This window comes from Bradyrhizobium sp. Crot121 (genome assembly GCF_059512385.1).
Genome location: NZ_JCAMOR010000030.1, coordinates 1 through 57,671, shown reverse-complemented (window position 1 = coordinate 57,671; position 57,671 = coordinate 1). Strand labels below are relative to the sequence as shown.

Sequence of the window (57,671 nt, the reverse complement as noted above, 5' to 3'; positions counted from 1 at the left end):
GACATCTTTCAGGAAACGAAAATGGGTGTCGCGATGCGCGGAGTAGACGGCAACGCCGCGTTCGCCGGCGTCGGGTGTGAGTTCGACATGGCCCGGGCCGAAGGCGAGCGCCTGACCGCTGGAGCCCGCCAGCACGATGGTGCTGGCATCGAGCCGCTTCACCTCGATGCGTGCGACCGGCCAGGTATCGGCCCATGACCATGGTTTCGTCGGATGCCCGGTCGCGATGGTTTTGGTGAAGGCGCGTTCGAGCAGGACCTGAGCGAGGAGGGCTTTGGCGTGGATGTAGGCGCCCTGGCCGAACAGGATAAGGCCGGGAAGGGCGAGGAGGAAGGGGGCAAGGAAACGCGACATTTGACCGATACTCCGTCGTCATTGCGAGGAGCGCAGCGACGAAGCAATCCATCTCTCCGCAAGTGGTGGCATGGATTGCTTCGCTGCGCTCGCAATGACGAGTGTGGATAAAGTCCCGCGCGCGGCCTTCGGGACGGGAGGCCGCGCGCGCCAAGAGGAGGTGGGGGCGCCTCCTCTTGGCATTCGGCGTCAGTGGGCGAAGTTCTGACGCCGGATGAATGCGAACAGGAGCAGGCTGAGCGTGAGCAGGATCGCGCCCGCGATCATCTTCAACTCGGCGTCGGTCGCGGTCTTCGGCAGCTTGACCGTGTCGGGCGCCTGCACCACTGCCGGGCGTTTCAGGGCCGCGAGCTGCACCCGGCCATCGCCTTCCGCGCGCCGCTCGATCGGTGCCACGGGCAATTGCGGGCCATCGCCGAAGACCTTTGCGAAATCCCAGCCGGCGGGCAGGTTGAGCGGCAATTCGCTCACTTTCAGCGGCTCGCCATCGGGCCGGCTCGGAGTCTTGTCGACCGCAACCAGGCTGGTGAGCCGGGTCACGAGCTGATGCTCGAGCGCCAGTGCGAGGATGGTCTTGTCGGCATCGTCAGGACTCGCCTGCCGCGTGGTGCGCGCAACCTCGGCATCGTCGATCTTGCGCCGCGCCCACAGCTTCGACAGGCCCTTGCCTTCGGCGACGTTCGCCAGCGGCAGCGTCACGAGCCAGGGGCGATCGCCGATGCGGCCCTTGGTCTCGACCGAGCCTGCGAGCTTGTCGAGCCTAGCCGCCAGCACCAGCGGCTCGCCGCGATAGAGGTCGGGAAGGATCGCCGGCGTGATCTCGGCATGCGCCTCGGAGAATTTGGCCGAAAGATTGGTCACCGCGGGATTCTCGAGCTTGGCGAACAGCGCGCGCATGCGCTCCTCGACCTGGTCGGTGGAGCCGATGTGGGTAAAGGCGCCGCGGCCAAGCTCGGCGGCGCGCGTCATCAGATAGGTGTTGGGCGCCGAGCCGATGCCAACCATGAAGATACGCGAGCGGCCGCGCATCGCCGTGATCGTCTCGAACAATTGCTGCTCGTTGCCAACAGCGCCGTCGGTCAGGAACACGACCTGGCGGACATGATCGGAATCACCATCCGAACGGTCTGTCAGCGCCGCCCGCATCGCCGGCACCATTTCCGTGCCACCATTGGCCCGCAGCGCGCTCACGAAGGCGGTGGCGCGGCCGAGATGCTCGCTGTCGGCCGGCACCGCTGATGGAAACAGCGCGTCCATGGTGTCGTCGAAACGGATCACGTTGAAGCGGTCGTTCGGCTGCAGCCGTCCGAGCGCGTAAATCAGGCTCGCTTTTGCCTGCACGATCGAGGTGCCGCCCATCGAGCCGGAATTGTCGATGACGAAGATCACTTCGCGCGGTCGCGGCTTCTGCTCGGCCTCAATGACGGCAGGCGGGGTGACGAAAGCGAGCAGATAGTCGGCGTCGCCGACATGCTCGCGGAACAGGCCGACTGATGGCGCCTTTTCGGCGGCAGGCTTCCAGGTCAGTTCGAAATCGCGGTCCGCCGGCACGAGCCCCTCGGCGAGCTTGATGAGCCGCGTCGCATCGTCGACGTCTTCGATCTTCACGATGTGATGATGGCTTTTCACCTCGCCGAGCGGAAAGCCAGCCTGCAGGCGAACGGTGATGTTGGTTGGATTGACCGGCGCATGCTTGGCCGGGTCGAGCACCGTCGGCGTGATGCGGTCGCGATCGGGAACGGGATCGGACTTCGTTGCACCCCAGCCGCCGCCATCGGGGCGGAGGTCGACGCTCTGCACGATCGGCGCGGGATTGTAGCGTGGTGCTACCACCATCGGCACGCGCAGCGAGAATTCGTTGCCGGACTGCTGCACCGGCTCCTGATATTCGATCTGCACCAGCACGGTCTCGCCCGGGCCGATATTGGCGACCGAGTTGGTGAAGATGTTCGGCCGCTCCTGTTCGGTCAGCGCGGCCTTCTGGCCGTTCCGTTTGGCCTGCTCATAGATCACGCGCGCTTGGCGGCGCTCCTTGATGTCGCCGACCACGATGCGATCGCCGACCACCATCTTCAGCGTGTCGACTGCGCCGCCCGTCGGTAGCGGATAGACGTAGACCGCTTCGACCCAATCCTTGGTTGGGTTGCGGAAAATTTGCGTGACGCGGGCGCGGATGGTGGGGCCCGACACCGTGAGGTCGACATCCGTGCCGAGCCTGACGGCGTCGTCATAACCCTCGTCGGTCTTCAGCAGCAGCGACCCGGAACGGGCATCGCCCGGCTTGATGTACGCTGCCGGTGGCTTGATCTCTGCCGACCGGGCGGGCGCGAAGTTCACAAAGAGTGCTGCGAACCCGATCATGAGCGCGACAATGCCTTCCGCCAGAAAGAATAGCGCTATTCGCATCCTGCGCGACAGGCGCGGGCGGCCGGTCGCGATACAATCGCACGTCGTCATTTCCTTCTCCCGAGGGACGTCTTGGATACGCAAAATCTTCGGGAAAGTGCGTCGAGGCGCGAGCAGAATGATCGGCATTGTTCAGCCGCGGCAGGCGCCGTACGCCGCGCCGTCGGCGGCTTTGTGCGGTTTTGTGCTGAAATGTACGGTCTGGTAGAGTTGGCGTGAATCAGCATGGGGTGACGATGCCGACGCCGGACAAGCAGCTTTCCGAGGAACAAAGTCGGCAGATCGCGGAGCTGATCCGCGAGGAATTGGCGCGCCGGCGCATCTCGCGGCAGGCGCTGGCCGAGCAGGCCAAGCTCAGCCTGTCGACGCTGGAAAAGGTGCTGGGCGGGCGCCGCCCGTTCACGCTGCAGACCACGGTGCGGCTCGAACAGGCACTCGGCGTCTCCTTGCGCAAGGTCCAGCCGGCGCCGGCGATGCCGGTGGTCAATGGCGAAGTCGCGCCCGACGGGCTGGGGGCCTATTCGCGGCGGGCGGTGCAGTGGATCGAGGGCACCTATCTCACCGTCCGGCCCTCGTTCGGGGCCAAGGACGCGGTCTACGCCTATCGCACCGAGATCGCCTGGGATGACGCCGTCTCGTCGCTGATTTTTCGCGAGGGCGAGCGGCTGGATGCCGCCTACACCCAGTTCGGCGAAGTCGCCGTCCCCAACCAGTCCGGCTTCGTCTATCTCGTCACCAACCGGCACGGCCAGCATCGCCTGATCACGGTGTCCAGGCCGCGTAACACCGGCGAGATGTACGGCATCATCACCACCCTGCTCGCCGGCCGCGGCTCGCTGTTGACGCCGATCGCAGCTCCGATCGCATTCGTGCCGATCAGGAGTATCGCCAATCCCTCGGTCGGGCGGGTCTCGCCCGATGACGAGAACTACGCGCTCTATCGCGAGCATCTGCGCCGCACCGTCGACGAACCGTTCGCGATCTTCCTGCCGGGTTAGCGACGCGCTACGAAGTGCGGTGCAGCGGCGAGGGTGAAACGATGGCGGCGAGCAACACCGCGAGGATGCCGGTCAGGAACACGCCATCAAACGTGCCGGCGCCGCCGATCGAGGCGATGGGCGCGCCCAGGCTGCCGATCTTGTCCAGGTTGAGGATATCGGCGCCGATCAGCGTTCCGACTGAACCTGCGATATAGGCGAGCGGCGCGGCATAGATACGCGAGAGCAGGAGCGCGATGATCGCGACGCTGACAACGGGCACGAACACCGGCACGGCGATGCCGATGCCCGGCACCGGCGTCGCCAGCCAATGGACGATGAAGGCGATGATGGCGGTGCCGATCGCGGCCCTGACCCAGAGCTCGTATCTGACGACCAGGTAGATCGACATGAATGTCGGAATCACCGCGCCGCCGACATTCACGGCCAGGATCGTGCTGGGCGCGGTCACCAGCGGCACGACATAACGCATGCCGAAGAAGTCGACGATCTCGCCGGATCTCACCGGCGGTCCCGACAATTCCGTGATCGGAATATTGACATAGCTGCCGATCAGCGAGCCGAACAGCAAAAGGAACGCAGCTCCTGGACTGACACCGAGGCTCAGATAGGCATAGCGGAGAATACGGAGCTGGATCAGGATCACCAGCACCAGGGCCAGGAACACCAGGATCGAGAACGATCCCGGTGTCATCGGCAGATAATGCATCTGGCTTTCCACGATCGGCGGCTCGCTTTGTTGGGCCACTCGTTCAAGTGGGGAGCCGTCCGCACGATCTCAAGGACGACACGCACTCCGGCCCACCTCGCCCGCTTGCGGGGGGAGGTCGAAATTCAAGCGCAGCTTGAATTTCGGGTGAGGGGGAGCCTCCGCGAACTCATCTGTTAGCGTGCTCGCGGAGAGAGGCGCCCCTCACCCCGACCCTCTCCCCGTAAGAACGGGGAGAGGGAGGACTGACGTCATCGATTCACGACTAACCACCCGTCTCGGCGCTGATGATGTCGCCGAACAATTCCCACGGCCCCTTGGTGAACCGCATCATCTTGAGCTGCTCGATGGGGGCGAAGTCATTCGGGCCGGTGTTGATCTTGATGCCGGGGATCAGCGTATCCGGTGCGAAATCCTTCAGGCTGGCGGCCTGCTTCATCACATTTTCGCGGGTGAGATTGTCGCCGCACTGTTTCAGCACCTGCACCAGTGTTTGCGCCGCGGCGTAGCCATAAACGGTGTTGGTGTCGGTGACGTTGGCGCCCGGCATGTATTTATCGATGAACGCCATGAACTTCTTCATGCCCTCATCGTCCTTCCATTGCGGGTCGGACGCATCCTTGAGATAGCCCGCCGACAGCACGCCTTCGGATGCATCGAGACCGGCCGGCTTCATGACAGCGCCGATCGAGATCGAGACGTCGGTCATCAGGTGCATCGGCTTCCAGTCCAGTTCGGCGATCTTCTTGATCGCTTGTGCTGCGAATTTCGGCGTCGCGATGTTGACGAAGACGTCGGCGCCGGTGCCCTTCAGCTTGACGATGTGGGAATCGATCGAGGGCTCGGTGGTCTCGTAACTCTCCTCGGCCACGATGAGTTTTGCGGCTTTGTCGCCGAAGATCTCCTTGATTCCAGCAAGATAGTCTTTGCCGAAATCGTCATTGGCATAGAAAATCGCGACCTTGGCATCGGGCTTGTTCTTGAGAATATATTTCGCGAAGATCCTTGCTTCGACCCGGTAGCTGGGCTGGAAGCCCATGGTCCATGGAAAATCCTTCGGATCGTTCCACTTGCTGGCGCCGGTGGCGAGGAAGAGCTGCGGCACCTTCTTGGCGTTGTGATATTTCTGCACCGCGGTCTGGGTCGGCGTGCCCAGCGCGTTGAATACCAAAAACACCTCGTCGCCTTCGATCAATTTGCGGACCTGCTCCACCGTCTTCGGCGGCGAATAGCCGTCGTCGTAGGAGATCCAGTTGATCTTGCGACCGTTCACGCCGCCCTGGTCGTTGATCATCTTGAAATAGGCTTCCTCGGTCTTGCCGATGATGCCGTAGGCCGAAGCCGGGCCGCTATAGGCTTCGACATTGCCGATCTTGATTTCGGTGTCGGAGGCGCCGGTGTCGTATTTCTTTTGCGCGAATGCGGCTTGGGTCGAGAGCAGGGAGAAGGCCGCGACGGCAGCAAGCAAAGCGATTTTCTTGTTCTGCATAAAGCAATTTCCTCGGGCTTTTTGTGGTTGGGGACGAACGCACGAAAATCGCCACCGGTCCCGGCAGGCGGCGGCGAAACCTGTCAGCGTGTCACGTCACGAAGCTTGCGCCAGACCGGTCGGCTTCTGCTCGGCGAATTGCTTGCGCAGCGTCGGCTTGTGGATCTTGCCGGTCGCATTGCGCGGCAGTGCCTCGACGAATTCGATGATGCGCGGGCATTTGAAGCGCGCCAGATTGGCCGTGCAATGGGCGTGGATATCCGCCGGCGTCAGCGTCTGCCCCGGCTTCACTGCGACGATCGCCATGCCGACCTCACCCCATTGCTCATCGGGAATGCCGATCACCGCGGCCTCGGCGAGCGCCGGAATCTGGTGCAGCACGTTCTCGACTTCGGCCGGATAGACGTTCTCGCCGCCGGAGATGTACATGTCCTTCCAGCGGTCGACGATGTAGTAGAAGCCCTCCTCGTCGACGCGCGTCGCATCGCCCGTATGCAGCCAGCCGTCGGTGAAGGAGGAGGCGTTGGCGTCGGGCCGGTTCCAGTATCCCGGCGTGATGTTCGGCCCCCTGACCCAGAGCTCGCCGAGTTCGCCCACGGCAGCGTCGGTGCCATCGGGACGCACGATCCGCACTTCCGTGTGTAGCACCGGCTTGCCGGCGGAGCCCGCCTTGCGCGCGGCATCCTCGCGGTCGAGCGCCATCACCGCGGGCGAGGTCTCGGTCATGCCATAGCCCTGCTGCAGCGCCACGCCGCGCGCTTCCCATACCTTCAAGAGCGGCACCGGCATCGGTGCGCCGCCGACGCCGCCGATGATCAGCCGGCCGAAATCGGCGCTCGCAAACGACGGATGCTGCGCCATGAACTGGTAGATCGCGGGCACACCGAAGAAGGCGTTGATGCGCTCAGTGGGATCGCTGATCAGCCGCAAGGCTTCGCCAGGATCGAAGGCGCGCATGATCAAGACGGTGCCGCCGGCATGCAGCACCGGGTTGGTGTAGCAATTGAGCCCGCCGGTGTGGAACAGCGGCAGCACGCAGAGGAACACCGAGGATGGCGAGATGTAGGCGAGGCCGCCGAGATTGACGCAATTGAAGAACGTCATGCCGTGGGTGATGATCGCGCCCTTCGGCTGCCCGGTCGTGCCCGAGGTGTACATGATGGTCGAGATGTCATCGAGCGTGACGGGCTCGAATGTCTCGATCGGCTGCGCCGCTGCGATGCCTGCCTCGTAGGAGCCATCGGGGCCGAGCCGCAGGGTCGAAGACACATTGCAGAGCCTGGCGACACTGAGCGCGGTCTCGGCGAGGTCGCCATCATGGATCATGACTTTCGGCGAGGCGTCGCCGACAATGAACTGCAGTTCCGGTACCGTGAGGCGGGTGTTAAGCGGCAGGAATACGGCACCCAGGCGCCCACAGGCGAACTGCACTTCCAGCGTGTCTGATGTGTTCAGCGCCAGCACCGCGACCCGGTCGCCGCGCGCGACCTTGAGCTGATCGCGCAGATGCGCAGCCAGCCTCGAGATCCGCGCATCGGATTGCGCATAGGTGAAGCGTCGGTCGCTGCCGAGGTCGACCATCGCGACCTTGTCAGGTGTCCTCAGGCCATGATGAGCGATCCAGTCGTAGTAACGAACCGGCACATGTCCCTCCCACGGTAAGCGGTCTGGCGCCGCCTGATCATGATCCGCAGGGTACCAGTGGACGGGCCGAGGCTGGAATCTGTCTTGCGTTTAGTGGCTGGACCGAGGGTAGGATCGGCGTCCATTCGCCGCCGGCAGCCACTTGACGCAAGTTGGCGCGGCGATTTCCGGACATCGTTCCGGACACAGGAATCGACGGAGCAGAGGGATGGCGAGCCCATTCTACAGCAGCGAGCACGAGGCCTTTCGCGAGGCGGTGCGCCGTTTCGTGCAGAAGGAGATCGAGCCTTACGCCCATGAGTGGGACGAAGCGGGCGAGTTTCCGCGCGAGCTCTATCGCAAGGCTTCCGAGATCGGTCTGCTCGGGCTGGGCTTCCCGGAGGAATATGGCGGCATTCCCGCCGACCAGTTCATGAAGATCGTGGCCTCGCAGGAACTGGCGCGGGCCGGCGCCGGCGGCATCAGTGCGAGCCTGATGAGCCACACCATCGGCTCGCCGCCGGTCGCGCGCGCTGCCCGTCCCGAGGTCAGGGCGCGTGTGCTGCCGGAAGTGCTGCGGGGCGAGAAGATTTCCGCGCTCGCGATCACCGAGCCGAGCGGCGGCTCCGATGTCGCGAACTTGCGCACCAAGGCGAGCCGCGACGGCGATTATTACATCGTCAGCGGCGAGAAGACGTTCATCACCTCGGGCGTACGCGCGGATTATCTCACGGTCGCCGTGCGTACCGGCGGCGAGGGGCCCGGTGGCGTCAGCCTGCTGCTGATCGAGGGCGATACGCCCGGCCTGTCGCGCACCAAGCTGAAGAAGATGGGCTGGTGGGCCTCCGACACTGCAACATTGCATTTCGACGAGTGCCGGGTGCCGGCCGAGAACCTGATCGGCGAGGAGGGTCAGGGCTTCAAGATCATCATGCAGAATTTCAACAGCGAGCGCATGGGCATGGCGGCGAGCTGCACGGCTTACGCGCGCGTCTGCCTCGACGAGGCGATCGCCTACGCCAAGGAGCGCCAGACCTTCGGCAAGCCGATCGCACAGCACCAGGTGATCCGCCACAAGATCGTCGACATGGCGCAGAAGGTCGCCGCCTCCCAGGCGATGCTGGAGATGCTGGCCTGGCGGCTGGAGCAGGGCGAAAGCCCGGTCGCCGAAATCTGCATGATGAAGAACCAGGCGACCCAGACCATGGCATTCTGCGCCTCCGAGGCGGTGCAGATCTTCGGCGGCGCCGGCTTCATGCGCGGCATCAAGGTTGAGCGCATCTACCGCGAGGTCAAGGTCAACGCCATCGGCGGCGGCACCGAGGAAATCATGAAGGACCTCGCCAGCCGGCAGATGGGATTGTGACTAAACACGCTCCGTCATTCCGGGGCGCGCGCAGCGCGAGCCCGGAATCCATCGGGCCGTATACGCCGGCGGAGAAATGGATTCCGGGTTCGTCCTTCGGACGCCCCGGAATGACAAGACAATGCTGATTGGAGCTCAAGAGGGACCATGATCTTCACCGCCGACCATGACGAACCCCGCCGCGCCTTGCAGAAATTCATCGCGGCCGAGATCAACCCCTATGTTGACGACTGGGAAGACGCCGGCATCTTCCCCGCGCATGAGCTGTTCAAGAAGCTCGGCTCGCTCGGCTTCCTCGGCCTCAACAAGCCCATCGAATTCGGCGGCCAGGGGCTCGACTACAGCTTTGCGCTGATGATGGCAGAAGAGTTAGGGGCCATCAGATGCGGCGGCGTGCCGATGGCGATCGGGGTGCAGACGGATATGGCCACGCCCGCGCTGGCGCGGTTCGGCTCCGACGAGGTGCGGCGCGAGTTCCTGGTGCCGGCGATCGCGGGCGATCAAGTCGCCTGTATCGGCGTCTCCGAGCCGGGCGCCGGCTCCGATGTCGCCTCGATTAAAACCAATGCACGTTCCCACGGCGACGATTACGTCATCAATGGCGGCAAGATGTGGATCACCAATGGCACGCAGGCCGATTGGATCTGCCTGCTCGCCAACACCAGCGACGGCCAGGTCCATCGCAACAAGTCGCTGATCTGCGTGCCGATGAAGAGCAAGGGCGTCACCATCGCGCGCAAGCTCGACAAGATGGGCATGCGCTCCTCCGACACCGCGCAGATCTTCTTCGACAATGTCCGGGTGCCCAAGCGCAACCGAATCGGCGAGGAGGGCAAGGGTTTCACCTACCAGATGATCCAGTTCCAGGAGGAGCGTCTGTGGGGCGCCGCCGCCTGCCTGAAGGCGCATGAATTCATCATCAACGAGACCATCGAATATACCCGGGGCCGCAAGGCGTTCGGCGGCTCGATCCTCGACAACCAGGTGGTGCACTTCAAGCTCGCGGAGATGCAGACCGAGGTCGAGCTGTTGCGCTCGCTGATCTATCGTGCCGGCGAAGCGCTGGTCGCGGGCGAGGACGTCACCCGTCTCGCCACCATGGCGAAGCTGAAGGCGGGCCGGCTCGGGCGCGAACTGACCGACGCCTGCCTGCAATATTGGGGCGGCATGGGTTTCATGAACGAAACCCCAGTCAGCCGCGCCTATCGCGACAGCCGCCTGACCTCGATCGGCGGAGGCGCCGACGAGGTGATGCTGATGGTGTTATGCAAGATGATGGGTATGTTGCCCAGCATGAAGGGAAGCGCCTGAGATGGTCACGCTTTATCACTGCGAAGCCGCGCGTTCGTTCCGGCCGCTCTGGATGCTCGAGGAAATGGGATTGGCCTACGAGCTCAAGATGCTGCCGTTTCCGCCACGGGTGTTCGCGAAGGACTATCTGGCGCTCAACCCGCTCGGCACGATTCCCTTGCTGATCGATGGCGAGACGCGGATGACGGAGTCTTCAGGCATCTGCCATTACCTTGGTACCAAATATGGCCCGACACCGCTGATCGTCGGACCCGACGAGCCCGCCTACGGTGCCTTCCTCAACTGGATGTATTTTTCCGATGCGACGCTAACCTTTCCGCAGACTCTGGTGCTGCGTTACGCCCAGCTCGAGCCGGAGGAGCGGCGCAATCCGCAAGTGGCCGGCGACTACGCCAAATGGTTCTTCGGCCGTCTGCGGGCGGTGGAGGCCGCAACCGGCAAGGCCGAGACGTTGTGCGCCGGCCGCTTCACCGCCGCCGACATCGCCATCGGCTACGCACTCCGGCTCGCCGACAATATCGGGCTCGCCAAGGATTTCGGTCCCAATGTCGCAGCCTATTGGGCGCGGCTGCAGCAGCGCGAGGCATACCAGCGGGCCGTCGCGGCGGAACGCAAGGCCGGCGTGGAGCAAAACGTCGCGCCGCGGGTGCGTGGGTAAAGCGCCCGCCCCGGCCGTCACTGCGAGGAGCGACAGCGACGAAGCAATCCATTTCTCCACTCGTGGTGGCATGGATTGCTCCGCTTCGCTCGCAATGACGGAGAGAGCCGTTTCCTCGCCCCAATTGTAACGGTGACTTCAGCCAGATTTCGGCTATGGTTGGCGCCGCAACGGCCGGGAAGAGCCGTGCGAGGAGGAACCACCATGGACGACCAGGCCCGCGAAGTAGGCCATCTGATGCTGATCACGCCGGAGCGGGTGTTTTACGCCGGACTGCTCGGCCGCCCGCGCGAGCGCTGTCCGGGCGCATTCCATGTCTATGTCGCGATCAAAGGCCGCCTGCACCTTGCGACCAGCGATGGCCGCGAGTCCTATGGTGATCTCGTCGTGACCATGCCGAACCTGCGCCACACGATCGCGAGCGACTATCGCTCGGCGATCTGCGTCGCCATCGAGCCTGAGAGCGTTCGCGTCGGCGCGCTCGAGTCGTTCTCAAGGCTGTTGACGGGCTCGGAAAGCCAAATCTTCGCCGACCGCATCCGCGCCGCCTATGCCGCGCTCGGACGTCGCCAATATAGCGACAACCTCTCGAACGCCGAGTTCGACATCATGTGCTTCGGAGAGGGGCTGCCGCAGCGTGTGCTTGATCCGCGCGTGGTGCGGGCCATCATGCGCATCGGCAAATTCTCCGGCGAGCCGGTGACGGCGGCGGATTGCGCGGCGGATGCCGCGCTGTCGCCCTCGCGCTTCCTGCATCTGTTCAAGGAGGAGACCGGGATCTCGTTCCGCTCCTTCCGTGCCTGGAAGCGGGCGCGGCATCTGTTGCATTTCGCCAACCAGGACATCAATCTGGCGCATCTGGCGCAGGACATCGGCTATCCCGACTCGACCCATTTCAGCCACTCGATCCGCCGCTTCTACGGCCTGAAGCCGCGCGCGATCTTCTCCGGCTCGCGCGATCTCGCGATCTATCGCAGCAGCGGATCGTTCACGGAAGCGGTGGTTCCCTAATCGTCATGCCCGGGCTTGTCCCGGGCATCCACGTCTTCCTTTGGTGTCGCCGGCACGTGGATGGCCGGGACAAGCCCGGCCATGACGGAGAGAGCGTCTACAATTCACTCCTGGGTCCAGCCGGTCGCTGGCCGCCTTCCGCCATCAGTGCGACAGCAGCACGGGCAGCGGCGGGTGTGACATCATGCTGAGCGTGGCGCCGCCGAGCACGAATTGGCGGAAGCGGGAATGGCCGAACGCGCCCATGACCAAAAGGTCGCTGTCATGGCTCGTCAGCGCAGCCTCCAGCGCGTGCGCGACCGAGCGGCCCGCGGCATCGACGGTGTCGAGGATCACCTCGACGCCGTGACGGGCGAGATGCTTGGCAAGTTCCGGCCCGGACCGCTTGGTGTCGATGCGCTTCTCATTGGTCACCGTCACGATGTGGACGCGCTTGGCCTGCTTGAGCAGCGGCAGCGCATCCGCGACTGCGCGTGCGGCCGGACGGCTGAAATCCCAGGCCACCGTTGCCGTATTCAGGATGAACGGCTTGCGGCTGCTTTGCGGCAGCAGCAGGACGGGGCGTCCGGATTCGAAAATGATCGGCTCGGCATTCCAGGCGCCGAACAGGGCATTGTCCTGGACCGGAATGATGGTGAGGTCGCGAAGCCGCGCATACTCGATCAATAGCTCGCGCTGCTCGGAGGTCAGGCAGCGTTCCAGGATGCGTTCCTCGAAGACGCCGCGCTTTTCCGCGGCGGCCTGGAACGCTGCGAGCGTGGCCTCGGCCTGAAAGCGTGATTTCTTTTCATCGGTCGCGGCGATTCCGGGAACGTCGAGCAGCGCCGGGCTCAGGAAGCTGCCGGGCACGGCGACGCGGATCTCGCAGGCGATCGCGGAAATCTTGGCACCGACGGCGGCGGCGAAATCGGTCGCAAGATCGATCGCCGCCGGCGGCGTCGTTTCGGGGTAGCTCGCGAGCGTCAAGAGGAGGTCTTTGTAGGCCATGTCGTGTCTCCCAGAATCCAGGGAAACTCATAGCCCTGTCGCGGCGTCCGGGTTTGATTCAGAGCAAACCTCCATGCGCGCTATTGCCACGGCGACCTGCCTGCCGCCGCGGCAATAGCCAGTCAACGCAAGAGGGCTCTGGCCAAATCGCGCATCATGCAAAAAACTGAGCCATTCAAACACCTTGGACTGGATGCATGAGCGACAAGGCCGTTATCACCTGCGCGCTGAACGGCGTGCTGACCGATCCAAAACAGCACAATGTGCCGGTGACGCCGGAACATATGGCGCGCGAGGCCAAGGCGGCCTTCAACGCCGGCGCCAGCATCATGCATATCCATCTGCGCCAGCAGGCACCTGGCAAGGGCCATCTGCCGTCCTGGGAGGTCGGCGTCAGCAAGGAGATCCAGCAGGCGATCCGCGAGGCCTGCCCCGGTGTCATCATCAATCACACCACGGGCACCTCCGGCCCGAACTATCAGGGCGCGCTCGATTGCGTCCGTGAAACCAGGCCCGAGATCGCCGCCTGCAATGCCGGCTCGCTGAATTATCTGAAGGTCAAGGCCGACAACACTTGGGCCTGGCCGCCGATGCTGTTCGATAACGCGGTTGAGAAGGTGCAGGATTATCTCGACGTGATGAAGGACGCCGGCACGATTCCCGAATTCGAATGTTTCGACGTCGGCATCGTGCGCTGCGTCGGCATGTACCGGCAGACCGGCATGTATTCCGGTCCGCTCGAATATAATTTCGTGATGGGCGTTGCCTCGGGCATGCCGGCCGATCCGGAATTGCTGCCGATCCTGCTCAAGCTGAAGGCGCCGGACGCGCATTGGCAGGTCACCGCGATCGGCCGCGCCGAGATCTGGCCATTGCACCAGCGCGCCGCCGATCTCGGCGGGCACTTGCGCACCGGGTTGGAAGACACCTTCTATCTGGCTGATGGCACGAAGGTGACCTCCAACGGCCAGTTGATCGAGGCGATCGCCGCCTGCGCGCGCAGAGCTGGCCGCGAGATCGCCAGCCCCGCCGAAGCGCGGCAGATTTTCGGGGTGAGGCACTAGGGCTGCTCCGCTGTCATTCCGGGGCATCGCGAAGCGATGAGCCCGGAATCCATCGGGCCGCATGGACCTGTGGCGAAATGGATTCCGGGCTCGCGCTACGCGCGCCCCGGAATGACGACGGCGGGTGGAGGGGAGGGAATCAAATCAATGGATGATCTCGCAGCAACCGGCGGCGTGTCGGGTCCGGGACAGATCGGCCGGGTGGCGATCGGCGATCTGCTCAAGCGCGCGGCGCGGCGCTTTCCTGATCGCGTCGCGCTCACCGACGGCGCGCGTCGCGTCACCTTCACCGAGCTCGAGCGTGACGCTAACCGATTTGCCAACTACCTCGTGCAGCGGGGTCTAAAGCCGGGCGAAAAAATCTCGACCATCTGCAACAACTCGGTCGAATTCGTCAAAGCGCTGTTCGGCATTCACCGCGCGGGCCTCGTCTGGGTCCCGATCAACACCATGCTCGGGCCTGCCGATATGGATTACATCCTCGGCCATGCCGAGGTCCGCTTCGCGCTGATCGACGACAATCTGCATGCGCAAGCGGACCGGCGCGCGACGCTGGAACAGCGCGGCATCGGGATGGTCGCGATCGATCTTGCCGGAAAAGTCGCGGCAACCGGCCTTGAGAATTTCAACGATCTCATTAAGGGTCAATCCGACATCGAACCCGAGATCGAGATCAACGACCGCGATCTCGCCATGATCATCTACACCTCCGGCACGACGTCGCGGCCGAAGGGCGCGATGCACTGCCACCTCGCCGTGGTAATGGCGGTGATGAGCAATTGCATCGAGATGCAGCTCTCCCGCGATGACGGCATCACTGGACAATTCCCGCTGTTCCATTGTGCCGGCCATGTGCTGCTGCTCAGCTATCTCTCGGTCGGCGGCCGCATGGCGCTGATGCGCGGCTTTGATCCTGTCGTCTGCATGGAGGCGATCGTCCGCGACAAGCTCACCGTCTTTGTCGGGCTGTCGCTGATGTATCAGGCGATCCTCGACCATCCGCGGCGGCGGGAATTCGATCTTTCGGGCTTGCGCTGCTGCATCTACACCATGGCACCGATGGGCAAGCCGCTGCTCGAACGCGCCATCGCCGACCTGTGTCCAAACTTCGTGCTCTCCAGCGGCCAGACCGAGATGTATCCGGCGACCACGATGTCGCGGCCCGAAGTGCAGCTCAATCGCTTCGGCAATTACTGGGGCGAATCGCTTGTTGTTAACGAGACCGCGATCATGGACGACAACGGCAATCTCTTGCCGCGCGGCGAGATCGGCGAGCTCGTGCATCGCGGGCCGAATGTAATGATGGGCTATTACAAGGACCCGAAGGCGACCGAAGAGGCGCGCAAGTTCGGCTGGCACCACACCGGCGACCTCGCGCTGATCGACGACAATGGCGAGGTGCTGTTCCTCGATCGCAAGAAGGACATGATCAAGTCCGGCGGCGAGAACGTGGCTTCCGTGAAGATCGAGGAGACGCTGCTCGCACACCCCGCGGTGCAGAACGCCGCGGTGGTCGGCCTGCCGCACCCGCAATGGGGCGAAGCCGTCTCCGCCTTCGTCAAGCTGAAGCCGAATGCTGCGGCTGGCGAAGCTGACATCATCGAGCATTGCCGAAAGCATCTCGGTGGCTTCCAGGTGCCGAAGCTGGTGCGTATCCTCGACGAAATGCCGATGACGGCAACCGGCAAGCTGCGCAAGGTCGAACTGCGGCAGGCGTATAGTGAGTATTTCTCGGAAGCGAAAAGCGCATGATGCTTACCAAGAACACCCCTGTCATTCCGGGGCGCGCGCAGCGCGAGCCCAGAATCCATTTCTCCATGAGCGTCCGCGGCCCGATGGATTCTCTGATGTGCAATTGCACATCATAGCTCGTCCTTCGGACGCCCCGGAATGACGGAATAGGCTGAGCTATGGCCATCATCGAAAACACCATCTCGCCCTCCAGCGCCGCCTTCCAGGCCAATCGCGACGGCATGCTGGCGCTGATCTCCCGGATGCGGGCGCTGGAAGAGCGCACCCGCGCGGTATCCGCTGCTGCAAAGGACCGCTTCCACAAGCGCGGGCAGCTCCTGCCGCGTGAGCGCGTGGCGCTGGTGCTCGATCCCGGCTCGCCCTTCCTCGAACTGTCGACGCTCGCCGGCTACATGTTCGACGTCGCGGACGCGGACAGAAGCGTGCCTGGCGGCGGGCTGATCGCCGGCATCGGCTTCGTCTCCGGCATCCGCTGCATGGTCAGCGCCAATGATGCCGGCATCGATGCCGGTGCGCTGCAGCCCTATGGCCTCGACAAGACGCTGCGGGTGCAGGAACTGGCACTCGAGAACAAGCTGCCTTATGTGCAGCTCGTCGAGAGCGCCGGCGCCAATCTGTTGCGCTACCGCGTCGAGGATTTTGTCAGGGGCGGCAACATCTTTCGCAACCTGGCGCGGCTCTCGGCAGCCGGCTTGCCGGTGGTCACGGTGACGCATGGCTCGTCCACCGCCGGGGGCGCCTATCAGACAGGATTATCCGATTACATCGTGATGGTGCGCGGCCGCACCCGCGCCTTCCTCGCCGGTCCACCGCTGCTCAAAGCCGCTACCGGCGAGATCGCGACCGAGGAGGAACTCGGCGGCGCCGAGATGCACACCTCGATCTCCGGTCTCGGCGATTACCTCGCTGAGGACGACCGCGACGCCATCCGGATCGCGCGGGACATCATGTCCAGCCTCGAATGGGACCGGCGCCAGCCCGCGAGCGCGTCGTTCAAGCCGCCGCGCTACGATGCGGAAGAATTGCTCGGCATCATGCCGATGGATCACAAGCGTCCCGTCGACATACGTCAGGCGATCGCGCGCTTCATCGACGATTCCGATTTTACCGAGTTCGGCGCCAATTATGGTTCGGCCACGATTTGCGGCCATGCCCGCATCGAAGGGCAGGCGATCGGCATCATCACTAATAACGGCCCGCTCGATGTGCCTGGCGCTAACAAGGCGACGCATTTCATCCAGGCCTGCTGCCAGTCGCGCACGCCGCTGCTCTATCTGAACAACACCACCGGCTACATAGTCGGCAAGGCCTATGAGGAAGCCGGCATGATCAAGCACGGCTCCAAGATGATCCAGGCGGTGACCTCGGCGACGGTACCGCAGATCACGATCTATTGCGGCGCCTCGTTCGGTGCCGGCAATTACGGCATGTGCGGCCGCGGCTTCCATCCGCGCTTCTGCTTCTCATGGCCCAATGCCAAGACCGCCGTGATGGGCGGCGAGCAGGCCGCCGAGACCATGGCGATCGTCACCGAAGCCGCCGCCGCCCGCCGCGGCAAGCCGGTCCCGAAGGAGAAGCTGGACGCGATGAAAGCCGAGATCATCGGCGTGTTCGACGGCCAGATGGACGTGTTCTCCACCAGCGCGCGCGTGCTCGACGACGGCGTGATCGATCCGCGCGACACCCGCAGCGTCCTCAGCGAGGTGCTTGCGATCTGCCGCGAGGCGGAAGCCCGCAATCCTCAGCGCATGCAGTTCTCGGTGGCGCGGCCATGAGTCGTGAAGGGGGCGGGATGTTCTATCGGGTCCTGATTGCCAATCGCGGCGAGATCGCGCTGCGGATCATGCGCACCGCGCGCCGACTCGGCTACGGCGTCGTCGCCGTTTATTCCGATGCCGACCGTGATGCCCTGCACGTAGGCGAGGCCGATCACGCGGTCCGCATTGGCGAGGCGCAACCGTCGCAATCCTATCTCAACATCGATGCGATCATCGCCGCCGCCAAGGCCAGCGGCGCCGGCGCCGTGCATCCCGGCTACGGCTTCCTCGCCGAGAACGAGCATTTTGCGCAAGCCTGTCGCGACGCCGGCCTCGTCTTCATCGGCCCGTCGCCGGAAGCGGTCCGCGCGATGGGCAACAAGGCGGGCGCCAAGGAGATCATGCAAAAGGCCGGTGTGCCCTGCGTGCCCGGCTATCAGGGCGCCGACCAGAGTGACGAGGTCATGCTGGCGGAAGCCAGGCGGATCGGCTTTCCCGTGATGATCAAGGCGGTCGCTGGCGGCGGCGGGCGCGGCATGCGGCTGGTTTCCGACGCGGCGTCGTTCCCGGATGCGCTGCGCAGCGCGCGCTCGGAGGCGCTGGGCGCCTTCGGCGATGCGACGGTTATCCTGGAGCGCGCGATCGTCGATCCCCGCCACATCGAGATCCAGGTGTTCGGCGACCGCCATGGCAACGCGATCCATCTCGGCGAGCGCGACTGCTCGGTGCAGCGCCGGCACCAGAAGCTGATCGAGGAGGCGCCGTCTCCGGCGGTGTCGCCCGAGTTGCGGGCGCGGATGGGCGCCGTCGCGGTCCAGGCGGTGAAGGCGCTTCGCTACGAGGGCGCCGGCACGCTGGAATTTTTGCTCGACGGCAACGGCGACTTCTATTTCATGGAGATGAACACGCGCCTGCAGGTCGAGCATCCCGTCACCGAGGCGATCACCGGGCTCGATCTGGTCGAGCTGCAGTTGCGTGTCGCCCGCGGCGAGCCGCTCGGCGTGAAGCAGGAGGACATCACATTCTCCGGCCACGCGATCGAGGTGCGGCTGTGCTCGGAGGACGCGGACCATGACTTCGTGCCGCAATCCGGCAGGATGGCGCGCTGGCAGATGCCGGAAGGCGTCCGCGTCGAGCATGCGCTGCAGTCAGGTTCTGAGATCCCGCCGTTTTATGACTCCATGATCGCCAAGATCATCAGCCATGGCGCCGACCGGCGCGAAGCCCGCAGCAAACTGATCGTTGCGCTGGAGCAGGTCGAAGCCTTCGGCGTCACCACCAACCAGGGCTTTCTGATCTCCTGCCTGCGCCATCCAGCCTTCGGCAGGGGTGAGGCAACGACGTCGTTCATCTCAGCGCATCGGAGCGAACTGCTGGCGCCGCGCGCCGACGGGAGCGCGGATGCGGCGCTCGCGGCGCTGCTGCTCTACGTCACCAATCCGCACGCGCCGTCGTGGCGGAGCGGCCGCTCGCTCGCTGCGACGTTCCCGCTCGGATTGCGCATCGATCTCGGCCGCGGCCTCCGCGAGGTCGAGATCGTGCGCGAGCGCGACGGCTCTTACGTCGCCGATGTCGCGGGACACAAGCATCGCTTCGAGATCGATGAACTCGGTCTGGACGCGATCCGCTATCGCACCAACAGCCTCATGGCCCGCGCGAAATTCCTGCGCGACGGCGATCGTCTCTACATCCTCAATCACGACGTCACACTCTCGGTCCGCGATCTGACGCTGGCGCCGCCCGAGGCCGCCTCGGGGGCCAATGGCGACGGCAAGGTCCGCGCCGCCATGAACGGCCGCGTCGTCGCGGTGCTGGTCAAGCCGGGCGAGCAGGTTGCCGCCGGCCAGCCCGTGATGACTTTGGAAGCGATGAAGATGGAGCACGTGCACACCGCTAGTGTCGCCGGTACGGTGTCGGCCATCGACGTTGCCGAGGGCGAACAGGTGACGACGGGCAGGATTGTCGTCGAGATCGAGGCGGCGGCTTAGCCTCAACGCGTAGGGTGGGCAAAGCGCGGCGTGCCCACCATCACGAGCACGACACTTGATGGTGGGCACGCTGCGCTTTGCCCACCCTACGGCGCGTTGACCCGCCCCGTTCCCTCATTCAGCCAGCACGCCACCTGATGTCTGGCACCCGCTTCCACCAGCGGTGGGCGTTCAAGCTTGCAGCGATCCATTGCGTAGCGGCAGCGCGTATGAAACGCGCAGCCGGAGGGCGGGTTGATCGGGCTCGGCACGTCGCCCTCGACCAGCGGCGTCAGCCGCTTGACCCGTGGATTGGCGACCGGCACGGAGGCCAGCAATGCCTGGGTGTAGGGATGGCGCGGGTTGGCGAACAGCTCGGCTTTGTCTGCGATCTCGACGATGCGGCCGAGATACATCACGGCGACGCGGTGGCTGATATGGGCGACGACGGCGAGGTCGTGGGCGATGAACAGATAGGAGAAGTTGCGCTGGCGCTGCAGGTCGATCAGCAGATTGATCACCTGCGCCTGGATCGAGACGTCGAGCGCGGAGACCGGCTCGTCGCAGACGATCAGGCTCGGCCCGAGCGACAGCGCGCGTGCGATGCAGATGCGCTGGCGCTGGCCGCCGGAGAACTGGTGCGGATAGTTCTTCATCTGGTCGGGCCGCAGGCCCACCTGCTGGAACAGTTCCGCGACGCGTTCCTGCTTCCGCTCGCCCGAAGCCAGCCCGTGCACGCTTAGGGGTTCGCCGACGATGTCGCCCGCGGTCATGCGCGGGTTGAGCGAGGCAAACGGATCCTGGAACACGATCTGCATCGAGCGGCGGTGGGCACGCAGCTCCGCTTTGCTCAGATGCGTGATCGCCTCGCCGTTCAGCCGGATCTCGCCGCTCGACGGCTCGACCAGCCGCAGCACGCTACGCGCCACCGTCGACTTGCCGCAGCCGGATTCGCCGACCAGCCCCAGCGTCTCGCCGGGAGCCAGTGAAAAGCTGACACCATCGACCGCATGCACGGTGCCGACCTGCCGGCGCAGCACGCCGCCGCGCACCGGGTAATGCTTCACGAGGTCGGTGACCTCCAGCAGCGGCCGCGCTTCGCTCATGAGGCCTCCGCCATCTCGCCCGCGCGCCAGCAGGCGGCAAGGTGCCTGCCGCCGAAATCGCCGAGCGGCGGATATTCCTCCCGGCAGCGCGGGATCGCGAACCGGCAGCGCGGCGCGAACGCGCAGCCCGTCGGCAGCTTCGTTAGCGACGGCACCATGCCGGGGATTTCGACCAGCCGCACATCGGCTTTTGCGTCGAGCGACGGCACGGCCGGGATCGAGGCCATCAGGCCGCGCGTATACGGGTGCAGCGGATTCTCGAACAGCGCCTCGACGCTGGCTTCCTCGACCTTCCTGCCGGCATACATCACGATCACGCGCTGCGCCGTCTGCGCGACCACGCCGAGATCATGCGTGATCAGGATCAGCCCGGTGCCGAGCTTCTTCTGCAGATCGACCATCAGCGCCAGGATTTGCGCCTGGATCGTGACGTCAAGTGCAGTGGTCGGCTCGTCCGCGATCAAGAGCGCCGGCCGGCAGGCCAGCGCCATCGCGATCATCGCGCGCTGGCGCATGCCGCCCGAAAGCTGGTGCGGATATTCCTGCGCGCGCCGCTCCGGCTCGGGGATGCGAACGAGGCGCAGCATGTCGACCGCCTGCTTCCAGGCCTCCTTGCCGCTGATCTCCTGGTGCAGGCGCAAGGCTTCCGTGATCTGGTCGCCGATCCGCATCACCGGATTGAGCGAGGTCATCGGCTCCTGGAAGATCATGGAGATGCGATTGCCGCGGATCCTGCGCATCGCTTCGTCATCGAGCGCGAGCAGGTTCTGGCCTTCGAGCACGATCTCGCCGCCAACGATCTTGCCGGGCGGGTCCGGCACCAGCCGCATCACCGAGAGCGCGGTCACGCTCTTGCCGCAGCCGGATTCGCCGACGATCGCCAGCGTCTCGCCGCGGCGGACGCTGAAGGAGACATCGTCGACCGCCCTGAATAATCCCGAATTGGTGAAGAACACCGTTTTTAGGTTCTTCACCTCGAGCACCGCTTCTGCCTTGCCTGCTCCGCTCATCAGCCGCGCTGCCTTGGATCGAGGATGTCGCGCAGGGCGTCGCCGAACAGATTGGTGCCGAACACCGCGAGGCTGATCGCGATCCCCGGAAAGATCACGAGCCACGGCGCGACGCGCACATATTCTGCAGCCGATTCCGAGAGCATGCGGCCCCAGGACGGATAGGGTTCGGGAATGCCAAGGCCGAGAAACGACAAGGATGCCTCCGTCAGGATGGTGGAGCCGAGCTGCGCGGTCGCGAGCACGATCAGGGGGGCCAGCGTGTTCGGCAGCACGTGGCGGAACGCGATCCGCATCTCGCTCATGCCGATCGATTTCGCTGCCTCCACGAACGGCAGTTCGCGCAGCGCCAACGTGTTGGCGCGGATCACGCGCGCCACCGTCGGGATCAACGGGATCGCGATCGCGATGATGACGTTCGGCAGCGACGGGCCGAGCGCGGCCGTCATCACAAGCGCCAGCACCAACAGCGGCAGCGACTGCAGGATGTCGGTGATGCGCTGGAACAACAGATCGACCCAGCCGGAGAGATAGCCGGAGGCGAGCCCGACGATGACGCCGATCGACGCGCCGAGCGCGGTCGAGCCGAGACCGACCGCGAGCGAGATGCGTGCGCCATGGATGATGCGGCTCCAGACGTCGCGGCCGAACGAATCGGTTCCGAACCAGTGCAGCGCATTGGGCGCGGCCAGGCGGTGCGCCGAATCGACGGCAAGCGGATCGTAACGGCTGATCAGGTCGGCCGAGAGCGCCATCGCGACGAACAGCACCATGATGACGAGGCCGATCGTGCCGAGCAGGTAACGCTGCGCAAGGAACGTCAGCCGTCGCCAGCCGTGGGTGGCGTCAGCGCCGGCGCGCTTCAGTTCGGCATCGAAGTTGATGACAGCCAAGAGCTAGTCTCCGTAGCGAATGCGCGGGTCGATCGCGGCGTAGAGCATGTCGACCGTGAAGTTGACGACGACCACGACCACGGCGATGAACATCACGAGATTCTGCACGATCGGATAGTCGCGCCAGCGCAATGCCTCGACCAGGAAGCGCGCGACGCCGGGGATGTTGAAGACCGTCTCGGTGACGATCAATCCGCCGATCAGAAATGCCGCCTCGATGCCGATCACGGTGATCACAGGCAGCACCGCGTTCTTCAGCGCATGGTGATAGTTGACGGAGGCGTCCGATGCGCCCTTGGCGCGGGCGGTGCGGATGTAATCCTGCCGCAGGATCTCCAGCATCGAGGAGCGGGTGATGCGCATGGTCAGCGCCGCACTGCGGAAGCCAACCGCCATCGCCGGAATGCAGTAGATCGCGAACGCCTCGGCCCAGGTCTGCGGGTTCGGGTTGTAGATCGGCATCCAGCCGAGCATCGACACTGACGCCATCAGGATCAGCAGTCCCAGCCAGAACGACGGCAGCGACAGCCCGCTCAGGCTGACCACGCGCAAGGCATAGTCGAGCCGCGTGCCCTGATGCACCGCGCTGAGCACGCCCAAGGGAATGCCGATCGAGGCCGAGAACAACAGCGCCAGGCCGGCGAGTCTTGCGGTGATCGGGATCCGCGGCAGGATCTCCTGCAGCGCCGGCTTTTCCGAGACATAGGAATAGCCGAGATCGCCGTGCAGCAGGCCGCCGATCCACTTGAGATATTGCAGCACGATCGGGTCGCTGAGGCCGAGTTCCTTCTCCAGGTTGGCCTTGTCGGCGGGATCGACATAGCCGGCGGCGTCGAACAGGATATCGACGATGTTGCCGGGCACGATGCGCAGCAGCACGAAGATGATGACCGAGATCCCGAACAGGGTCACGAGCATCAGGAAGAGGCGCCGGACGATATAGGCTAGCACCTGGCCGCTCTCCTCTTGTCGTCTGCGCCGCTACAGCAGGACGGTCGCGGTTACTACCTCCCCCCAGCGGGGAGAGGTCGGCGCAACGCGCCGGGTGAGGGGCCGCGGCGCCCTCGATAGAGCGTAACCCCTCACCCGCGCCTTCAGCGCGACCTCTCCCTTTGGGAGAGGTGGGGACTCCCGACGCGGAGGCTGACTCGATTCCATCTCGTCACCTCGCGGACGCTACTTGTCCATCCAGACGTCTTCGTAACGGTAGCCGTTGTAGGAGCTGTTGGACATCACCGTCACGTTCTTGACGTAAGGCTGCCAGCAGGTTCCGGTGCGGCTATGCAGGATGATCGGCCGCGCCACGTCTTCCTGTAGTTTCTTGTCGATCTCCCACACCAGCTTCTTGCGCTTTTCGGGGTCGGTCTCGGCCGACTGCTGGTCGAACAGCTTTTCGATCTCGCGATTGCAGTAGTTGGTGTAGTTCCGTTCGGAGTCGCAGGAATAGTTCTCGTAGAACGACTGGTCGGGCTCGTCGACCGCGTTGCCGGTGAGGTTCAGGCCCAGCGAATAGTCCTTGCGCGCGACCTTCGGGAACCATTGCGCGGTGTCGACGACATCGAGCTCGGCGTCGATATAGATGGTCTTGAGCTGGTCGATCAGGATGATGGCGGGGTCGCGGTAGACCGGGATGTTGCGAGTCGAAACCTTGATCTGCAGATGCTTGTCGGGGGCGTAGCCCGCCTTCTGCATCAACTTGCGCGCCTGCTCGCGGTTGGCGTTGACGTCGGGCCCATAGCCCGGGATCGTCTCCAGCATCTCCTTCGGCATCGCCCACAATCCCGCCGGCGCGGGCTGCATGGTGCCGCCGATGTCGGCCTGTCCCTCGAACAGGATCGAGATGAACGCCTTGCGGTCAAGGGCGAGCGCCAGCGCGCGGCGGATGTCGAGATTGTCGAACGGCGGCGCCGACGAATTGATGATGATGTTGGTGGCAACGTTGCTCGGTTCCACCACGCAGATCGCATTGGGCGCCTGCGATTTGACATCCTTCAAGAGCGGGATCGATACTTCAGTCGGGAACGTCATGTCGAACTTGCCGGAGACGAAGCCAAGGATCGCCGTCGAGCGGTTCGGCACAATGGTGAACTCGATGCCGTCGAGATAGGGCAGGCCCTTCCTGAAGTAGTCCGGGTTCTTCGTCAGCTTGATCGACTCGTTGGCCTTGAACTCGACGAACTTGAACGGACCCGTGCCGATCGGCTTGGTGCGCATTTCCGCCGGCGAGACATGGCAGGGATAGATCGGACTATAGCCGGATGCGAGCAGCGACAATAGCGCGGGCTGCGGCCGCTTCAGGTTGAATGAGGCCTCGTAATCGCCATTGATGGTGACGTCATTGACCTGATCGTACCAGGATTTCCGCGGGTTCTGGCGGAACTTCTGTTGCGACTTGCCCATCAACAGGTCGAAGGTGCATTTGACGTCGGCCGAGGTGAACGGCTTGCCGTCATGCCATTTGACGCCGTTGCGAAGCTTGAATGTCAATTTCTTCTTGTCATCGCTCCAGGCCCAGCTCTCCGCGAGTTCCGGCACGATCGTATCGACGCTGTTCTGCGGAATATGCTGGTTGAAGATCACCAGGTTGTTGAAGATCGGCATGAAGGGAACGTTGAACGAATAGCTTGCGCCTTCGTGGATCGAGGCGCTGCCTGGACTGTCGCGGTGATACATCCTGAGAATGCCGCCGGACTTCGGTGTCTCCGCCAGCGAAACATCGCAAGCCGCAAGCCAACACAGCGCTGCCACGGCAAGCGCTCGCACGCTCCGCATCATTTCCTCCCGACGTTCGGTCTCTATGGCCGATTTGGCATGGAGGATACCATGGTGTGAGGTCTGAGCAACCAGCGTCGTATGCATGAGGATCGGCAATTCGGATGAAATGCCGAGCCTGCGACATTAGGCGCTGCAATGCGGGCCGCTATTCTGCCGCTTGTGGCGAGGGCAGGCCCATGCTGGCGAGACCGTCGGCCTCTGTCGCCGAGATCGTGGTGCGGATCATCAGCCGCGGCTCATGCGCCGGCCACGGCCGCCCGCGATGCATGGTGGCGCGGTTGTCCCACATCACGACATCGCCCTGCCGCCATTTGTGCAAGTAGGTTGTTCCCGGCGCGGTGGCTGCCGCCATCAGTTCATCGATCAGCTTCTTGCCCGCGGCGGCCGCCATGCCTTCGATCGCATAGGCGTGCGATGCGAGATAGAGTGCGCCGCGGCCGTTGGCGGGGTTGCGCCACACCATGCGCCAGCACACCGGCGGCAGCACCGCCATCTCCTCAGGCGTCGCAAGGCCGGGCGCGATCTGGTCGCGCGAATGCGCGTAGGAATGCCAGGCGAAGGAGTTTTCGAGCTGCTTTGCGAGTCCCTCGTCCAGCAGTTCGAACGCAAGACGGGTGGAGACGAATTCGGTCTCGCCGCCATGATCGGGAATCACTCGTGCCGACAGGATCGAGGTCAGCGCCGGCACGCGCTTGAACGAGGAATCGGTGTGCCAGAGCTGGTTGGCCTTGCTGCGCAGAGCCTGACGATGATCTGTTGGCACCACCTGGCCGTCGGGGCCGATGGTCGTGAGGATCACGAAATGCGATCCCGTTCCTATGGAACCGATTTTTGTCACTTCCGGCGGGCCGAAGCGGCGCGAGAATGCCAGTTGCTTTTCATCTGACACGTCCTGGTCGCGAAACACCAGGACTGAGTGCGCTTCAAATGCTGCACGCACTGCAGCATAAGCGGCCTTGCTTCTGGCGACATCGCCCAGCGTCACACCGCGAATTTCCGCAGCGAATCCCGGACCTACCCGGACCACGTCCATCGGCCATCCTCCCTAGTCTTTTTGTTGCTCAAGACTTAGGGCAAAAGCTGCAGCCGGGCAACGCGGCGACGTATCAACCCATCGCGATCAGGCTCTGCCGCTCGCGTCGGCTGGTGGTTTCGACGCGATACGTGACAAAAGCGAAGATCACCCAGCTTGCATGAAAGAGGACTCCCGCAAGAACGACCAGGATCCCCGGAATGGGGCCGATCGCGGCCCGCTCCCAAACTTCGGCAAGGGTGGTCAGCGGCGCCGGATGGATCGCGAGCTTGCCGTAATAGGCGATGGCCTGGATGGCGAAGATCCAGCCATAGGTGCGGCGCAGCCTTCGGCCGATCGCGCGCGCATAGCTGATGTGATAGCTCGGATTGCGATAATCATTGGCGAGCAGCTCGGTCCAGGTCGAATTCGGGTCAAGCCGTTCGCCGCGGATCATCGGCGCGTAGAAATCGGTTTCGAGCAGGCGCGCGCGGGCGCGCCAGACATTGAAGTAGCGGTAGCGCCGGGCCTCGAACAGCAGGAACACGGTGACAAGCAGGCCGACGAGGACCATCGGCAAAGGCGACGCGTCGGCGCTGCTGTAGGTGGCCGACAAGGCAATGCCCGTTGTGACCACCGCCCAGTTGGTCGAACTGTCGAGGCGCGTGCGCCAGACTGTGCTTCGGTAAACCTCGCCGCGATAGAGGTGGGCGAGGGCGCCAATCTCTGCGGCGGTGAATTCGAGCCTTGGGGCCGGTAGCGGCGTGGGCTCGCGTGGCTCGGGCAATGCCATGGCGTGCCTCCCGACGAAGCTGGCAGACGGGCAGGCACTATAGCGCAGACACGCCCCACCGAGCGAGTCCAGCCTCGGCGCACACGTCCACGCCTTCGTCGCAGCGCGAGCGCAGATAGGCCAGCTCACACGATACGCGAGGTCTTGTTGCCCCAATAGCGGTCGCGCAACAGGCGTTTGTAGAGCTTGCCGGTCGGCAGCCGCGGCAGTTCCGCCTCGAAATCGATCGAGCGCGGCACTTTCTGGCGCGACAGCGATTGCGCGCAGAACGCGATCAATTCCTCGGCAAGATCGGGTCCCGGCACCACGTCATGCATCGGCTGCACCACCGCTTTCACCTCCTCGCCGAGATCGGCGTTGGGCACGCCGAACACGGCGGCGTCCGCGACCTTGGGATGGGTGATCAGGAGGTTCTCGCATTCCTGCGGATAGATGTTCACTCCGCCGGAGATGATCATGAAGGTCGAACGGTCGGTGAGATAGAGATAGCCGTCATCGTCAACATAGCCGACGTCGCCGACCGTGCTCATGCTGCCGTCCGCCGAGCGTGCCTCACGCGTCCTGGCGGGATCGTTGAAATATTCAAAGGCCGAGGCGGTCTTGAACCACACCGTGCCCGGCGTCCCCTTGGGGCTCGGCTGCATGTTCTCGTCGAGGATATGCAGGTCGCCGAGCAGCACCTTGCCGACAGTGCCGCGATGGGACAGCCACTCCTCGGTATTGCAGGCGGTGAAGCCGAGACCCTCGGTCGCGCCGTAATATTCGTGGATGATCGGCCCCCACCAGTTGATGATGTCCTCCTTGACGAGGGCAGGGCAGGGAGCGGCGGCGTGGATCGCGATCTCCAGCGACGACAGGTCGTAGCGTTTGCGCACCTCCTCCGGCAGCTTCAGCATGCGCGAGAACATCGTTGGCACCAATTGGCTATGCGTGATGCCCCATTGCTCGACGAGCTGTAGATAACGCTCGGGATCGAAGCTCTCCATGATAACGACGGTGCCGCCGACGCGGATGGTGAGATTGACGGCCGCCTGCGGCGCCGAATGATAGAGCGGCGCGGGCGACAGATAGATCATTCCCTCGCGGTAGTGCCAGAGTTTCTGTAGGAAATCGAACAGCGGCAGTTGCTGTGACGGCGCTTGCTCCGGCAGCGGCCGCAGGATGCCTTTGGGCCGACCTGTGGTGCCGGACGAATAGAGCATCGCGGTGCCGATCGCTTCATCCTCGATCGGCGTCGCAGGAAGGCCCGCAGTCATCTGCTGTAGCCCGACGATGCGATCGCTTTCGCCCTCGCCGTCGGCGACGATGCAGAGCTCGACCTCAGGACATTCCTTCAGCGCCTCGCGCGCGACGTCGAGTTTTGCCCTCGACGTGATCAGGATGCGCGACTGGCTGTTGGTGAGGATGTAGGCGAGCTCGCTTGGGGTCAGATAGGAATTCACGCAGGTGAAATAGAGGCCGGAGCGCTCGCCGGCACCGCAGGCCTCCAGATAGCGATTGTTGTTCTCCATGAAGATCGCATAGTGCTCCAGCCGCTTCAGGCCGCATTTTCGAAACAGGTGCGCCAGGCGGTTGCTGCGCACCTCGAGCTCGCGATAGGTGACGGTCTCGCCCGTCGCAGCCATGATGAAGGCCGGTTGCAACGGGCGCAGATAAGCGTGCTTTCCGGTATACATCAGTGGAAAATGTCCCTCATGCTGCCAGCAGAAGAATCTCGCGGACCTGCTCGGGCCCTGCGATAGCGCGCGGATTGCGCGGAACCCACGGCGTCTTCATCGCCTGCGCCGCGATATGGTCGAAATGTTCGGGGCCGATCCGCACGTCCTGAAGGCTGCGCGGCAGGCCCAGTCCGCGGATGAAGTTGTCGAGCACGTCGCCGGCGTCCTGACCGGGATGGCCCATGGCGGCGGCGACCTGCGCCTGCCGCTCCGCATTGGCCGACTTGTTCCAGCGCATCACCGCCGGCAGCATCACGCAGGACGTGTAGCCGTGCGGCACGTCGAATTCGGCGCCGAGCACATAGCCGATGCCATGGCTCGCGCCCATCGGCACGCCGGAGGCGAGCGGCCCCGTCGACAGCCAGGTGCCGATCTGGCAGTCCAGCCGCGCGTCGATGTCGGTTGCATCGGCTTTGACCTGCGGCAGGGCTTGCGCCAGCATCGACAGTCCCTTCAGCGCCTGTGCATCGGCATAGGGATGCGATTCGTTCGAGCAGATGCCCTCGACGCAATGATCGACCGCGCGGATGCCGGTCGAGAGCCACAGCCATTCCGGCGTATGCAACGAAAGCCAGGGATCGAGGATGACGGCGCGCGGCATCACCAGGGGATGCGTCAGCAGCTCCTTGACCCGTTTCTTCTCGTTGGTGACGCCGGCGATCGCGGTGAACTCGCCGCCCGCGATCGTCGTCGGCACGCTGATCTGGCGTACGATGGGTGCATTGATTTGAGGCGTTACGCCGTGGCTGGTGCGGACTTTCTCGATGTCGTCGGCCTTGCGGATACCATTGGCGAGGCATAGCTGCACCGCCTTGGCGCCGTCGGTGATCGAGCCGCCGCCGATCGTGACGATAAGGTCGGCTTTCGCGGCGCGCGCCTGCTCGGCTGCCGCGACCACGGCGGAGCGCGGCGTATGCGGCGGCATCGCATCGAAGGTGCCGGCGCAAGCTGCGCCCAGCGCGGCGCGGATTCGCTCGATTTCGTCGGTCGTGCGGTTGAGCGTTCCGCTGACCATCAGGAAGGCGCGCTGCGCGGCCACACGCGCCACCTGCTCGACGATCGCCTCAGCCGCCTGGCGGCCGAACACGACCTCCTCCATTGCGCCAAATACGACACGTCCTCGGTGCACGAGCCGACCCTCCCTGAAAGATTTATTTTCTTTGACGGCAATCTAACGGAGCCGGAACGGCTCGTCATGCCCTTAGATGCGCCATCGGCGTCCGCGGGTGGGCTTTGCGGAGGTGATTGCCGCCTGTGTCGGCGTGCGGCCACGAAAAATGGACAGCGATTTTGCTTGATCCCGTCCCTCTCTTGAACAGACTGTCCTCCGGTCACATCTGTGACCTCCGCTGCGCGCAAGCTGCGGATCCGAGCGGCGTTACCCGCGCCGCCTGTGCTGTTCAGGGGGAGATCGACTTGGGCGCGAACGACAGGACGGGGAACCTCACGGCCAACTCACGGCGCGGCGTCAGCGCGCTTGGCTTGCTCATTGCCTTGGCAACGTCTGCCTTGGCATTGTCGGGCTGTGGCGACAAGCAGCAGCCACAGGCGGCGGCGCCGGCCCCTGCGGTCACGGTGGCGCAGCCGACCAAGCGCACGGTCACGGATTGGGACGAATTCACCGGGCGGTTCGAAGCGATCGAGGAGGTCCAGGTTCGCGCCCGCGTCGGCGGCTTCGTCACCAGCGTCGAGTTTCGCGATGGCGCCATCGTCCGCGCCGGCGACCTGCTTTACGTGATCGATCCGCGCCCGTTCGAGGCCGTCGCCAAGCAGGCTGAGGGACAACTTGCGGACGCGCGGGCCAAGGCGGAGCTCGCCAAGCGCGAGCTCGACCGCGGCCTGAACCTGGTTCAGACCAGTGCAGTCTCCGAACAGGTCGTCGACCAGCGCCGTCAGGCCTTGCAGGCAGCCCATGCCGCCGAGACGCAGGCCGAGGGCGCGCTCAAGGCAGCCCAGCTCAACATCGAATTCACCCATGTGCTGGCGCCGCTCACCGGCCGCGTCAGCCGCCATCTCGTCAGCGTCGGCAATCTTGTGCAGGGCAGCGAGGGCGGCGCGACCCTGCTCACCTCGATCGTGTCGCTCGACCCGATCTACATCTATTTCGACGTCGACGAGGCGACCTATCTGCGGAACAACCGGCTCTGGTTCGAGGGCAAACGGCCGAGTTCGCGCGATACGCCCAATCCGGTCCAGGTGACGCTGACCGGCGAAACCAGGCCCTCGCACGAAGGCAAGATGGATTTCCTCGACAACCGGCTGGATGTCTCGACCGCCACCCTGCGGAGCCGCGCGGTGATTCCGAACAAGGATCTCTCGATCCTGCCCGGACAGTTCGGCCGCGTGCGGATCATCGGCAGCTCGCCTTATGAGGCGCTGCTCGTGCCCGACACGGCTGTCGCCACCGACCAGTCGCGCAAGATCGTGTTCGTGGTCAAGGACGACGACACGGTGGAGGCAAAGCCCGTGACGCTCGGCCCGCTCGACGAAGGTCTGCGCGTAATCCGCGAAGGCCTCAAGGCGGACGACCGCGTGATCGTCGATGGCCTGCAGCGCGCTCGCGTCGGCGCCAAGGTGAGCCCGCATCCCGCACAAGCCGCGAGCGGTGGCAAATCATGAACCTCGGGCGGCTTTCCATCAACCAGCCCATCCTGGCGATGGTGCTGTCGATCGTGCTCCTGATCGTCGGCGCGATCGCCTACACCACGCTGCCGGTCTCGGAATATCCGCAAGTGGTGCCACCCACCGTGGTAGTCACCACCAATTATCCCGGCGCCTCCGCGCAGACCGTCTCCGACACCGTCGCTGCCCCGATCGAGCAGGAGATCAACGGCGTCGAGGACATGCTGTATCTCTACAGCCAGGCCACCTCGAACGGCCAGCTCACCATCACCGTCACCTTCAAGCTTGGCACCAACCTCGACACCGCCCAGGTGCTGGTGCAGAACCGTGTCGCGATCGCGCAGCCGCGACTGCCCGAAGAGGTGCAGCGCAACGGCGTGACCACGCGCAAGAACAGCCCTGATATCCTGATGGTCGTATTCATGCTGTCGCCCGATGACAGCTTCGACCAGCTCTACATCTCCAACTATGCGCTGCTGCAGGTCCGCGACCAGTTGCTCCGGCTCGACGGCGTCGGCGACATCCAGATCTTCGGCGCGCGCGATTACTCGATGCGGCTGTGGCTGGATCCCGACCGCCTCGCCAATCTCGGCTTGACCTCAACCGAGGTGCTGGCGGCGATCCGCGCGCAGAACCTGCAGATCGCGGGCGGACAGATCGCGGAGCCGCCGATTGCGGATCGCGCGTTCCAGCCCAACCTTGTCTTTACCGGCCGTCTCAAGGATCCCAGGCAGTTCGAGGATATCGTGGTCAGGGCCGGCGCCGACGGCCGCACCGTGCGCCTGCGCGACGTTGCCCGCGTCGAACTTGGCGCGCTGTCCTATAGCACCAACAGCTTCCTGCTCAAGAAATCGGCGGTCGGCATGCTGGTGACGCAGCGGCCCGGCTCGAACGCGCTCGCCACCGCCAAGGAAATCTCCGATACGATGGTCAAGCTCAAGGCGAGCTTCCCGAAAGGGCTCGACTACAATATCGGCTACAACCCGACCGAATTCATCGCACAATCCATCCACGAGCTGATCAAGACCATCTACGAGGCGATGCTGCTCGTCGTCATCGTGGTGCTGGTGTTCCTGCAGGGCTGGCGGCCGGCGATCATTCCGATCATCGCGATCCCGGTGTCGCTGGTCGGCACCTTCGCGGTGATGGCTGCGCTCGGCTTCTCGATCAACAATCTGACGCTGTTCGGCCTGGTGCTGGCGGTCGGCATCGTGGTCGACGACGCCATCGTGGTGGTCGAGAATGTCGAGCGGCATCTCGAGCACGGAATGAGCCGGCGCGATGCCGCGCTCAAGACGATGGAGGAGGTCGGCGGAGCGCTGGTCTCGATCGCGCTGGTGCTGTGTGCGGTGTTCGTGCCGACCGCATTCCTCGGCGGCATCTCGGGCCAGTTCTTCCAGCAATTCGCCGTCACCATTGCGGTCGCAACCGCGATCTCCTGCTTCTGCTCGCTGACGCTGTCGCCGGCGCTGGCCTCGCTGATCCTGGTGCCGCATGAGGAGAAGCGGCCGGCGGCGCGCTGGAATATCATTGCCCGTGGCTGGGAGAAGTTCACGGGCGTCTTCAACCGCCTGTTCGACCGGCTGTCGCATGGCTATGCCGCAGCGGCCGACTTCGTGATCCGCCATACGGCGGTGATGCTGCTGATCTATGTCGCGCTGATCGGCAGCGCCGGCTGGTTGCTCGCGACCACGGCACAGGGCTTCATTCCGGCGCAGGATCGGGGCTACATCATCGTGTCGGTGCAATTGCCGGGGGCGGCATCGCTGGCTCGCACCACGGCGGTGGTGCGCGAGATCGAGCGGATCGCGCTCGACACGCCGGGCATCGTGCGCGTCGCGGCCTTTGCCGGCTTCTCGGGCGCAACGCGCACGCAGTCGGGCAATGCCGCGGCGCTGTTCCCCGTGTTCGATGAGCCGGAGGCGCGCCAGAAGAAAGGGTTGTCGGCGACCGCGATCACGGCCGAGCTGCGCAAGCGCCTGTCTGTGATCCAGGGGGCCTTCATCATCGTGATCCCGCCGCCTGCGGTGCCGGGCATCGGCACCGGCGGCGGCTTCACCATCCGCATCCAGGATCGCCAGGGCCGCGGCCCCGAGCTGCTGGCTGCCGCGACCGACGAACTTGTCGCTGCCGCGCGCAAGTCGCCATATCTCACCTCGGTGTTCTCGCCGTTCACCGCCAATACGCCGCAAGTGTTCGTCGACATCGACCGCATCAAGGCGCAGAAGCTCGGCGTGCCGATCGCAAGCATCAACGACACCATCCAGACCTATTTCGGCTCGACCTACGTCAACGACTTCAACCTGTTCGGCCGCACCTATCACGTCACCGCGCAGGCTGACCTGCCGTTCCGCAAGGAAACCTCCGATCTCGCGCGGCTGCGGACACGCAATGCCGCGGGCGACATGGTGCTGCTCGGCAGCGTGGTCGAATTCCGCGACGTCTCCGGGCCCGACCGCGTCGCGCGCTACAACCTCTATTCGGCATCCGAGCTGCAGGGCGAGCCGGCGCCCGGCACGAGTTCGCAGACCGCACTCGACACCATCAAACAGCTCGCCGATGCAACGCTGCCGAGCGGTTTTGCGTTCGAGTGGACCGACCTGTCGTATCAGCAGATCACCGGCGGCAATGCCGGGCTCTACGTGTTCCCGATCTGCGTGCTGTTCGTCTATCTCGTGCTCGCCGCGCAATATGGCAGCTGGAGCCTGCCGTTTGCGGTGATCCTGATCGTGCCGATGTGCCTGCTGGCTGCGACCATCGGCGTGCGCATCATGGGGCAGGACGTCAACATCCTGACTCAGATCGGTTTCGTCGTGCTGGTCGGCCTCGCCGCCAAGAACGCGATCCTGATCGTCGAGTTCGCGCGCGACATCGAGGCCGAGGGCAAGCCGCGGCTGGAGGCGGTGATCGAGGCCTGCCGCCTGCGGCTGCGGCCGATCCTGATGACGTCGTTCGCCTTCATCCTCGGCGTGCTGCCATTGGTGGTCTCGACCGGCTCGGGCTCGGAGATGCGCCAGGCGGTCGGGGTCGCCGTGTTCTTCGGCATGCTCGGCGTCACCCTGTTCGGCCTGATCTTCACGCCGATCTTCTACATGGTGGTGCGCGGGCTCGCCGATCCCAGGCATCCGAAGAAGCCGGTGGAAGCTTGAGGCGGGGGCCGCGGTCTCACCCCGCCGTCATTCCGGGGCGCGCGCAGCGCCAGCCCGGAATCCATTTCTCCGCCAGCGTATGCGGCCCGATGGATTCCGGGCTCATCGCGGAGCCTGTCATCGGGCCGCGCTTCGCGCGGACCCGTTGGCGATGCCCCGGAATGACGAGGGCCGCAAGCCCCACTAATGGCTGAGCCGAAAGTGATGGGCAGCCGCAGGGTTATAAAATATCATTCGCTTATATTCCGAACAGAAACTGCAGGGAGATCATTTATGAAATCGGGATTGCTCGCCGCCGTCGCCCTTGGCGGCCTTTTGCTGTCAACTCCGAGTTTTGCCCAGGGCGTCAAGATCGGCATCCTGAACGACCAGTCCGGCGTCTATGCCGATTACGGCGGCAAGTATTCGCTCGAGGCCGCCAGGATGGCGATCGAAGATTTCGGCGGCGAGGTGCTGGGGCACAAGATCGAGCTCGTCACCGCCGATCACCAGAACAAGCCCGATCTCGCCTCTGCGATCGCGCGGCGCTGGTACGATACCGAAGGCGTCGACATGATCACCGAGCTGACCACCTCTTCGGTGGCGCTCGCGGTCCAGGAACTCTCCAACGAGAAGAAGAAGATCGACATCGTCGTGGGCGCGGCGACCTCCCGCATCACAGGCGATGCCTGCACGCCCTACGGTTTCCACTGGGCCTATGACACCCGCGCCCTGGCGGTGGGCACCGGCGGCGCGCTGGTGCAGGCGGGCGGCGATACCTGGTTTTTCCTGACCGCCGACTACGCCTTCGGCTACGCGCTGGAAAAGGACACCAGCGACATCGTCAAGGAAAAGGGCGGCAAGGTGCTGGGCTCGGTGCGCGTGCCCCTGAACTCGTCGGATTTCTCGTCCTTCCTGCTGCAGGCGCAGAGCTCGAAGGCGAAGATCGTAGGCCTTGCCAATGCCGGCCTCGACACCACCAACTCGATCAAGCAGGCGGCCGAGTTCGGCATCGTCAAGAGCGGGCAGAAGCTTGCTGGCCTGCTGATGACGCTGTCCGAGGTCCACGGTCTCGGGCTGGAAGCCGCGCAGGGTCTTGTGCTCACCGAAGGGTTTTATTGGGACCACGACGACGCTTCGCGCGCCTTCAGCGAACGCTTCATCAAGCGCACCGGCCACATGCCGAGCATGATCCACGCCGGCACCTATTCGGCGACGCTGTCCTATCTGAAGGCCGTGAAGGCCGCCGGAACCAAGGACAGCGATAAGGTGGCGAAAAAGCTGAAGGAGTTGCCGGTCGACGACGCCTTCGCCAAGGGCAAGGTGCAGGAGAACGGCCGCATGGTGCACGACCTTTACCTGTTCGAGGTCAAGAAGCCCTCGGAATCGAAGAAGCCGTGGGACTATTACAAGCAGCTCGCCGTGGTGCCCGGCGACAAGGCCTTCTTCACCGCCAAGGAAAGCGGCTGCCCGCTGACGAAGTGATGCTTTAGCAACCACTCGGTCGTCATCCCCGCGAAAGCGGGGATCCATAACCACAGTCGGTCGTTGTGGTGCGCGCAAGCGGTTGCGGCGGAGCACACCACGAGCGCTTGCGGTTATGGGTCCCGGGTCAAGCCCGGGACGACATTGGAGTTTGAATAGCCGTCAATCTCAAATAACCCTCTCAGGAAATCACCTTCCACGTCGCGGCCCCCAACGCGCCACCCCACAGCACGATGCACACCAGCGCCTGGATGCCGAAGCCGGGGCCGCGCTTTTCGACGGCTTGGCGATAGCCGATGAAATAGACGATGCGGCCGATGATCCAGACCACGCCGAGCGCGGCTGCGATCGCGTCGCTGATGTAGATCGCAAACAGCCACAGCGAGGGCAGGAAGATCGGCATCCATTCCAGCGTGTTCATCTGCACCCGGAAGATGCGCTCGAAATCTGGATCCCCCGAGATCGCCGGCAGCTTGACGGCGAATGTGTAACGCGCCCGCGCAACGGTCGCCGAGGTGAAGAAATAGAACGCGATCGCAAGGCAGGTGACGATCGCCGTGTCGTGATACATGGAGAGCCTCCCTTGAAGTCGCCGCTCAATAGCCGGTCAGTTCGAGATAGCCGACGCCGGCATGGCTGCCGGCAAAGCTGATCGGGCCCTCCCAGTAGGAAAAACCCGTTCCCATCCAGCTTCGCGCGTTGAGCGGCCTGGTTTCGATCTTTACCCCGCGCGCAGGGATTTCGATACGCCATGACGTCGGCACCTTGCGGCCGCCGATCTCGGTGAAGGCGATCGGCATGATGCTGTTGTCGCTTGAAGCGATCTCGCTGGAACGGCCGTCCGGCTCGATCCAGTTGCCGAATAGGTTGCTCTTGCCGTCCTTCTGGCGCAGCCGGTAGAGCATCAGCTTTTCGTCGTTGGGCAGATGCAGCGAGAACCAGTCCCAGCCGGTCTGGTCGGACGCGAGCGGCTGGCTGCTCCATTCGCGGTCCATCCAGGCCTGCCCGGTGACGTCGACAGGCTTGTCGTCGATGACGATGCGGCCGGCCGCCTTGAAGAAGGGCTGGCTGTAGTAATAGGACGCCTGTCCGCGATCGGACTTCATGCTGTAGCCGCGGTCGCCCTGCAGCACCAGCGCCCGCTCCGCATCGAGCCGGAGCTCGTAACTGAAATCCGCGCCCGTCGCGCTGAGTTTCAGCGGCGCCACTTTGTCCGCATTGAAGCCGTCGAGCCCACGCATCTCCCAGGCATCGATCCAGCCGACAAACGGACTCGTCTCGACGCCGGCCTGCCCGACGCCGCCGCGCGCAAATGTCTCGGAATAACGGTGCGTGTCGGCGCGCGTGACCGCGGCATGTCCCATCCAGATTTGCTGGTTGGCCCAGCCTTCAAGCTGCGCGCCCGCGCGCATCGCCTGCCGGAACAGCGTCCATTGCAACCCGTGGGCGGTGCCCGCCGCATCGACGAGGTTCGCGGTCACATACCACCATTCGATGCGGAATTCCGGATGCGGGCCGTGATCGAGCGGAAAGACGAAACTCTTACCAGGCGTGACAGGCGCAAACCCGTCGGCGGTCTCGCCGAGCCCCGCGAAGCCTTGCGCACGGGCATGGCCTCCAAGGCCAACTGCAAGCGCGCCGCCGACAAATGCGCGGCGCGAGATTTTCACCTCTCCCGCTTGCGGGAGAGGTCGGCGCGAAGCGCCGCGTGAGGGCTCTCTCCACACGGACAGTCCCATCGTGGAGACACCCTCACCCCAGCCCTCCCCCGCAAGCGGGGGAGGGAGCGCAGCCACCATTGCGGATGCAATTCGGCCCAGTCTCATTTAGCGCTCATTGACGAAGATGCGGATCAGATTGGCCGGCTGCATCCGCGCCAGCCGGATGACAGGCAATAGCGCAGCCAACAGCGCCGCCGCCAGGGCAACGCCGAGCAGCTCCACCAGTTGCAACGGAAACACCTGGAACGGCAAGCGCCAGCCGAAAGCCTTCACGTTCACGACCGCAAGCAGGCACCAAGCCACCAGAAGGCCGAGCGGCAGTGCAAACAGCGAGGTGATCAGCGCCACCGCCATTGTCTTCAGCAATTCGATCCGCGCGAGCCTCTCGCGCGTCAGCCCGATCGCCCACAGCGGCGCAAGTTGCGGTAGGCGGGAATTCGCCAGCGTCAGGAGGCTCGTGAGCAGCGCGACGCCGGCGACGCCGAGCGTGAAGGTGTTGAGTGCTGACGTAACCGAGAAGGTGCGGTTGAAGATGCGTTTCGACTCCGCCTTCACCGTCGTCTGATCAGCGACGCTGCGGTCATCGAGGCCGAACTTCTGCTGCAGCTCGGCAATCAGCGCGGGCACGGCGGGCGGTGGGACGCGGAGGCCGAACCGTGTCTGCGGCACTTCCGGAAAGTGCCGCGTCAGCGCGGCAAAGTTCACCGCCACCTGGCCCTTGGGATTGCCGTAGTCGGCATAGATGCCGACGATCTCGAGCGGCCAGTTGCCGCCCGGCGCGGGCACCTCGATCCGGTCGCCGATCGCAAGCTTCAGCCGCCGCGACAATTGCTCGCTGGCAAAGCAGGTGTCGCCGGCGCGCAGGCGGTCCCATCCATCCGACCGCGACTCCAGCAGCGGCCAGTTGTCGCGAAAGGTGGCCTGATCGGGCAGGCCGAGCACCTCGATCGGCATGCCTGCAAGCTGCGCATCCGCGCGGCCACCGGGCAGGATCGCCTGCACCTCGCTCCGCCCGCGCAGCCAGGCCTTGATCTCACTTGCCTGCGCATCGCTGGCCGCATTGACATAGACGTCGGCGGCGAGCCGTCCGTCGAGCCAGACCAGGAAAGTGCGGCTGAAACTTTCCACCATGGTACCGACACCGACATTGACCGCGAGCGCTAGCAACAGCGCCATCAGCGCCAGTGACAATCCCGAGAGCTGCTGGCGGCTGTCGGCCCAGAACCAGATACTGACCGGCCGCCCGGCGCTGCGTTGGCCGAGCGCAAGTGCGATCTCCAGAATCATCGGCAGGATCAGCGCGGCGCCGAGCATCAGCGCGGCGAGCACGGCAAAGCCCGAGAGCAGGGAATCGCCGAACCAGAGAAAGCCGCCGGCCACGGCAAAGGCGGCAAGCGCGGCAGCGCTCTGAAACACCAGCCAGCGCCGCTGCGCCTGCTGCCAGGCCTGCGGCTGCGCCGATGATAGCACCGGCATGCGGATCGCCTTGGCAAGGCTCGCGGCGGCGGCCGCCAGCGCGCCGAGGATGCTGATCGCGATGCCGGCGAGCCACCACTCGCCCTTCAATGTCAGTTGTCCCGGAATCTGCGCGCCATACAGCCCGCGCAACGAGGCCGCGACGTCGGGTAGCAGCGCCGCGGCGATGAAATACCCGCACACCAGTCCCACCAGGCCCGCGACCAGCGCGAGCGATACCAGCTCGGCTACCAGCACGCTGTTCAGCATCCGCGCCGACACGCCGCAGGCGCGCAAGGTGCGCAGCATCGGCAGCCGCTGCTCGAAGGCAAGCCCGATCGCGGAGTTGACGATGAAGAGGCCAACGAAGAACGACAACAGCCCGAACGCGGTCAGGTTGAGATGGAAGCTGTCGGTGAGGCGCTCGAGATCGGTTTCCGCGTTGGGCTCGACCAGGCGCAGCCGGTCGCCTGCGATGCTTTCGAGCGGCGCGCGCCTGGCGCTGGATTTGCCGATCAGCACGCGCGAGATTTGATCCGGCATCTTCAGGATCTGCTGCGCGATCCCGATATCGACGACGAGCACGCCGGGCACGAGCTGCGCCTGCACGCGGAGTGGCGGCAGCAGCACGCCGCCATTCGACGATGGCCGCTCGCCCTCTTTGAGGCCGAGGTCTGCCAGTGTCTCCGGCGCCACCAGCATTTCACCGGGCGGCGTGACAAAGGACTGCAGATCGGTCCGGCCGATCACGGGCGCAGTGCTGACTTCGCCCGGCAGCGTCACCGGCTCGATGCCGAGCAGCCGGAACGATCGTCCGCCGATCTGCGGGCGCCCCTCGACCACGGGCGAGACCGGCCAGCCGGCGCGGCGCAGATCGACGAAGAGGTGTTGCGGAAAACTGGTGCTGTCGCGACTGACGAGCATCGCGGTGCGGGTGCCGCCGAAGGTCGCCGCCGCCCGATCATAGGCGTTGCGCGCCTGCTGGTTCAGCGCCTGCACGCCGCTCCACAGCGCGGTCGCGGAGATCAATCCGATCAGCAGCGTCGCAAGCTGCATCGGATGCCGACGCCAATGGCTGAGCAGAACTGCCAGCGTCCACAGCGCCCGGCTCATGCGATCACCCCCGCATGCAAATTGACCCGGCGGTCGAGCAATGCTGCGAGCCGCGCGCTATGCGTCACCATCAGGAAGCCGCACCCGGTCCGCGCCACCAGATCGCGCGCCAGCGCCAGCACCTCGTCGGCGGTCTCTTCGTCGAGATTGCCGGTCGGCTCGTCTGCGAGCAGCAGCAGCGGCTTGGGCGCCAGCGCGCGGCCGATCGCGACGCGCTGCTGCTGGCCGCCGGACAATTGCTCCGGATATCGCTTCAAGAGCTGCGCCAGTCCAAGCCGCTGCACCAGTTCGTCGTGCCATTTCGGATCATGCCGTCCGGCGATCCGCGACTGAAAGGTAAGATTGTCCGAAACCATCAGGCTCGGGATCAGGTTGAATTGCTGGAACACCAATCCCAGCCGGTCGCGACGCAGTGCAGCACGACCGGCCTCGCCGAGGTTGGAAAGGCTGACGCCGTCGAGAACGATCTCGCCGCCATCGGCGGCATCGAGCCCGGCGATCAGGTGTAACAGCGTGCTCTTGCCGCTGCCGGATTCGCCGGTCAGCGCCACGCTTTCGCCCGCGGCAACCGCAAGGTTGACGCCGCGCAGCACCGCAATGTCCTCGCCGGCCGAACGATAGCTTTTCCTCAGGCCGGTGACCTCGAGCACGGGACGATTTCCACTTGGCATGCGCTGTCGATGCCACGGCAGGGCCGGCAGGTCAAAATCCACGGTTGCCTTGTCAGGAAACCCAAGGCTAGCATGGGGCACAACCTGGCCGACAGAGCCGAACAACCGAGCCGAGCAAGCGAGAAAACCACGGGGAGAACCAAGCATGACCGCACAGCCGACGCCGAAAGGCGCCTGGAAGATCACCTTCCTCCTGTTCCTGTTCATGCTGGTGAACTTCGCGGATAAGATCGTGGTCGGCCTCGCCGGCGTGCCGATCATGACCGAACTGAAACTCGATCCGGAGCAGTTCGGCCTGCTCGGCTCCTCCTTCTTCTTCCTCTTCTCGATCTCGGCCATCGTGGTCGGCTTCATCGTCAACCGCGTCGAGACCCGCTGGGTGCTGCTGGTGCTGGCGCTGATCTGGGCGCTGGCGCAGTTCCCGATGGTCGGCACCGTCGGCTTCGCCACGCTTCTGATCTGCCGCATCATCCTCGGTGCGGGCGAGGGGCCCGCGGCGTCGGTGGCGGCGCATGCCATCTTCAAATGGTTCCCCGACGAGAAGCGAACCTTGCCGATTGCGATCCTGTCGCAGGGCTCGGCGTTCGGCGTGATCCTGGCGGTCCCGGCGCTGAACTGGATCATCGTCAATCACGACTGGCACTATGCGTTCGGCGCCCTCGGGATCGTCGGGCTGATGTGGGTGGTGGCGTGGGCGATCCTCGGCAAGGAAGGCCCGCTGGTGGAGAGCGCGGCGACGGCGGCCAGCGAGCAGCGCATTCCCTATTCGCGGCTTCTCACCTCGCGGACCTTCGTCGGCTGCGTTGCCGCCACCTTCGGCGCGTACTGGGCGCTATCGCTTGGGCTCACCTGGTTCACGCCCTTCATCGTCAAGGGACTCGGCTATTCGCAGCATCAGGCCGGCTTCGTTTCGATCCTGCCATGGGTGTTCGGCGCCGTCGTCGTCATGCTCACGGGCTGGGTTTCGCAGTCGTTGCTGGCGCGCGGTTTCACCACCCGCGGCGCGCGCGGCGTGCTCGGCTCGGTGCCGCTGATCGTCGGCGGCATCATCATGGCCATCATGCCCCATGTCGCGCCGGGCGGAATGACGATCGCGCTGCTCGTCTTCGGCTCCGGTCTCTGCGGGTCGATCTATGTGGTCTGTGCACCGATGATCGGCGAGTTCACCCCGGTGTCGCAGCGCGGCGCCGTGATCTCGATCTATGGCGCGCTCTACACGCTTGCCGGCGTCGTGGCGCCGGCGGTCATGGGCAGCGTGATCCAGCACGCGGGGAATCTGTTCGACGGCTACATGACCGGCTTCACCATCAACGCCGCGATCATGATCACATCCGGATTGCTCGGCCTGCTCTTGCTCTGGCCCAACACCGAACGCGCAAGGCTGCGCGGCGAAGTGGTGCCCTCAAGCGAATTGAAGAGCGCGGTATCCCCGACATAGTTTCGGTGTAGTGAGGCTAACACAGCATCCGCACACTCGAACCGCCTCTCCCACAAGGGGAGAGGCGGGAGCGCGCAGCGCCGTTCTCGCGCTTTCTTCGCGCCGTTTTCGTGGGGCAGGCAAAGCGACTTGTCCGCCGTAACTCGAACAGCGAAGGCAAAGTCAGCATCATCACCCGATTGTGGATGTCTGCCGAGGTTTCCCCGAGTTACAAGCGAGCGTTGAAATGTCAGATGGAGTGTCGCAGTGAACAAGAAAGTGATATTCAGAACGCTGAATGGCCTTGCAATCGGGGGAGCCTTGGCACTCGGGTTGGTAGCCGTTCCGGCTACGGCTCAGCAACCGGGGCGAGTGAGGGTCGGAACGCTTTCCTGCAATATCGCCCCTAGCGTCGGCATGGTTATCGGGGGACAGCAGCAACTGAGCTGCATCTATGCATCTGCACGAGGCAGGACGCGTGACGCCTACCAGGGCACTATCAGCACGTTTGGGCTGGACATCGGTGCAACGTCCGGCGGTCAACTTGCGTGGGCCGTCTTTGCGCCGACCACGCTGCGCCGGGGAGCGCTGGCAGGAAGCTATGGTGGCGCCACCGTCGACGGTACGATTGGCGTCGGACTGGGGGCCAATGTCCTGGTCGGAGGTTCAGACCGCACTGTCAGCTTGCAGCCGGTGTCGGTCGAGGCCCAGACCGGTCTGAATGTCGCGGCGGGTATATCCAACATGGAGCTACGGCCGGCCGCGCCGCCCGCACGTCGAAGACCCTCATGAGCCAACCATAGTCGGCGCTGCCAAAGTTCTGCGGCAGTGTGCCTGATCGGGTAAGCAATATTTCGTCCTTGTAGGGTGGGCAAAGCGACTTGTCCGCCGTAGCTCGAACAGCGAAAGCGTGCCCACCATCGCGAGCACAGCGCGTGATGGTGGGCACGTCGCTGCGCTCCTTGCCCACTCTACGCCGCTACGCACCTAATGCATCGCCTGCGTACCGCGAATAAGCCGGCCTGGCCTTGCGCCGGTGGCCGCGCCGCCGCGCTGCGTCACTACGCCGGAGACGATCGTCGCGTCATAGCCGTCGACCTGCTGCAACAATCGGCGGCCGCCTACGGGGAGATCGTAATGCACCTTTGGCGGATGCAGATGCAGCCGGTCGTAATCGATCACGTTGACGTCGGCTTTGTAGCCGGGCGCGATCAGGCCGCGATCGGCGAGGCCGACCGAGAGCGCGGTCTTGCGCGATTGCACCGCGATCACGAAGGGGATCGAGAGCTTCTCGCCGCGGGTGCGGTCGCGGGTCCAGTGCGTCAGCAGATAAGTCGGGAAAGAGGCATCGCAGATGATGCCGCAATGCGCACCGCCGTCGGAGAGGCCGGGCACCGAATTCGGGTCCAGCAGCATCTCGCGGGTCGCGTCGAGATTGCCGTCGGAATAGTTGAGGAACGGCACGTAGAGCATGCCGCGGCCCTCGTCGGTCAGCATCGCGTCATAGGCGAGTTCTTCCGGGCGTTTGCCGAGCCGGCGCGCCTGCGCGCCCAGCGTGTTCTCCGGCGGCTGCTCGTAGTCGGGCGGATTTCCGAGCAGATACATCTTGTCGTAGTTCGGCCGGAAGAACAGCGGATCGTCGGTGTCGCTGGCATTCTCGGCGAGGATCGCGGCGCGCACTTCAGGTTGGCGCAACCGCGCCACCCGCTCCTTGAGCGGCAGGTGCGCGATCGCCTTGTAGCTCGCATGGGTCTGGAACGGGTTGCGCGACAATTCAAGCCCGAGCATCAGCCCGACCGGACGCGCGGCGATCTGCGCGGTGATCGACAGCCCGCGGCGGCTTGCCTCGTTGATGGTGTCGAGCGTCTGGCGCCAGCGCCGCGGCGACTTGTCGTTCTGGGTGATCGAGAACGAGATCGGGCATTTCGTGTTCTCCGCCACCCGCAGCATCATCGGCAGGTCTTCGTGGACGGTGGAGAGATCGAGCACGAATTGCAGCACGCTGCGGCCGACGCCATGCATCGCGCCGGCGATCGCGGTCAATTCGTCCTCGCCCGCCTTCAAGGTCGGCGTGAAGTCGCCGGTCGAGGTGCGGTGGTTGAGGGTGCGCGAGGTGGAGAAGCCGAGTGCGCCGGCGCGTACCGCGTCGCCCGCCAGCGCCGCCATCTGCCTGTTATCCTCCACCGTGGAAGGATCGCGCCGCGCGCCGCGTTCGCCCATCACATAGACACGCAGCGCCGCATGCGGCAGTTGCGCGCCGATGTCGACGTCGAAGCTGCGCTTCGACAGCCAGTTCATGTAGTCGGGAAAGCTCTCCCATTCCCAGGGAATGCCGGCGCTCAGGACCGGCTCGGGAATGTCCTCGACGCCTTCCATGAGCTGGATCAGCCTGGTGTGGTCGCTGGGCCGGCACGGCGCAAAGCCGACGCCGCAATTGCCCATGATCGCCGTGGTGACGCCGTTCTGCGAGGAGGGCGTGATGTCCTGGCTCCAGGTCACCTGGCCATCATAGTGGGTGTGAACATCGACGAAGCCTGGCGCCACCAGCTTGCCGCGGGCGTCGATCTCCTCCTTGCCTTTGCTCGCGACCTTGCCGACCTCGGTGATCTTGCCGTCCGTGATCGCCACATCGGCTTCATAGAGGTCCCCGCCGCTGCCGTCCGCAATGGTGCCGCCGCGGATCACGATATCAGGCGCTGAGGTCATGGCGCTTCATCCCGATTTGTTGTTGTTGCCGCGCATCATGGATCGCCCTCCGAGGCTGTCAACCGGCAGTGGTGGGGCTCTGCAATGCGCTATGGCGCCGCAACCTGGAAATATGCGGTGACGTCAAAGCCTAGTCCATGTCGCGGAAAGCGTGACCGTTGGTTTCGATCCTTTTCACAAGATCTGGCGGCAATTCGGCTTGTGCCGCCGTGCCGTCAAATGCCCATTGCTTGGGATCGGCCAGATCAGGAAGACCGGCCCCTTTGCGCACATAAAGGCCTAACGTCGGCTTTTGCGGATTAATATAGAGATCGTACTCCTGCATTGAGATGTCTCCTCTTCTGTTGCCAGCTCAGGATCGCATCAAGCCGCGTTGGCTCGCCTCCCTGTCAGATTATCGCGATCGGTTACAGCCGTAAGCATTTAGTTCGAGGCAGTGATCGGACCGTAACAGGCGCACCGCAGAGTCCCCTCGTATCACTGCGGAGACCTCTCGTGACCGCGACCACCATAGCCAACGAGCGCGCGCTTTCCATGCAGCCAGCCGAGGCCGGCGATCACGCTATCGGCGCCACGCGCGTGCCGACACGTCGAGACCGGAGCGTTCGCGCGCTTCAGACCATCTATCTCGGTATCGCCTGTTATGTCGGCCTGAACGATTGCGCGGATCGTCTGGAAGCAATCGCCCGCGAGGACACCTGAAAAATAGGTCGTCAGGCCGCGGCGCGCGCTTCCGATCCCTGCGGCTTGCGGTCGGTGACGAGCGCGAGCAGCACCGTCAGCACCATGAACGCGGCGGACGCGCCGAACACCCAATGCGGCAGGTTGTGGTCCATGATCCAGCCGAACAGCAGCGGGCTTGCGATGCCGCCGAAGTTGAAACCGGTGGAGACGATGCCGAAGGCGCGGCCAGCCGCACCGGGAGGCGCCGCGTTGCGCACCAGCATGTCCCGCGAGGGCGTGATCACGCCGCCGAGGAAGCCGGCCAGGCCGAGCGCTGCGGTCAGCACTGCCGATGGCGGGTTGACCAGCGCTATCAGCAGCACGATCGCGGCATTGACCACAAAGCAGGCCGCCGCCACCTGGCTATGACGGTGGGTGCGGTCGGCGAGATAGCCTCCGGCGAGCACGCCCGCCGCGCTGGCGCCGAGGAACGCGGTCAGCGCGATATTGGCCGACGAGAACGACACGCCATAGCCGCCCATCAGCGCCACCACGCCGAAATTATTGATCCCCGCGCTCGACAGGCTGAGCAGCGTGAAGAACACGGTCAGCACCATGATCGCCGGCGTCATCACGCTGGTTTTCACCTTCTCACTGCCCTCGGGCCTGTCCTTCGCGGCGCCCGCGTCGGGGATGCCCATGACGACGAGCAATAGCGCCACCAGCGGGCCGATAGCGCCGGCCACCATCAGCGCGCCGAGCCCGCCGATTGCCGCGACCAGCGCCGCCATGATCGCCGGCGCCACCGCGCCGCCGAGGAAGCCGGCAAAGGTATGGACCGAGAACGCCCGGCCCATCCGCGCCTCGTCCATATGCGCCGACAGGATCGCGTAGTTGGCAGGGTGATAGACGCTGTTGGCGAGCCCGAGCGCGATCGCGCTTGCGATCAGCGCCGGATAGCTCAAATGCGCACCGAGCCCGATCAGGGCAAGGCCGCCGAGGCAGAGACCGATCAGGAGAATTTTGCGCGCGCCGATATGGTCAGCGAGATAGCCGATCGGCGCCTGCGTCAGGCCGGAGACCAGCGCGAATACGGTCAGCGCGAAGCCGAGCTCGATATAGCCGACACCGAGCCGCTCTTTCAGGAACGGGAACAGCATCGGCAGCACGAAGATATGGAAATGGCTAACCCAATGGGCGATCGAAATCCCCGTCAGCGTGCGCACCGCGCTGTCGGTCTTCAATTGCTGCAGTGCGGCGAGAACATCAGCCATATCCGTGAGAAGCCCCTAAATGTGACGCCCGGCGGGGCTTGTCTCGAAAATATCGGCTGAGCGTTATTTGTCCATGAAGGCCACTGCATGGCTGCCCCGGCGAACCGCGACCGAGCGACATGCGGCATTAAAGCGGCAAGACAAGCAACTCGCATTGCAGCAATGATCTGGCATGACCGATCCGGCAACAAAGCTGCGCGTCCTGATCCCCGAGGGGGCGAGCACCTCGGCGCGCGAGGCGATCACGATCCTCGGCCTTGCCGGGCACCATGTCGAAGTCTGCGATCCCTCGCCCTGGTGCCTGTCGCGCTATTCGCGCTTCGTGCGCAAATTCCATCGCTGTCCGGGGTTGCGCCACGATCCCGAGGGATTCCTCGGCTTCATCGAGCGGCTGCTGGAGGCGCCGTTCGACGTGCTGCTGCCGACCCATGAGCAGGGCTTTCTGTTCGCGCGCGCCGAGGCGCGGCTGAAGGGCCGCGTCGGCCTGGCGCTGCCGCGGTTTGGCAGCTACCGGATGGCGCACGGCAAGGCCGGCTTCAGCCGTCTGCTTGGCCAATTGGGCCTGCCGCAGCCGCCGACTCGGATCGTGACGTCGGAGAGCGAGCTGCGCGACGCCATCCGCTTTCCTTCCGTGATCAAGACCTCGGTCGGCACCGCGAGTCGCGGCATCTGGTTCGTGCGCGACGAAGCCGATTTCAACATCGCGCTGTACGAGCTCGGCGCGGCCGACACCTTCGCCGACGAGCTTCTGGTGCAGGATCTCGTCACCGGCACCACCGAAAAGGCGCAGTCGGTATTTTGCGAGGGCAGGCTGGTCGGTTTCCATGCCTATCGGCAGATCGCGCCCGGCGTCGGCGGCGGCGAGGCGATCAAGGAAAGCGTCAGCCGTCCGCAGGTGCGCGCCTATCTGGAAGCGATCGGGGGAGCGCTGGCTTGGCACGGCGCGCTGTCGGTCGACTACGTGATGCCGATCGACAGCCCCGTGCCGCTCCTGATCGACTGCAATCCGCGTTTGGTCGAGCCGCTCAATGCCTTCCGCGCCGGCACCGATCTGGTCGATCTCCTGCTGCGCGTATCGCTCGGCGAGACGCCACAACCCTTGCCTGAGAGTCGCGCCGGCGTGCGGACGCATTTGGCGATGCAGGCGCTGCTCGGCCACGCCTCCCGCGGCGGCACCAGGCGCGACATTCTGGTCGAGTGCGGCGATCTCTTGAAGACCTCGGGGCCCTACAACGCCAGCACCGAGGAGCTGACGCCGGTGCGGCTCGACTGGCTCAGCGCCGTGCCGCTGACGATGACGGTCGGCCTCACTCTGGTCTCGCCGAAACTGGCAAAGACGGTCGCCCGCGGCGGCTTCGGCGCGCATCTGCTCGATGTGAAGAGCATCCGCAAGATCGAGCGCGACGATTTCGCGGGACTGCATCAACCTGCAAATCTCGCGTCTCACAACGGTTCGTCGTCGGGGCCGTAGCGATCGCGCTTCGGTGTGGCGATGTCGCCGTCTTCGTAGTCGTCGTCCTCCTCGTGACGCGCAGGTGGAGGCGGCGGCCTTGGCTTGCCGCCTTCCTGCTTCGGAGGTTGGCTTCTCTTCCCGATCCCGCCCATGTCGATCTCCCGCCATCACGACATAATGGCTGATTCGGGCGGAACAAGCCGGTCCGCGCGTGGCTCGCGGACCGGCCGATCGCTTCAGAACGTGGCGCCGGCCTTCACCAGGAAAGTCCGACCCGGCAGCGGATAGGCGCTGAAGCGGCCGGGCGTGAAGTTCGAGGCAATGGCGTAGTCGTAATAGAGCGCATTCAGGACGTTGTTGACGCTGACCGACCAGAAGAAATGCTCATAGGCGCCGCTGAGCTTGAGGTCGATCGTCGCATCGCCCGGAATGCGCGTTTGCGTATTGGCCTGATCATTGTCCATGACGCGCGAGCTCCAGGCGCGCAGCGTGGCATCGAACACGAGATAGTTGTCCCAGACATTCCAGGTCACGCCGAGATTGCCGGTGTAGCGCGACACCAGCGGCACGTCGTTGCCGGCGAACTGTCCCTCGCGGAACACCGCGCGCGTGTAAGCCATGCCGCCGCGCAGCGACACGGTATCGCTGACGCGCAGCGAGGCCTGCGTCTCGGAGCCATAACGCCGGGTCGGATCGAGGTTGATGTTGTAGAACAGCACCGGATTGAAATGGATCTCGTTCTCGAGGTCCATGTTGTAGATGCTGGTTTGCACCTGGAAGCGGCCCGTCTTGACGCGGAAGCCGGCTTCGACGTCGTGCGAGGTCTGCGTCTTCAACTGGAAATTCTGCGGCAACGGGTTGAAGTCCGCATCGAACGCGGGTCCGGTGGACGTGCGCTCGTCGACATCGGGCGTGCGAAACGCGTGCGCGGCGCGGGCGAACACCGAGAACATTTCGGTGAAGCGATGCTCGACGCCGACATGCAGCGCGTAATTGGTCTCGCTCTGGTCGAGCGGCGTCGCCTGCGCGTCGAAGGCGAACGGCGCGTTCGGATCGTAGCGGTCGCGCGCGCTGAGCCAGGTGTTCTGCACCCGCGCGCCATAGGAGAAATCGGTGGTGGGCAAGAGGCCAACCGTGTGCTGCCAATAGCCGGCGAGCGACTGCTGCGACAGGTCGTAGGTATGGATCGGTGGCACGCCCCGGAACGCGCCGCGCTGCTGGTGGAACGTTGCATCGTAATAGTCGATGCCGGTCAGGATCGACGAGGGAATCCCGAAGATCGAATTGCTGATGCTCAGCCGCGGCGTGATCGACCAGGTCTGCAACGCGGCGTCATTGTAGGTGGATGCCGCGCTGATGAATGGCGAGGTGCCGAAGAACGCGCCTTGCGTGTCCTTCTGGCGGTAGCCGCCATCGACGATCAGGTCGACACCGTTCAGGAGCGTCTTGGTGAAGCCCGTCGTCGCGCTCGCGCCCTGCTGGTTGCCATAGTCGAACGGCGTGGCGGCGCCCTTGCGATCGGTGACGAGCTGATTGACGCCGATCGAAGGATCGACCAGCCTGCCGCCGGGAAAGCCCAGCTTCTGGTCGTCGCCGGTCACCGTCAGGAAGGCTTTCAGGTCCGGCGTCGTGTAGTTGAGATTGCCGACGCCGTTGCGCTGGTCGAGCGCATTGTTCACGCGGTAGCCGTCGGACTTGATGCCGTTGCCGTAGAACGACGCCGACCATGGTCCCGAATTCATCGCGGTCGAGATCGCGGCCATGCGCTGGTTGAAGGAGCCATAGCCGGCTTCGCCGCGGATCGAGACCGGCGGGCCGCCGACACCGGTCTTGGTGACGATGTTGATCACGCCGCCTATCGCATTGTCGCCGTAGAGCACGGCGCCGCTGTTGCCGCGGGTGATCTCGACGCGCTCGATCGAATCGAGTGGGATGGTCGACAGATCCACCTGCGCCATGTCGATGTCGTTGAGCCGTCGCCCGTTGAGCAGGAACAGCGTGTTGGCGGTGGCGAACGCGCCGAAGCCGCGCAGGTCGACCGAGGTCTTGGCGCCGTTCACGCCGCCATAGAGCGATTGAAGCTGCACGCCGGGGGCCTGCGCGATGATCTCGGCCAGAACCTGGGTCGGCGAATGCGCGATGTCGTCGGCGGTGATCACGGTCGAGGACGTCCCGACAATGCCGGCAAATTGCGGGCCGCCGCCACCGCCACCGGATGAAGCTCCGCCAGCGGCGGCGCCGCCAGCGCCCGCGCCGCCGGCCGGCTGCGCGTTGGTCGGCACCTGGCCCGGCGCGGGACGCCGGGGACCTGGAGTGCCGTCGGAAGCGGGCTTGGCACGGGTGCGGTTGTGGTCGCCGGGCGCCCTGACCTCGACCGGCGGCAATTGCTCGGAGGGCGCTTCCTGCGCCTGCGCGGCGGAAACATACAAAGCGGGCGCCAGCATGCTCGACGCGAGCAGCAGCGCGCGGCGTTGCTTGGTGGCTGTGGTAGCAGAGAACATCGGCGAGACCTCGGTATGACGTCAGTGGCACGTCACAGCGAACCAAGGCTCACCATCGCGTTTCGCGCTTCAGGTGAAGCAAATGCCTGTACTCCCCGACCGACATCGTCGCGTGTGACCACGTATGACGGCAGGTCTCCTGGCTCGCGGGTCGTTACCCTTCGTCGCCTTCCCAGGACCGAGACTCCCAGTGGCATATGACGAAGGATTCACCGCATACAGTTGCGGGGGCAGCCGCGGCTTTACGGGAAGTTTCCCGGTACCGCATTCCCTTTTGATCCCGATAGGAACCGTCGGGGCCATCTAGGATTTCGGCGGCACGTGAGTCAATCCCGGCGAAACTGCGGCTCCCTGGCTCCCATACGTTTTTTTGTTCCGGTGTCGCTTGTCTGCCACCGAATTCGCTGCAAGAAGCAGGGCGCGATGAGTGCACAGGATTTCACGATAGCGGCGGGTCTGGCCGCGCGGCGGCGGTTGGGGGCGACCGTTGCAATGATTGCGTTGGTTGCCTTGCTGATGCTGATCTCGCTCGGCACCGGCCCGGTGCGGCTGTCGCCGCTGACGGTGATCGAGGCGCTGTTCGGTGGCGGCAGCGATGTCACGCAGGTGATCGTGCGCGAGATTCGCCTGCCGCGCACCATCCTGGCGTTTGCGATCGGCGCCATCCTCGGTCTGTCAGGCGCGGCGCTGCAAGGCCTGTTGCGCAATCCCTTAGCCTCGCCCTCGCTGTTCGGCGCGCCGCAATCGGCGGCGTTCGGTGCGGTGCTGGTGATCGCGCTGGGGTTGGCTGACGTCCGCTCCTATGCGCTGCCGGTCGCCGCCATCATCGCCGCATTCGGCTCGGTCTTCGTGCTGCTCGCGATCGCAGGCCGCAATGCGGGCCTCTTGATCCTGATCCTCGCCGGGCTTGCGATCTCGAGCCTTGCGGGCGCTGCGACGGCGCTGGTGATGAACCTCGCGAGCAATCCGTTCCTGGCGCTCGAGATCGCGTTCTGGCTGCTCGGCTCGCTGGAGGACCGCAGCTTCCAGCATGTCGCGCTGGCGCTGCCGTTCATCGTCGCCGGCGCGGCCATCCTGCTGTCGCAAGCCAGCGCCTTCCGCGCGCTCACGCTCGGCGAAGAGACCGCGCAAAGCCTCGGCGTCGATGTCGGCCGCCTGCGCCTGTTCGTGATCGCAGGCGTTGCGCTCGGCGTCGGTGGCGCGGTGGCGGTCACCGGCACCATCGGCTTCATCGGCCTGGTCGCGCCGCATCTGATGCGGCCCGTCATCGGCCACGATCCGGCGCGGCTGTTGGTGCCGAGCGCGCTTGCCGGCTCGGCGCTGTTGCTCGCGGCCGACATCGCGGTGCGCATCATCCCGTCGACGTCGGACATCAAGGTGGGCGTGTTGACCTCGATCATCGGCGTGCCGTTCTTCCTCTATCTCATCATGCGCGAGCGTCGCGCGCTCGGCGGAGGCGTCGCATGACGGCGCTTGTTGTAGAACACCTCAACGTCGTGCTCGCCGGCCGCCGCGTGCTCAACGATGTGTCGCTGCAACTCGCCTCCGGTCATCTCGTCGCGCTGGTCGGTCCGAACGGCGCCGGCAAAACCACGCTGCTGCGCGCGCTCGCCGGCCTCATTCCCTCCGACGGCGTCATCAAGGTGGGAGGCGAGGCGCTTGCCGCGCTGCCGCTGCGCGAACGGGCCAAGCGCTTCGGCTATCTTCCGCAAGGGCACATGGTGCATTGGCCGCTGCCGGCGCGCGACATCGTCGCGCTCGGCCGCTATCCGCATGGCGCGACCGATCCGGCGCGGCTGTCCCCGCGCGACACTGAGGCGGTGGTGCGGGCGATGCAGGCGGCCGATGTCATGGAGTTCGCGAAGCGGCGTGTCACCGAGCTTTCCGGCGGCGAGCGCAGCCGCGTTGCGCTGGCGCGCGTGTTCGCGGTGGAGGCGCCGATCATCCTGGCGGACGAGCCGACCGCCTCGCTCGATCCGCGCCACCAGATCGACGTCATGAAGGGTTTGCGTGCCGCAGCCGATCAGGGCGTGCTGGTGATCGTGGTGACGCACGACCTTGGCCTTGCCGCGCGCTTTGCCGACCATGCGCTGGTGCTGGCGCAGGGCCGCCTCGCATCGCAGGGCGCGCCGGCGGATGCGCTCTCGGAAACGGTCATGGCCGATGTGTTCCGCGTCAGCGCCTTCCGCGCCGAGCATCAGCGCGAGACGGTGATCGTGCCCTGGGCGGAGATCTGATGGGCCGGCTCGCGGCATGCCTTGCAGCGCTCGTCTTGTCCACCACTGTCGCGCATGCGGCGAGCCCGCCGCGGATCGTCTCGATGAATGTCTGCAGCGATCAATTGCTGCTCTCGCTCGCCGATCCCCAGCAGATCCTGGGCCTCAGCCGCTACTCCCGCGACGCCTGGCAATCCTTTGCCGCCGATCAGGCGCGCCGTTTCCCGATCCTTTCCGGCGGCGCGGAGGACGTGCTGGTGCTCAAGCCCGACATCGTCGTCGCCAGCCTGTTCGACAAGCGCGCAACGCGCGAGCTTCTGAAGGCAAACGGCCTCCATCTCGTCGAGTTCAGCGTGCCGCGCACGCTGGACGAGGTGAAGGACCAGATCCGCGAGATGGGCGAGATCGTGCAGCATCCGGACCGCGCGAAGGTCGCGATTGCAAGATTAGATGCCGCGATCGCCCGAGCGCGCCAGGCCGCGACCGGCAAGCACTATCGCGTGCTGCCGCTGGCGCGCCGCGGCTGGGTATCCGGCAGCGACAGTCTGGTCTCCTCGCTTCTGACCGAAGCCGGCCTGCTCAATCCCGCCGGCGACCTCGGCGTCGCTGCCGGCGGCTACGCCTCGCTGGAGGCGCTCGTGCAACTGAGGCCGGATTTCATCCTGGTGTCGGAGGCCGGCGACCGCGCCGAAGACAACGGTCGCGCCTTCCTGCTGCATCCGGCGCTGGAGCACTTCTACCCGCCAGCGAGGCGCATCGTGCTTCCCGAACGTCTCACCGTCTGCGGTGGCGTGATGCTCGCCGATGCGCTGGATGTGCTGACGAAGGAATTGCAACGCGTGGCACGATAGCTCGCAATGACGAAGTCGTAGCCCGGATGAAGCGAAGCGTAATCCGGGATTCGTGCCACTTGCTCCACCGTTCCCGGATTACGCTTCGCTGCTCCGGGCTACGGACTCTCCCCTCGTCATTCCGGGGCTCGCGTAAGCGAGAACCCGGAATCCATTTCTCCAGGGGCGCATGGGGCGCAATGGATTCCGGGCCTGCGCCTTCGGCGCATCCCGGAATGACGAGCGGAGAGATGGGGGCGCCCGCCCGGATTTCGCTGCGCTTCATCCGCGCTACCGACGTAACCATTATGACGGAGCCGCGCTCAAATCGCGCATTGCGACGACGCGCACGGAATAGCAGGATCGCTACGGTGTTGCGTTATGTACGATAGGAACAGGAGAGCATCGTGGCAGAGTTCGTGGTTGAATTCGGCAAAGACGGCGGGCGGGTCGAGGCCGACGGCCGGCTCGATGCGGCGGCCTTTCATCGCAACCATCAGCCGATCTGGGCGGTGCTGGAGAAATTCCTCGCAGGGCGTTCCGGCGACGTGCTGGAGGCCGGCAGCGGCACCGGCCAGCATGTCGTGTATTTCGCTGGACAGACCCCCGATATCACCTGGTGGCCGAGCGATCTCAACGACGCCCATCTGAAGAGCATCGCGGCCTGGCGCGCGTTCGCCGCCCTTCCGAATATCCGTCCGCCGCTGCGGATCGATCTCTCCGATCCAGCCTGGCCCGGTGCTGCGCCCGAGGGCGGCGAGCTGCCAAAGCTGCTCGCGGTGTTCTGCGCCAATGTGATCCACATCGCGCCCTGGTCCGTCACCGAGGGCCTGTTCGAAGGCGCCGCACGCCGCCTGCGCGACGACGGCCGGCTGTTCCTCTACGGCCCCTTCAAGCGCGACGGCAAGCACACCGCGCTCAGCAATGCCGTGTTCGACACGTCCTTGCGCAATCAGGATCCCGATTGGGGCGTGCGCGACATCGCCGACGTCGAGAAGCTGGCGGCGCGCGTCGGCCTGTCACTGGGCGCGACTATTGAAATGCCCGCGAACAACATGATCTTGGCCTTCGCGCGCGGCTGATTCCCGTTCGTCATTCCGGGGCACGCGAAGCGTGAACCCGGACTCCATTGCGCCACATAGCCAGGCGGAGAAATGGATTCCGGGCTCGATGCTGTCGCATCGCCCCGGAATGACGGCGGAGAATGATCACGCCTCACCATCCACCCACCCGATCTTCTCCCTCAGGAACCCAAGCCCCAGCGCCATGAAGGCGGCGCGTTCCTTGTTGTCCTTGCCATAGCCGTGGCCGCCTGCCGCGGGCTCGTAGAGATGGGCTTCATATCCCATTGCCTGCAGCTTGGCAGTCATCTTGCGGGCGTGGCCGGGATGCACGCGGTCGTCGCGGCGCGTGGTCGCGATCAGGATCGGTGGATATTTTTGGCCGGGCGTCGCCATGTGATAGGCGGAGTAGGTCTGCAGCCACGCCCATTCTTCAGGTTTGTCGGGATCGCCATATTCGGCGATCCAGCTCGCGCCGGCGAGCAGCTTGGTGTAGCGGCGCATGTCGATCAGCGGGATGGTGCAGAACAGCGCGCCGAAGCGTTCGGGGTAGCGCACCAGCATGTTGGTGATCAGGATGCCGCCGTTCGATCCGCCCTCGGCCGCGATCCGCCCGGGCCGCGTGACGCCGCGCTTCACCAGATCGGCGGCGACGGCGGCAAAGTCGTCATGCGCCAATCGCTTGCCTGCGTAGCGGCCGGCGTCGTGCCAGCTTGTGCCGAACTCGCCGCCGCCGCGGATATTGGCCTCCACGATGGTGCCGCCGCGCTCCAGCCACAGCTTGCCGAGCGCCGGGTTGTAATATGGCTTCATCGCCAGACCAAAGCCGCCATAGGCGGTCAGATGGACCGGCGCATCGCCGGTCTCCGTCGCCGGGCCGGTCTGCACATAGGGGATGCGTTCGCCATCGACGGAGATCGCCTCGTGCTGGGTCACCACGAGTCCATCCGCGCTGAACGTCCTCGGTGCCTGCTTCAGCACCGTGGGCGCCCCGACCTTCTCCATCAGCATCAGCGAAGATGGCGTCAGCGGGTCCTGCACATTGGCGAACAGGTCGCCCCTGCTTTCGGAAACATGGCTGTCGAGGCGCCAGACATCGACGACGCCGATCCCGGGCAGCCCTTCGAGCCGCGCGCGCGTCCAGCCGGCGGCCGATGGCATGCAGATCTCGAACACCGGCCGCAGTTCATCGAGGATCGATAGCACCAGCCGGCCCGCGGTCCAGAAGAAGCCTTGCAGCGCTCGCCGCGGCTCCGGCTCGAACACGACGGTGAAATCGCGGCTGCCCACGAGGAAGGCCGACAACGACACGCCGAGCACGGTATCGGGCGCATAGGTCTTGCCACCGACCGTCCACGGCTCGCGCAGCTTGACGACGAACCAGTCCTGATCGGCGAGCAGCCAGATGCTGGTGGGCAGATCGAGCTTCGTCTTCGCGCCCGTCTCGTCGCCGAGCCAGGCGCTCAAGTTGAAGAAATCGAGCCGATCGACGAACCAAACCCGTGGGACCGGTCCGGAATCATCGACCTGAGCGGACGCGCTCATATGATCCGCCGGCACGTCGAACACGACAGGCGCGCGCTCCACGACCTCGCCGCGGCGCCACAGCCTGACGGTCCGCGCATAGCCCGAATGGGTCGCCATGCCCTCGCCATAGGCGCTCGACAGCAGCAGCGTATCGTCGTCGACCCAATCGACGCCGCCCTTGGCCTCGGGCAGCACGAAGCCGTCGGCGACGAAGCGCTTCGCCTCCATGTCGAACTCGCGCAGCGTCACCGCATCGCTGCCGCCGCGCGACAGGCTGAGCATCGCGCGCCGATCATTTCCCGGCCGCATCGACGTCCAGTTCAGAAGCCAATCCTCGCCTTCGTCGGCGGCAAGCTGGTCGACGTCCAGCAGGATTTCCCAGTCGGGATCGGCTTTGCGGAATTCGTCAAGCGTCGTGCGCCGCCACAAGCCGCGCGGATTCTGCGCATCCTTCCAGAGATTGTAGAGCAGCCCGCCGCGCCTGGTGACATAGGGAATGTTGTCCGGCCGGTCGAAGATCGCGGCAAGTGTGTCGCGATCGGCGGCAAATGATGCGCCGGCAAATTTCTCCAGCGTGAGCCGGCTCTGCCCCTCCACGAATTCCAGCGCCCGCGCGCCCTCGATCTCCTCCAGCCAAAGATAGGGATCGTCATCGGGAGCAGCGATCGTAGGCCTGTCGTCGATGGTCATCGCGAGAACTCCAAGGGCGGACACAGCTATCGATGTAGGCACTCGCACCTGCGCTGTCCAATAGCGCCCCGCACACCACCGTCATTCCGGGGCGCGCGTAGCGCGAGCCCGGAATCCATTGCGCGGCATACTCAGCGGCTGGATGGATTCCGGGCTCGATGCTTCGCATCGCCCCGGAATGACGGGGGGAGAAAAATTCACCAGCGATTCCAGAGTGATTTGCCCTGTCCACTCGTCGCACAAAAAACATTCGGCTTTCGCCGTCGGGCAAATCAGTGATTTAACTCCGCGCGTCTCACCCGAGATGAGGGGCGGGTCGCGATCGTCACGAACGTTGCGGTGAGATGCGGTGGACGAGGATGTCACGACTGACGAGCGT

Annotated in this window: 46 protein-coding genes and 1 riboswitch (1 of these 47 running past the window's edge); of the genes, 20 read left to right on the top strand and 26 right to left on the bottom strand. The window is 64.8% G+C overall.

Annotation, left to right across the window (positions count from 1 at the left end; translation table 11 throughout):
• Together AC5ZGW_RS24640 and AC5ZGW_RS24635 are read right to left on the bottom strand one after the other, a co-directional pair.
• On the bottom strand, positions 1–354 hold the 5' portion of the coding sequence (locus AC5ZGW_RS24640; protein WP_130228117.1) for a class GN sortase. 234 nt of this gene lie to the left of the window's left edge; the window shows 354 of its 588 coding nt (coding positions 1–354); its start codon is at positions 352–354; its stop codon lies beyond the left edge, outside the window.
• Between the two features lie 189 nt (positions 355–543).
• Positions 544–2,811, bottom strand: a complete 2,268-nt coding sequence (locus tag AC5ZGW_RS24635; RefSeq protein WP_130228116.1) for a marine proteobacterial sortase target protein — start codon at positions 2,809–2,811, stop codon at positions 544–546.
• 185 nt (positions 2,812–2,996) lie between these two features.
• Here AC5ZGW_RS24635 and AC5ZGW_RS24630 point away from each other — a divergent pair, with 185 nt between their 5' ends.
• The gene (locus AC5ZGW_RS24630) at positions 2,997–3,758 is read left to right on the top strand and encodes a helix-turn-helix domain-containing protein (protein WP_130228129.1); all 762 of its coding nucleotides are present in this window, start codon (positions 2,997–2,999) and stop codon (positions 3,756–3,758) included.
• A 7-nt stretch (positions 3,759–3,765) separates the two neighbouring features.
• Here AC5ZGW_RS24630 and AC5ZGW_RS24625 read toward each other — a convergent pair whose 3' ends face one another.
• From AC5ZGW_RS24625 to AC5ZGW_RS24615, 3 genes are all read right to left on the bottom strand, one after another.
• Positions 3,766–4,479: a DUF1614 domain-containing protein gene (locus AC5ZGW_RS24625; protein ID WP_130228115.1), complete on the bottom strand. Its 714-nt coding sequence runs from the start codon at positions 4,477–4,479 to the stop codon at positions 3,766–3,768.
• A 253-nt stretch (positions 4,480–4,732) separates the two neighbouring features.
• Positions 4,733–5,956: an ABC transporter substrate-binding protein gene (locus tag AC5ZGW_RS24620; RefSeq protein WP_130228114.1), complete on the bottom strand. Its 1,224-nt coding sequence runs from the start codon at positions 5,954–5,956 to the stop codon at positions 4,733–4,735.
• A 96-nt stretch (positions 5,957–6,052) separates the two neighbouring features.
• Positions 6,053–7,600 carry an acyl-CoA synthetase gene (locus tag AC5ZGW_RS24615; protein ID WP_130228113.1) on the bottom strand — a complete coding sequence of 516 codons (1,548 nt, stop codon included), beginning with the start codon at positions 7,598–7,600 and terminating at the stop codon, positions 6,053–6,055.
• A 208-nt stretch (positions 7,601–7,808) separates the two neighbouring features.
• On the opposite strand from AC5ZGW_RS24615, the gene AC5ZGW_RS24610 reads away from it, so the two are divergent.
• The 4 genes from AC5ZGW_RS24610 to AC5ZGW_RS24595 all read left to right on the top strand — a co-directional run bounded on the left by AC5ZGW_RS24610 (position 7,809) and on the right by AC5ZGW_RS24595 (position 11,925).
• The gene (locus tag AC5ZGW_RS24610) at positions 7,809–8,945 is read left to right on the top strand and encodes an acyl-CoA dehydrogenase family protein (protein WP_130228112.1); all 1,137 of its coding nucleotides are present in this window, start codon (positions 7,809–7,811) and stop codon (positions 8,943–8,945) included.
• Positions 8,946–9,092: 147 nt separating this feature from the next.
• Positions 9,093–10,256, top strand: coding sequence for an acyl-CoA dehydrogenase family protein (locus AC5ZGW_RS24605; protein WP_130228111.1), 1,164 nt, complete (start codon positions 9,093–9,095; stop codon positions 10,254–10,256).
• Position 10,257: 1 nt separating this feature from the next.
• Positions 10,258–10,914: a glutathione S-transferase family protein gene (locus AC5ZGW_RS24600; protein WP_130228110.1), complete on the top strand. Its 657-nt coding sequence runs from the start codon at positions 10,258–10,260 to the stop codon at positions 10,912–10,914.
• A 204-nt stretch (positions 10,915–11,118) separates the two neighbouring features.
• Complete coding sequence (locus AC5ZGW_RS24595) at positions 11,119–11,925, top strand: helix-turn-helix domain-containing protein (protein ID WP_130228109.1); 807 nt, start codon at positions 11,119–11,121, stop codon at positions 11,923–11,925.
• Positions 11,926–12,069: 144 nt separating this feature from the next.
• On the opposite strand, the gene AC5ZGW_RS24590 is transcribed toward AC5ZGW_RS24595, so the two are convergent.
• A complete protein-coding gene (locus AC5ZGW_RS24590) occupies positions 12,070–12,912 on the bottom strand; it encodes a universal stress protein (protein WP_496113973.1) in 843 nt (280 codons plus the stop codon).
• A gap of 197 nt (positions 12,913–13,109) precedes the next feature.
• On the opposite strand from AC5ZGW_RS24590, the gene AC5ZGW_RS24585 reads away from it, so the two are divergent.
• The 4 genes from AC5ZGW_RS24585 (at position 13,110) to AC5ZGW_RS24570 (ending at position 19,473) form a co-directional block, all read left to right on the top strand.
• A complete protein-coding gene (locus AC5ZGW_RS24585) occupies positions 13,110–13,976 on the top strand; it encodes a beta-keto acid cleavage family enzyme (protein ID WP_130227325.1) in 867 nt (288 codons plus the stop codon).
• A 147-nt stretch (positions 13,977–14,123) separates the two neighbouring features.
• A complete protein-coding gene (locus AC5ZGW_RS24580; RefSeq protein WP_130227324.1) occupies positions 14,124–15,728 on the top strand; it encodes an AMP-binding protein in 1,605 nt (534 codons plus the stop codon).
• Positions 15,729–15,886: 158 nt separating this feature from the next.
• Positions 15,887–17,503, top strand: coding sequence for an acyl-CoA carboxylase subunit beta (locus AC5ZGW_RS24575; protein WP_130227323.1), 1,617 nt, complete (start codon positions 15,887–15,889; stop codon positions 17,501–17,503).
• Positions 17,500–19,473, top strand: a complete 1,974-nt coding sequence (locus tag AC5ZGW_RS24570; protein WP_130227322.1) for an acetyl/propionyl/methylcrotonyl-CoA carboxylase subunit alpha — start codon at positions 17,500–17,502, stop codon at positions 19,471–19,473. Before AC5ZGW_RS24575 ends, AC5ZGW_RS24570 begins: the two co-directional genes overlap by 4 nt.
• Before the next feature lie 86 nt (positions 19,474–19,559).
• Here AC5ZGW_RS24570 and AC5ZGW_RS24565 read toward each other — a convergent pair whose 3' ends face one another.
• The 9 genes from AC5ZGW_RS24565 to AC5ZGW_RS24525 all read right to left on the bottom strand — a co-directional run bounded on the left by AC5ZGW_RS24565 (position 19,560) and on the right by AC5ZGW_RS24525 (position 29,888).
• Complete coding sequence (locus AC5ZGW_RS24565; protein WP_130227321.1) at positions 19,560–20,558, bottom strand: ABC transporter ATP-binding protein; 999 nt, start codon at positions 20,556–20,558, stop codon at positions 19,560–19,562.
• Complete coding sequence (locus AC5ZGW_RS24560) at positions 20,555–21,568, bottom strand: ABC transporter ATP-binding protein (protein ID WP_130227320.1); 1,014 nt, start codon at positions 21,566–21,568, stop codon at positions 20,555–20,557. The genes AC5ZGW_RS24565 and AC5ZGW_RS24560 overlap by 4 nt, the downstream gene beginning before the upstream one ends.
• Entirely contained in the window at positions 21,568–22,461 is an 894-nt protein-coding gene (locus tag AC5ZGW_RS24555; RefSeq protein WP_028167254.1) for an ABC transporter permease, read from the bottom strand. The genes AC5ZGW_RS24560 and AC5ZGW_RS24555 overlap by 1 nt, the downstream gene beginning before the upstream one ends.
• A gap of 3 nt (positions 22,462–22,464) precedes the next feature.
• Positions 22,465–23,412 (bottom strand): ABC transporter permease, encoded by a 948-nt coding sequence (locus tag AC5ZGW_RS24550; protein ID WP_130227319.1) that lies wholly within the window; start codon positions 23,410–23,412, stop codon positions 22,465–22,467.
• 225 nt (positions 23,413–23,637) lie between these two features.
• Complete coding sequence (locus AC5ZGW_RS24545; protein WP_130227318.1) at positions 23,638–25,233, bottom strand: ABC transporter substrate-binding protein; 1,596 nt, start codon at positions 25,231–25,233, stop codon at positions 23,638–23,640.
• A gap of 148 nt (positions 25,234–25,381) precedes the next feature.
• Entirely contained in the window at positions 25,382–26,269 is an 888-nt protein-coding gene (locus tag AC5ZGW_RS24540; RefSeq protein ID WP_130227317.1) for a TauD/TfdA dioxygenase family protein, read from the bottom strand.
• A 73-nt stretch (positions 26,270–26,342) separates the two neighbouring features.
• Entirely contained in the window at positions 26,343–27,041 is a 699-nt protein-coding gene (locus tag AC5ZGW_RS24535; protein WP_130227316.1) for a DUF2270 domain-containing protein, read from the bottom strand.
• Positions 27,042–27,166: 125 nt separating this feature from the next.
• Positions 27,167–28,717, bottom strand: a complete 1,551-nt coding sequence (locus AC5ZGW_RS24530) for an AMP-binding protein (RefSeq protein WP_130227315.1) — start codon at positions 28,715–28,717, stop codon at positions 27,167–27,169.
• Positions 28,718–28,733: 16 nt separating this feature from the next.
• Positions 28,734–29,888 carry an iron-containing alcohol dehydrogenase gene (locus AC5ZGW_RS24525; RefSeq protein WP_165435318.1) on the bottom strand — a complete coding sequence of 385 codons (1,155 nt, stop codon included), beginning with the start codon at positions 29,886–29,888 and terminating at the stop codon, positions 28,734–28,736.
• A gap of 353 nt (positions 29,889–30,241) precedes the next feature.
• Between AC5ZGW_RS24525 and AC5ZGW_RS24520 the strand changes: the two genes are divergently transcribed.
• The 3 genes from AC5ZGW_RS24520 (at position 30,242) to AC5ZGW_RS24510 (ending at position 35,994) form a co-directional block, all read left to right on the top strand.
• Positions 30,242–31,378 carry an efflux RND transporter periplasmic adaptor subunit gene (locus AC5ZGW_RS24520; RefSeq protein WP_245474821.1) on the top strand — a complete coding sequence of 379 codons (1,137 nt, stop codon included), beginning with the start codon at positions 30,242–30,244 and terminating at the stop codon, positions 31,376–31,378.
• Positions 31,375–34,530 carry an efflux RND transporter permease subunit gene (locus tag AC5ZGW_RS24515; protein ID WP_028167247.1) on the top strand — a complete coding sequence of 1,052 codons (3,156 nt, stop codon included), beginning with the start codon at positions 31,375–31,377 and terminating at the stop codon, positions 34,528–34,530. Before AC5ZGW_RS24520 ends, AC5ZGW_RS24515 begins: the two co-directional genes overlap by 4 nt.
• A gap of 273 nt (positions 34,531–34,803) precedes the next feature.
• On the top strand, positions 34,804–35,994 hold the full coding sequence (locus AC5ZGW_RS24510; RefSeq protein ID WP_028167246.1) for an ABC transporter substrate-binding protein: 1,191 nt from the start codon (positions 34,804–34,806) through the stop codon (positions 35,992–35,994).
• 181 nt (positions 35,995–36,175) lie between these two features.
• Here the strand turns inward: AC5ZGW_RS24510 and AC5ZGW_RS24505 are convergent, their stop codons facing one another.
• The 4 genes from AC5ZGW_RS24505 to AC5ZGW_RS24490 form a co-directional block, all read right to left on the bottom strand.
• A complete protein-coding gene (locus AC5ZGW_RS24505; RefSeq protein ID WP_028167245.1) occupies positions 36,176–36,565 on the bottom strand; it encodes an MAPEG family protein in 390 nt (129 codons plus the stop codon).
• 25 nt (positions 36,566–36,590) lie between these two features.
• Positions 36,591–37,664 carry a lipocalin-like domain-containing protein gene (locus AC5ZGW_RS24500; protein ID WP_245474820.1) on the bottom strand — a complete coding sequence of 358 codons (1,074 nt, stop codon included), beginning with the start codon at positions 37,662–37,664 and terminating at the stop codon, positions 36,591–36,593.
• A 156-nt stretch (positions 37,665–37,820) separates the two neighbouring features.
• Positions 37,821–40,283, bottom strand: a complete 2,463-nt coding sequence (locus AC5ZGW_RS24495) for an ABC transporter permease (RefSeq protein WP_130227313.1) — start codon at positions 40,281–40,283, stop codon at positions 37,821–37,823.
• Positions 40,280–40,954: an ABC transporter ATP-binding protein gene (locus tag AC5ZGW_RS24490; RefSeq protein WP_130227312.1), complete on the bottom strand. Its 675-nt coding sequence runs from the start codon at positions 40,952–40,954 to the stop codon at positions 40,280–40,282. The genes AC5ZGW_RS24495 and AC5ZGW_RS24490 overlap by 4 nt, the downstream gene beginning before the upstream one ends.
• A 145-nt stretch (positions 40,955–41,099) precedes the next feature.
• Between AC5ZGW_RS24490 and AC5ZGW_RS24485 the strand changes: the two genes are divergently transcribed.
• Both AC5ZGW_RS24485 and AC5ZGW_RS24480 read left to right on the top strand, forming a co-directional pair.
• A complete protein-coding gene (locus AC5ZGW_RS24485; protein WP_130227311.1) occupies positions 41,100–42,392 on the top strand; it encodes an MFS transporter in 1,293 nt (430 codons plus the stop codon).
• Between the two features lie 246 nt (positions 42,393–42,638).
• Positions 42,639–43,163, top strand: a complete 525-nt coding sequence (locus AC5ZGW_RS24480) for a DUF992 domain-containing protein (protein ID WP_496113972.1) — start codon at positions 42,639–42,641, stop codon at positions 43,161–43,163.
• A gap of 195 nt (positions 43,164–43,358) precedes the next feature.
• Here the strand turns inward: AC5ZGW_RS24480 and AC5ZGW_RS24475 are convergent, their stop codons facing one another.
• Positions 43,359–45,077: an N-acyl-D-amino-acid deacylase family protein gene (locus tag AC5ZGW_RS24475; protein WP_130227310.1), complete on the bottom strand. Its 1,719-nt coding sequence runs from the start codon at positions 45,075–45,077 to the stop codon at positions 43,359–43,361.
• Positions 45,078–45,207: 130 nt separating this feature from the next.
• Complete coding sequence (locus AC5ZGW_RS24470; RefSeq protein ID WP_028167238.1) at positions 45,208–45,402, bottom strand: hypothetical protein; 195 nt, start codon at positions 45,400–45,402, stop codon at positions 45,208–45,210.
• A gap of 170 nt (positions 45,403–45,572) precedes the next feature.
• Between AC5ZGW_RS24470 and AC5ZGW_RS24465 the strand changes: the two genes are divergently transcribed.
• Positions 45,573–45,779: a hypothetical protein gene (locus AC5ZGW_RS24465; protein ID WP_028167237.1), complete on the top strand. Its 207-nt coding sequence runs from the start codon at positions 45,573–45,575 to the stop codon at positions 45,777–45,779.
• An 11-nt stretch (positions 45,780–45,790) separates the two neighbouring features.
• Here the strand turns inward: AC5ZGW_RS24465 and AC5ZGW_RS24460 are convergent, their stop codons facing one another.
• Positions 45,791–47,014, bottom strand: a complete 1,224-nt coding sequence (locus tag AC5ZGW_RS24460) for an MFS transporter (RefSeq protein WP_130227309.1) — start codon at positions 47,012–47,014, stop codon at positions 45,791–45,793.
• A 172-nt stretch (positions 47,015–47,186) separates the two neighbouring features.
• Between AC5ZGW_RS24460 and AC5ZGW_RS24455 the strand changes: the two genes are divergently transcribed.
• Positions 47,187–48,485 carry an ATP-grasp domain-containing protein gene (locus AC5ZGW_RS24455; protein WP_130227308.1) on the top strand — a complete coding sequence of 433 codons (1,299 nt, stop codon included), beginning with the start codon at positions 47,187–47,189 and terminating at the stop codon, positions 48,483–48,485.
• Here the strand turns inward: AC5ZGW_RS24455 and AC5ZGW_RS24450 are convergent.
• Together AC5ZGW_RS24450 and AC5ZGW_RS24445 are read right to left on the bottom strand one after the other, a co-directional pair.
• Positions 48,458–48,619 (bottom strand): hypothetical protein, encoded by a 162-nt coding sequence (locus AC5ZGW_RS24450; protein ID WP_165435317.1) that lies wholly within the window; start codon positions 48,617–48,619, stop codon positions 48,458–48,460. The two genes, AC5ZGW_RS24455 and AC5ZGW_RS24450, sit on opposite strands and share 28 nt — an antisense overlap.
• Before the next feature lie 84 nt (positions 48,620–48,703).
• Entirely contained in the window at positions 48,704–50,968 is a 2,265-nt protein-coding gene (locus AC5ZGW_RS24445) for a TonB-dependent receptor (RefSeq protein ID WP_496113971.1), read from the bottom strand.
• 112 nt (positions 50,969–51,080) lie between these two features.
• Positions 51,081–51,278, bottom strand: a riboswitch (cobalamin riboswitch).
• Between the two features lie 182 nt (positions 51,279–51,460).
• Between AC5ZGW_RS24445 and AC5ZGW_RS24440 the strand changes: the two genes are divergently transcribed.
• The 4 genes from AC5ZGW_RS24440 (at position 51,461) to AC5ZGW_RS24425 (ending at position 55,096) form a co-directional block, all read left to right on the top strand.
• Positions 51,461–52,435 (top strand): FecCD family ABC transporter permease, encoded by a 975-nt coding sequence (locus tag AC5ZGW_RS24440; protein ID WP_433994562.1) that lies wholly within the window; start codon positions 51,461–51,463, stop codon positions 52,433–52,435.
• A complete protein-coding gene (locus AC5ZGW_RS24435; RefSeq protein ID WP_130231283.1) occupies positions 52,432–53,205 on the top strand; it encodes an ABC transporter ATP-binding protein in 774 nt (257 codons plus the stop codon). Before AC5ZGW_RS24440 ends, AC5ZGW_RS24435 begins: the two co-directional genes overlap by 4 nt.
• Entirely contained in the window at positions 53,205–54,035 is an 831-nt protein-coding gene (locus tag AC5ZGW_RS24430) for an ABC transporter substrate-binding protein (protein ID WP_130231281.1), read from the top strand. The genes AC5ZGW_RS24435 and AC5ZGW_RS24430 overlap by 1 nt, the downstream gene beginning before the upstream one ends.
• A gap of 386 nt (positions 54,036–54,421) precedes the next feature.
• The gene (locus AC5ZGW_RS24425; protein ID WP_130231279.1) at positions 54,422–55,096 is read left to right on the top strand and encodes a DUF938 domain-containing protein; all 675 of its coding nucleotides are present in this window, start codon (positions 54,422–54,424) and stop codon (positions 55,094–55,096) included.
• A 126-nt stretch (positions 55,097–55,222) separates the two neighbouring features.
• Here AC5ZGW_RS24425 and AC5ZGW_RS24420 read toward each other — a convergent pair whose 3' ends face one another.
• Together AC5ZGW_RS24420 and AC5ZGW_RS24415 are read right to left on the bottom strand one after the other, a co-directional pair.
• On the bottom strand, positions 55,223–57,292 hold the full coding sequence (locus AC5ZGW_RS24420) for a prolyl oligopeptidase family serine peptidase (RefSeq protein WP_130231277.1): 2,070 nt from the start codon (positions 57,290–57,292) through the stop codon (positions 55,223–55,225).
• A gap of 81 nt (positions 57,293–57,373) precedes the next feature.
• Positions 57,374–57,671: hypothetical protein (locus tag AC5ZGW_RS24415; RefSeq protein ID WP_496113970.1), on the bottom strand; the 298-nt coding region annotated here is incomplete at its 5' end.

Bases quoted from the DNA above. Each gene is read 5' to 3' on its own strand.
- AC5ZGW_RS24430 (WP_130231281.1), top strand. From the start codon at position 53,205: ATGGGCCGGCTCGCGGCATGCCTTGCAGCGCTCGTCTTGTCCACCACT.
- AC5ZGW_RS24635 (WP_130228116.1), bottom strand. From the start codon at position 2,811: ATGACGACGTGCGATTGTATCGCGACCGGCCGCCCGCGCCTGTCGCGC.
- AC5ZGW_RS24580 (WP_130227324.1), top strand. From the start codon at position 14,124: ATGGATGATCTCGCAGCAACCGGCGGCGTGTCGGGTCCGGGACAGATC.
- AC5ZGW_RS24455 (WP_130227308.1), top strand. From the start codon at position 47,187: ATGACCGATCCGGCAACAAAGCTGCGCGTCCTGATCCCCGAGGGGGCG.
- AC5ZGW_RS24560 (WP_130227320.1), bottom strand. From the start codon at position 21,568: ATGAGCGGAGCAGGCAAGGCAGAAGCGGTGCTCGAGGTGAAGAACCTA.
- AC5ZGW_RS24545 (WP_130227318.1), bottom strand. From the start codon at position 25,233: ATGCGGAGCGTGCGAGCGCTTGCCGTGGCAGCGCTGTGTTGGCTTGCG.
- AC5ZGW_RS24495 (WP_130227313.1), bottom strand. From the start codon at position 40,283: ATGAGCCGGGCGCTGTGGACGCTGGCAGTTCTGCTCAGCCATTGGCGT.
- AC5ZGW_RS24600 (WP_130228110.1), top strand. From the start codon at position 10,258: ATGGTCACGCTTTATCACTGCGAAGCCGCGCGTTCGTTCCGGCCGCTC.
- AC5ZGW_RS24605 (WP_130228111.1), top strand. From the start codon at position 9,093: ATGATCTTCACCGCCGACCATGACGAACCCCGCCGCGCCTTGCAGAAA.
- AC5ZGW_RS24475 (WP_130227310.1), bottom strand. From the start codon at position 45,077: ATGACCTCAGCGCCTGATATCGTGATCCGCGGCGGCACCATTGCGGAC.
- AC5ZGW_RS24510 (WP_028167246.1), top strand. From the start codon at position 34,804: ATGAAATCGGGATTGCTCGCCGCCGTCGCCCTTGGCGGCCTTTTGCTG.
- AC5ZGW_RS24620 (WP_130228114.1), bottom strand. From the start codon at position 5,956: ATGCAGAACAAGAAAATCGCTTTGCTTGCTGCCGTCGCGGCCTTCTCC.
- AC5ZGW_RS24530 (WP_130227315.1), bottom strand. From the start codon at position 28,717: ATGTATACCGGAAAGCACGCTTATCTGCGCCCGTTGCAACCGGCCTTC.
- AC5ZGW_RS24485 (WP_130227311.1), top strand. From the start codon at position 41,100: ATGACCGCACAGCCGACGCCGAAAGGCGCCTGGAAGATCACCTTCCTC.
- AC5ZGW_RS24590 (WP_496113973.1), bottom strand. From the start codon at position 12,912: ATGGCCTACAAAGACCTCCTCTTGACGCTCGCGAGCTACCCCGAAACG.
- AC5ZGW_RS24595 (WP_130228109.1), top strand. From the start codon at position 11,119: ATGGACGACCAGGCCCGCGAAGTAGGCCATCTGATGCTGATCACGCCG.
- AC5ZGW_RS24565 (WP_130227321.1), bottom strand. From the start codon at position 20,558: ATGAGCGAAGCGCGGCCGCTGCTGGAGGTCACCGACCTCGTGAAGCAT.
- AC5ZGW_RS24515 (WP_028167247.1), top strand. From the start codon at position 31,375: ATGAACCTCGGGCGGCTTTCCATCAACCAGCCCATCCTGGCGATGGTG.
- AC5ZGW_RS24435 (WP_130231283.1), top strand. From the start codon at position 52,432: ATGACGGCGCTTGTTGTAGAACACCTCAACGTCGTGCTCGCCGGCCGC.
- AC5ZGW_RS24570 (WP_130227322.1), top strand. From the start codon at position 17,500: ATGAGTCGTGAAGGGGGCGGGATGTTCTATCGGGTCCTGATTGCCAAT.
- AC5ZGW_RS24460 (WP_130227309.1), bottom strand. From the start codon at position 47,014: ATGGCTGATGTTCTCGCCGCACTGCAGCAATTGAAGACCGACAGCGCG.
- AC5ZGW_RS24440 (WP_433994562.1), top strand. From the start codon at position 51,461: ATGATTGCGTTGGTTGCCTTGCTGATGCTGATCTCGCTCGGCACCGGC.
- AC5ZGW_RS24505 (WP_028167245.1), bottom strand. From the start codon at position 36,565: ATGTATCACGACACGGCGATCGTCACCTGCCTTGCGATCGCGTTCTAT.
- AC5ZGW_RS24535 (WP_130227316.1), bottom strand. From the start codon at position 27,041: ATGGCATTGCCCGAGCCACGCGAGCCCACGCCGCTACCGGCCCCAAGG.
- AC5ZGW_RS24610 (WP_130228112.1), top strand. From the start codon at position 7,809: ATGGCGAGCCCATTCTACAGCAGCGAGCACGAGGCCTTTCGCGAGGCG.
- AC5ZGW_RS24490 (WP_130227312.1), bottom strand. From the start codon at position 40,954: ATGCCAAGTGGAAATCGTCCCGTGCTCGAGGTCACCGGCCTGAGGAAA.
- AC5ZGW_RS24585 (WP_130227325.1), top strand. From the start codon at position 13,110: ATGAGCGACAAGGCCGTTATCACCTGCGCGCTGAACGGCGTGCTGACC.
- AC5ZGW_RS24470 (WP_028167238.1), bottom strand. From the start codon at position 45,402: ATGCAGGAGTACGATCTCTATATTAATCCGCAAAAGCCGACGTTAGGC.
- AC5ZGW_RS24540 (WP_130227317.1), bottom strand. From the start codon at position 26,269: ATGGACGTGGTCCGGGTAGGTCCGGGATTCGCTGCGGAAATTCGCGGT.
- AC5ZGW_RS24630 (WP_130228129.1), top strand. From the start codon at position 2,997: ATGCCGACGCCGGACAAGCAGCTTTCCGAGGAACAAAGTCGGCAGATC.
- AC5ZGW_RS24575 (WP_130227323.1), top strand. From the start codon at position 15,887: ATGGCCATCATCGAAAACACCATCTCGCCCTCCAGCGCCGCCTTCCAG.
- AC5ZGW_RS24450 (WP_165435317.1), bottom strand. From the start codon at position 48,619: ATGGGCGGGATCGGGAAGAGAAGCCAACCTCCGAAGCAGGAAGGCGGC.
- AC5ZGW_RS24420 (WP_130231277.1), bottom strand. From the start codon at position 57,292: ATGACCATCGACGACAGGCCTACGATCGCTGCTCCCGATGACGATCCC.
- AC5ZGW_RS24445 (WP_496113971.1), bottom strand. From the start codon at position 50,968: ATGTTCTCTGCTACCACAGCCACCAAGCAACGCCGCGCGCTGCTGCTC.